General features: G+C 70.2%; 52 protein-coding genes, 2 tRNA genes and 1 riboswitch (2 of these 55 running past the window's edge). Of the genes, 30 read left to right on the top strand and 24 right to left on the bottom strand.

Features of this window, described 5'->3' with window-relative positions; translation table 11 throughout:
• Together ASD23_RS09000 and glgP are read left to right on the top strand one after the other, a co-directional pair.
• Positions 1-691, top strand: the end of a protein-coding gene (locus ASD23_RS09000; protein ID WP_056009514.1) for an FAD-dependent oxidoreductase. 944 nt of this gene lie to the left of the window's left edge; only the last 691 of its 1,635 coding nucleotides appear in the window; its start codon lies off the left edge, out of view; the stop codon is at positions 689-691.
• 44 nt (positions 692-735) lie between these two features.
• A complete protein-coding gene (gene glgP / locus ASD23_RS08995; protein ID WP_056009512.1) occupies positions 736-3,300 on the top strand; it encodes an alpha-glucan family phosphorylase in 2,565 nt (854 codons plus the stop codon).
• A 3-nt stretch (positions 3,301-3,303) separates the two neighbouring features.
• On the opposite strand, the gene ybaK is transcribed toward glgP, so the two are convergent.
• Complete coding sequence (gene ybaK, locus ASD23_RS08990; RefSeq protein WP_056009510.1) at positions 3,304-3,801, bottom strand: Cys-tRNA(Pro) deacylase; 498 nt, start codon at positions 3,799-3,801, stop codon at positions 3,304-3,306.
• Entirely contained in the window at positions 3,801-5,879 is a 2,079-nt protein-coding gene (glgX, locus tag ASD23_RS08985) for a glycogen debranching protein GlgX (RefSeq protein WP_056009508.1), read from the bottom strand. The genes ybaK and glgX overlap by 1 nt, the downstream gene beginning before the upstream one ends.
• 90 nt (positions 5,880-5,969) lie before the next feature.
• Here glgX and ASD23_RS08980 point away from each other — a divergent pair, with 90 nt between their 5' ends.
• The 16 genes from ASD23_RS08980 to ASD23_RS08905 all read left to right on the top strand — a co-directional run bounded on the left by ASD23_RS08980 (position 5,970) and on the right by ASD23_RS08905 (position 23,338).
• The gene (locus ASD23_RS08980) at positions 5,970-7,238 is read left to right on the top strand and encodes a cysteine desulfurase family protein (protein WP_056009506.1); all 1,269 of its coding nucleotides are present in this window, start codon (positions 5,970-5,972) and stop codon (positions 7,236-7,238) included.
• A gap of 85 nt (positions 7,239-7,323) precedes the next feature.
• Positions 7,324-8,412, top strand: coding sequence for a tRNA 2-thiouridine(34) synthase MnmA (mnmA, locus tag ASD23_RS08975; protein WP_056009504.1), 1,089 nt, complete (start codon positions 7,324-7,326; stop codon positions 8,410-8,412).
• Positions 8,413-8,498: 86 nt separating this feature from the next.
• Complete coding sequence (locus ASD23_RS08970) at positions 8,499-9,209, top strand: hypothetical protein (protein ID WP_056009502.1); 711 nt, start codon at positions 8,499-8,501, stop codon at positions 9,207-9,209.
• Between the two features lie 66 nt (positions 9,210-9,275).
• Complete coding sequence (gene ligA / locus ASD23_RS08965; protein ID WP_056012828.1) at positions 9,276-11,636, top strand: NAD-dependent DNA ligase LigA; 2,361 nt, start codon at positions 9,276-9,278, stop codon at positions 11,634-11,636.
• 41 nt (positions 11,637-11,677) lie between these two features.
• A complete protein-coding gene (locus tag ASD23_RS08960) occupies positions 11,678-13,450 on the top strand; it encodes an alkaline phosphatase family protein (RefSeq protein ID WP_056009500.1) in 1,773 nt (590 codons plus the stop codon).
• Between the two features lie 36 nt (positions 13,451-13,486).
• Positions 13,487-13,789, top strand: a complete 303-nt coding sequence (gene gatC / locus ASD23_RS08955; RefSeq protein ID WP_056009497.1) for an Asp-tRNA(Asn)/Glu-tRNA(Gln) amidotransferase subunit GatC — start codon at positions 13,487-13,489, stop codon at positions 13,787-13,789.
• Entirely contained in the window at positions 13,786-15,321 is a 1,536-nt protein-coding gene (gatA, locus tag ASD23_RS08950; protein ID WP_056009495.1) for an Asp-tRNA(Asn)/Glu-tRNA(Gln) amidotransferase subunit GatA, read from the top strand. Before gatC ends, gatA begins: the two co-directional genes overlap by 4 nt.
• A complete protein-coding gene (gatB, locus tag ASD23_RS08945) occupies positions 15,321-16,841 on the top strand; it encodes an Asp-tRNA(Asn)/Glu-tRNA(Gln) amidotransferase subunit GatB (RefSeq protein ID WP_056009493.1) in 1,521 nt (506 codons plus the stop codon). The genes gatA and gatB overlap by 1 nt, the downstream gene beginning before the upstream one ends.
• Before the next feature lie 107 nt (positions 16,842-16,948).
• Entirely contained in the window at positions 16,949-17,584 is a 636-nt protein-coding gene (locus ASD23_RS08940) for a hypothetical protein (protein WP_056009491.1), read from the top strand.
• Between the two features lie 73 nt (positions 17,585-17,657).
• On the top strand, positions 17,658-18,923 hold the full coding sequence (locus ASD23_RS08935; protein ID WP_056009489.1) for a DNA polymerase IV: 1,266 nt from the start codon (positions 17,658-17,660) through the stop codon (positions 18,921-18,923).
• Between the two features lie 63 nt (positions 18,924-18,986).
• Positions 18,987-19,319, top strand: a complete 333-nt coding sequence (locus ASD23_RS08930; protein ID WP_056009487.1) for a hypothetical protein — start codon at positions 18,987-18,989, stop codon at positions 19,317-19,319.
• Between the two features lie 62 nt (positions 19,320-19,381).
• Positions 19,382-19,491, top strand: a riboswitch (TPP riboswitch).
• Positions 19,492-19,530: 39 nt separating this feature from the next.
• Positions 19,531-20,166 (top strand): ECF transporter S component, encoded by a 636-nt coding sequence (locus ASD23_RS08925; RefSeq protein WP_056009485.1) that lies wholly within the window; start codon positions 19,531-19,533, stop codon positions 20,164-20,166.
• A 1-nt stretch (position 20,167) separates the two neighbouring features.
• Positions 20,168-21,658 (top strand): ABC transporter ATP-binding protein, encoded by a 1,491-nt coding sequence (locus tag ASD23_RS08920; protein WP_200941703.1) that lies wholly within the window; start codon positions 20,168-20,170, stop codon positions 21,656-21,658.
• Entirely contained in the window at positions 21,655-22,428 is a 774-nt protein-coding gene (locus ASD23_RS08915) for an energy-coupling factor transporter transmembrane component T family protein (RefSeq protein WP_200941702.1), read from the top strand. The genes ASD23_RS08920 and ASD23_RS08915 overlap by 4 nt, the downstream gene beginning before the upstream one ends.
• A complete protein-coding gene (locus ASD23_RS08910) occupies positions 22,425-23,006 on the top strand; it encodes an AAA family ATPase (protein ID WP_235507689.1) in 582 nt (193 codons plus the stop codon). The genes ASD23_RS08915 and ASD23_RS08910 overlap by 4 nt, the downstream gene beginning before the upstream one ends.
• 77 nt (positions 23,007-23,083) lie before the next feature.
• Positions 23,084-23,338 carry a hypothetical protein gene (locus tag ASD23_RS08905; protein ID WP_056009479.1) on the top strand — a complete coding sequence of 85 codons (255 nt, stop codon included), beginning with the start codon at positions 23,084-23,086 and terminating at the stop codon, positions 23,336-23,338.
• 20 nt (positions 23,339-23,358) lie between these two features.
• Here the strand turns inward: ASD23_RS08905 and ASD23_RS08900 are convergent, their stop codons facing one another.
• The 6 genes from ASD23_RS08900 to ASD23_RS08875 form a co-directional block, all read right to left on the bottom strand.
• The gene (locus ASD23_RS08900) at positions 23,359-24,618 is read right to left on the bottom strand and encodes a serine hydrolase (protein WP_056009477.1); all 1,260 of its coding nucleotides are present in this window, start codon (positions 24,616-24,618) and stop codon (positions 23,359-23,361) included.
• 24 nt (positions 24,619-24,642) lie between these two features.
• Positions 24,643-24,990: a metallopeptidase family protein gene (locus ASD23_RS08895; RefSeq protein WP_056009475.1), complete on the bottom strand. Its 348-nt coding sequence runs from the start codon at positions 24,988-24,990 to the stop codon at positions 24,643-24,645.
• A gap of 33 nt (positions 24,991-25,023) precedes the next feature.
• Positions 25,024-25,099: transfer RNA gene (locus tag ASD23_RS08890), tRNA-His, on the bottom strand.
• 43 nt (positions 25,100-25,142) lie between these two features.
• The gene (gene orn / locus ASD23_RS08885) at positions 25,143-25,763 is read right to left on the bottom strand and encodes an oligoribonuclease (protein WP_056009473.1); all 621 of its coding nucleotides are present in this window, start codon (positions 25,761-25,763) and stop codon (positions 25,143-25,145) included.
• Positions 25,764-25,864: 101 nt separating this feature from the next.
• A tRNA-Arg gene (locus ASD23_RS08880) sits at positions 25,865-25,937 on the bottom strand.
• A 30-nt stretch (positions 25,938-25,967) separates the two neighbouring features.
• Positions 25,968-27,188, bottom strand: coding sequence for a cation:proton antiporter (locus ASD23_RS08875; protein WP_056009471.1), 1,221 nt, complete (start codon positions 27,186-27,188; stop codon positions 25,968-25,970).
• 129 nt (positions 27,189-27,317) lie between these two features.
• Between ASD23_RS08875 and nadE the strand changes: the two genes are divergently transcribed.
• Positions 27,318-28,139, top strand: coding sequence for an ammonia-dependent NAD(+) synthetase (gene nadE / locus ASD23_RS08870; protein ID WP_056009469.1), 822 nt, complete (start codon positions 27,318-27,320; stop codon positions 28,137-28,139).
• 100 nt (positions 28,140-28,239) lie between these two features.
• On the opposite strand, the gene ASD23_RS08865 is transcribed toward nadE, so the two are convergent.
• From ASD23_RS08865 to ASD23_RS08855, 3 genes are all read right to left on the bottom strand, one after another.
• On the bottom strand, positions 28,240-28,902 hold the full coding sequence (locus ASD23_RS08865) for a hypothetical protein (protein WP_056009467.1): 663 nt from the start codon (positions 28,900-28,902) through the stop codon (positions 28,240-28,242).
• A gap of 74 nt (positions 28,903-28,976) precedes the next feature.
• Positions 28,977-29,240, bottom strand: a complete 264-nt coding sequence (locus ASD23_RS08860) for a hypothetical protein (RefSeq protein WP_056009465.1) — start codon at positions 29,238-29,240, stop codon at positions 28,977-28,979.
• 164 nt (positions 29,241-29,404) lie between these two features.
• On the bottom strand, positions 29,405-30,412 hold the full coding sequence (locus ASD23_RS08855) for an aldo/keto reductase (protein ID WP_056009463.1): 1,008 nt from the start codon (positions 30,410-30,412) through the stop codon (positions 29,405-29,407).
• Between the two features lie 204 nt (positions 30,413-30,616).
• Between ASD23_RS08855 and ssb the strand changes: the two genes are divergently transcribed.
• From ssb to ASD23_RS08835, 4 genes are all read left to right on the top strand, one after another.
• Positions 30,617-31,222: a single-stranded DNA-binding protein gene (ssb, locus tag ASD23_RS08850; RefSeq protein WP_082571323.1), complete on the top strand. Its 606-nt coding sequence runs from the start codon at positions 30,617-30,619 to the stop codon at positions 31,220-31,222.
• 98 nt (positions 31,223-31,320) lie between these two features.
• On the top strand, positions 31,321-31,809 hold the full coding sequence (locus ASD23_RS08845) for a DUF6993 domain-containing protein (RefSeq protein ID WP_056009461.1): 489 nt from the start codon (positions 31,321-31,323) through the stop codon (positions 31,807-31,809).
• A gap of 5 nt (positions 31,810-31,814) precedes the next feature.
• Positions 31,815-33,497 carry an energy-dependent translational throttle protein EttA gene (ettA, locus tag ASD23_RS08840; protein WP_056009460.1) on the top strand — a complete coding sequence of 561 codons (1,683 nt, stop codon included), beginning with the start codon at positions 31,815-31,817 and terminating at the stop codon, positions 33,495-33,497.
• A 1-nt stretch (position 33,498) separates the two neighbouring features.
• Positions 33,499-33,975, top strand: a complete 477-nt coding sequence (locus tag ASD23_RS08835) for an acyl-CoA thioesterase (protein ID WP_056009458.1) — start codon at positions 33,499-33,501, stop codon at positions 33,973-33,975.
• Between the two features lie 42 nt (positions 33,976-34,017).
• Here ASD23_RS08835 and ASD23_RS18960 read toward each other — a convergent pair whose 3' ends face one another.
• The 3 genes from ASD23_RS18960 to ASD23_RS08820 all read right to left on the bottom strand — a co-directional run bounded on the left by ASD23_RS18960 (position 34,018) and on the right by ASD23_RS08820 (position 36,029).
• Positions 34,018-34,551 carry a hypothetical protein gene (locus ASD23_RS18960; protein ID WP_056009456.1) on the bottom strand — a complete coding sequence of 178 codons (534 nt, stop codon included), beginning with the start codon at positions 34,549-34,551 and terminating at the stop codon, positions 34,018-34,020.
• A 2-nt stretch (positions 34,552-34,553) separates the two neighbouring features.
• Positions 34,554-35,039 (bottom strand): ubiquinol-cytochrome c reductase iron-sulfur subunit, encoded by a 486-nt coding sequence (locus ASD23_RS08825; RefSeq protein ID WP_056009453.1) that lies wholly within the window; start codon positions 35,037-35,039, stop codon positions 34,554-34,556.
• A 96-nt stretch (positions 35,040-35,135) separates the two neighbouring features.
• Positions 35,136-36,029 (bottom strand): acyl-CoA thioesterase, encoded by an 894-nt coding sequence (locus tag ASD23_RS08820; RefSeq protein ID WP_056009451.1) that lies wholly within the window; start codon positions 36,027-36,029, stop codon positions 35,136-35,138.
• Positions 36,030-36,122: 93 nt separating this feature from the next.
• Between ASD23_RS08820 and ASD23_RS08815 the strand changes: the two genes are divergently transcribed.
• Positions 36,123-36,803, top strand: a complete 681-nt coding sequence (locus ASD23_RS08815; RefSeq protein ID WP_056009449.1) for a hypothetical protein — start codon at positions 36,123-36,125, stop codon at positions 36,801-36,803.
• A 68-nt stretch (positions 36,804-36,871) separates the two neighbouring features.
• Here ASD23_RS08815 and ASD23_RS08810 read toward each other — a convergent pair whose 3' ends face one another.
• From ASD23_RS08810 to ASD23_RS08765, 10 genes are all read right to left on the bottom strand, one after another.
• Positions 36,872-38,557, bottom strand: coding sequence for an FAD-binding dehydrogenase (locus ASD23_RS08810; RefSeq protein WP_056009447.1), 1,686 nt, complete (start codon positions 38,555-38,557; stop codon positions 36,872-36,874).
• 79 nt (positions 38,558-38,636) lie between these two features.
• Positions 38,637-39,101 carry a globin gene (locus ASD23_RS08805; protein WP_082571322.1) on the bottom strand — a complete coding sequence of 155 codons (465 nt, stop codon included), beginning with the start codon at positions 39,099-39,101 and terminating at the stop codon, positions 38,637-38,639.
• Positions 39,098-40,204: a mechanosensitive ion channel family protein gene (locus tag ASD23_RS08800; RefSeq protein ID WP_082571321.1), complete on the bottom strand. Its 1,107-nt coding sequence runs from the start codon at positions 40,202-40,204 to the stop codon at positions 39,098-39,100. The genes ASD23_RS08805 and ASD23_RS08800 overlap by 4 nt, the downstream gene beginning before the upstream one ends.
• Positions 40,205-40,215: 11 nt before the next feature.
• On the bottom strand, positions 40,216-42,810 hold the full coding sequence (pepN, locus tag ASD23_RS08795) for an aminopeptidase N (protein WP_056009445.1): 2,595 nt from the start codon (positions 42,808-42,810) through the stop codon (positions 40,216-40,218).
• A gap of 44 nt (positions 42,811-42,854) precedes the next feature.
• Positions 42,855-43,538 carry a response regulator gene (locus ASD23_RS08790; protein WP_056009443.1) on the bottom strand — a complete coding sequence of 228 codons (684 nt, stop codon included), beginning with the start codon at positions 43,536-43,538 and terminating at the stop codon, positions 42,855-42,857.
• Entirely contained in the window at positions 43,535-44,872 is a 1,338-nt protein-coding gene (locus ASD23_RS08785; RefSeq protein ID WP_082571320.1) for a sensor histidine kinase, read from the bottom strand. Before ASD23_RS08785 ends, ASD23_RS08790 begins: the two co-directional genes overlap by 4 nt.
• A 10-nt stretch (positions 44,873-44,882) precedes the next feature.
• Entirely contained in the window at positions 44,883-45,737 is an 855-nt protein-coding gene (locus tag ASD23_RS08780) for an ABC transporter permease (protein ID WP_056009442.1), read from the bottom strand.
• Entirely contained in the window at positions 45,734-46,645 is a 912-nt protein-coding gene (locus ASD23_RS08775) for an ABC transporter ATP-binding protein (RefSeq protein WP_056009440.1), read from the bottom strand. Before ASD23_RS08775 ends, ASD23_RS08780 begins: the two co-directional genes overlap by 4 nt.
• A 115-nt stretch (positions 46,646-46,760) precedes the next feature.
• Positions 46,761-49,328: an aminopeptidase N gene (pepN, locus tag ASD23_RS08770; RefSeq protein WP_056012819.1), complete on the bottom strand. Its 2,568-nt coding sequence runs from the start codon at positions 49,326-49,328 to the stop codon at positions 46,761-46,763.
• Positions 49,329-49,457: 129 nt separating this feature from the next.
• Positions 49,458-50,942, bottom strand: a complete 1,485-nt coding sequence (locus ASD23_RS08765; RefSeq protein ID WP_056009438.1) for an SDR family oxidoreductase — start codon at positions 50,940-50,942, stop codon at positions 49,458-49,460.
• A 113-nt stretch (positions 50,943-51,055) separates the two neighbouring features.
• Between ASD23_RS08765 and ASD23_RS08760 the strand changes: the two genes are divergently transcribed.
• The 6 genes from ASD23_RS08760 to ASD23_RS08735 all read left to right on the top strand — a co-directional run.
• Positions 51,056-52,063 carry a DUF2332 domain-containing protein gene (locus ASD23_RS08760; protein ID WP_056012817.1) on the top strand — a complete coding sequence of 336 codons (1,008 nt, stop codon included), beginning with the start codon at positions 51,056-51,058 and terminating at the stop codon, positions 52,061-52,063.
• Positions 52,064-52,072: 9 nt separating this feature from the next.
• Complete coding sequence (locus ASD23_RS08755) at positions 52,073-52,600, top strand: ribose-5-phosphate isomerase (protein WP_056009436.1); 528 nt, start codon at positions 52,073-52,075, stop codon at positions 52,598-52,600.
• A gap of 4 nt (positions 52,601-52,604) precedes the next feature.
• Positions 52,605-53,615 (top strand): Fpg/Nei family DNA glycosylase, encoded by a 1,011-nt coding sequence (locus tag ASD23_RS08750; protein WP_056009432.1) that lies wholly within the window; start codon positions 52,605-52,607, stop codon positions 53,613-53,615.
• A 50-nt stretch (positions 53,616-53,665) separates the two neighbouring features.
• Complete coding sequence (locus ASD23_RS08745; RefSeq protein WP_056009431.1) at positions 53,666-54,310, top strand: FMN-binding negative transcriptional regulator; 645 nt, start codon at positions 53,666-53,668, stop codon at positions 54,308-54,310.
• Positions 54,307-55,842, top strand: a complete 1,536-nt coding sequence (locus ASD23_RS08740; RefSeq protein WP_056009429.1) for an amidohydrolase — start codon at positions 54,307-54,309, stop codon at positions 55,840-55,842. The genes ASD23_RS08745 and ASD23_RS08740 overlap by 4 nt, the downstream gene beginning before the upstream one ends.
• A gap of 91 nt (positions 55,843-55,933) precedes the next feature.
• Positions 55,934-57,092 carry the 5' portion of a Fic family protein gene (locus ASD23_RS08735; protein WP_056009427.1) on the top strand. The gene runs 29 nt beyond the window's last position, so the window shows 1,159 of its 1,188 coding nt (coding positions 1-1,159); it begins with the start codon at positions 55,934-55,936; the stop codon falls past the right edge of the window.

Below are 57,092 nucleotides of genomic sequence, written 5' to 3'. Positions count from 1 at the left end.
GCTCGACGGCGGCGACGTGCTGCGGGCGCCCGTGGTCATCATCGCGACCGGCGTGGCGTGGCGCTCGCTGCCGGTGCCGGGCATCGACCGCTTCCGCGGCAACGGCGTCTACTACGGCGCTGCCCGTAGCGACGCCTCGATCGCGCAGGGCGCCGACGTCTCCATCGTCGGCGCCGGCAACTCGGCCGGCCAGGCCGCGCTCTTCTTCGCACGCCATGCGCGATCGGTCACGATGCTCGTGCGCGGCGAGTCGCTCGAGTCCAGCATGTCGCGGTACCTCATCGACCAGATCGCCGCCAACGACGGCGTGCGGGTGCAGACCCGCAGCGAGATCGTCGGCCTGCACGGCGGATCGAGCCTCGACGCCATCGACGTCGCCGACCGAACCAGCGGGGAGACCGTGCGAACCGAGGCTGGGGTCGTGTTCGTCATGATCGGGGCGGACGCGGTGACCGAGTGGATGCCGTCGGAGGTCGTCCGCGACGCGCACGGGTTCATCCTCACCGGGGCAGACGCGGCAGCGAGCCCGCAGTGGGGTCTCGACCGCCGGCCGTTCGCGCTCGAGACGAGTACTCCGGGCGTGTTCGCGATCGGCGACGTGCGCTCGGGCTCGGTGAAGCGGGTTGCGGCCGGCGTCGGTGAGGGCGGCATGGCGGTCGCGTTCGTGCACCAGTACCTTGCACTCGCGTAGGCGGCGTTCACGCAACCGACATCTGCGGCTCCTAGGGTGGAACCGTGAAGCCGATTCGCAAGTTCACGGTCCGCGCGGTCATCCCTGCCGAGCTCGGTGCGCTCGAAGAGCTCGCCGCGAACCTCCGCTGGGCGTGGCACGAACCGACCCGCCGGCTGTTCCAGCACGTCGATCCAGAGCTCTGGCAGGCCTCCGATCATGACCCGGTCGCGTTCCTCGGTGAGGTCGCCCCTGCGAGACTCGCCGAGCTCGCGAGCGACCGCGGCTATGTCGAGTGGGCCGAGCATGAGCGAGCGGCGCTGCGCGAATACCTCGCCGAGCCCCGTTGGTTCCAGTCGCTCGGCGCCGAGACGCCGCGCACCATCGCGTACTTCTCGCCCGAGTTCGGCATCACCGCCGCGCTGCCGCAGTACTCCGGCGGGCTCGGCATCCTCGCGGGCGATCACCTGAAGGCGGCATCCGACCTCGGCGTGCCGATCGTGGGTGTCGGGCTCTTCTACAAGGCCGGCTACTTCTCGCAGTCGATCTCTCCAGACGGGTGGCAGCAGGAGCGCTACCCGGTGCTCGACCCCGACGGCCTGCCGCTCACGCTGCTGCGCGCACCCGACGGCGCGCCGGTGCAGGTGACCCTGGCCCTGCCCGACGACCGCTCGCTGCACGCGCGGGTGTGGAAGGCGGCAGTCGGCCGCATTCCGCTGCTGCTGCTCGACACCGACATCCCCACGAACTCCGACGAGCTGCGATCGGTGACCGACCGCCTCTACGGTGGCGGCGGCGAGCACCGCCTGCTGCAGGAGTTGCTGCTCGGCATCGGCGGCGCCCGTGCGATTCGCGCGTGGACGGAACTGAGCGGATGCCCCGCCCCCGACGTCTTCCACATGAACGAGGGCCACGCGGGCTTCCTCGGGCTCGAGCGCATCGCGACATACATCGGCGAAGGACTCACGTTCGCCGCCGCCCTGCAACTCGTGCGCGCCGGCACCGTCTTCACGACGCACACGCCCGTGCCTGCGGGCATCGACCGCTTCGACCGTGCCCTCGTCGAGCGGTACCTGTCGGGTTCGCTGTTGCCCGGCGTCGACCCGGCCGACACGCTCGCCCTCGGGGTGGAGCCCGGCGCCGACCCGGCGACGAGCGCGTTCAACATGGCGGTCATGGGCCTGCGGCTCGCCCAGCACGCGAACGGCGTCTCGAAGCTGCACGGCGAGGTGAGCCGGCGCATGTTCGGCGACCTCTGGCCCGGCTTCGACGCCGAGGAGGTGCCGATCACCTCGATCACGAACGGCGTGCACGCCCCGACGTGGACCGATCCCGCCCTGCTCGGCCTCGCCGAGACGCGGCTCGGCACGGGCGACACGGAGCACGCCGAGTGGCGCAGCCCCGCGCTCGCCGACGGCGAGTTCTGGACCGTCAAGCGCGCCATGCGCCAGCAGCTCGTCGACGACGCACGGCGTCGGCTCGCGGCATCCTGGCGTGAACAGCACTCTGGCGCCGAGCCGCCGAAGTGGGTGTCGCAGGTGCTCGACCCCGACACGCTCACGGTCGGCTTCGCCCGCCGGGTGCCGACCTATAAGCGGCTCACGCTCATGCTGCAGGATCCCGAGCGGCTGAAGGCGATCCTCACGAATCCCGAGCGCCCGGTGCAGTTCGTCATCGCGGGCAAGTCGCACCCAGCCGACGACGAGGGCAAGCGACTGATCCAGCAGCTCGTGCAGTTCGCCCAGCAGCCCGAGCTGCGGGAGCGCATCGTCTTCCTGCCCGACTACGACATGAACATGGCCGAGAAGCTCTACCCCGGCTGCGACGTGTGGCTGAACAACCCCCTGCGCCCGCTGGAGGCGTGCGGCACCTCGGGCATGAAGGCGGCGATGAACGGCGCCCTGAACCTCTCGATCCTCGACGGCTGGTGGGCGGAGTTCGCGGGCGACGACTTCGGATGGGTCATCCCCTCCGCCGATGCCGCGGGTGACGCGGGGGAGCGCGACGCTCTCGAGGCGGCCGCCCTCTACGACCTGCTCGAGCACCGGGTCGCGACGCGCTACTACGAGCGCGACGGCGACGGCGTTCCGGTCGAGTGGGTGCGCCGCGTGCGTGAGACCCTCGCGGTGCTCGCGCCCGACCTCGGCGCCGATCGAATGGTGCGCGAGTACGTCGAGCGCCTGTACCGTCCGGCGGCCGAGCACTTCGCGACCGTCGCGGCCGAGAGTGCTCGCGGTGCCCGTGAGCTCTCGAGCTGGGGTGCCCGGGTGCGTGCGGCATGGCCCGGCGTGCAGGTTGCACATGTCGAGTCGGGCGGCATCGACGCACCGCACGTCGGCGACGAGCTGCAGCTTCGCGCGGTCGTGCGGCTCGGCGAGCTGTCGCCCGACGACGTGCGGGTCGAGGTCGTCTACGGGCGCAGCCGTGCCGACGAGACGATCGACGCCGCCCAGCACGCCGAGCTCGAGGTCGCGGATGCCGCGGCGCAGCTCTCCGCGGGCGAGCACCTCTACACGGGATCCCTCGTGCTGGATCGCGCGGGCGCGTTCGGCTACACGGTGCGCGTGGTGCCGCGGCATCCGCTGCTGTTGTCGACGGCGGAGCTGGGGCTCGTCGCCGTCGCCGACTGAGCGTCAGCGCGTGCGGGCGATCGGCGCGTAGCGACCCGCGGTGACGGCGAGCAGGTCGTCGGGAGCGAGCTCGAGGTCGAGGCCGCGTCGCCCGCCCGAGACGTAGATCGTCTCGTGCAGGATCGCCGACTCGTCGAGCACCGTCGGCAGCCCCGTCTTCTGGCCGATCGGGCTGATGCCGCCGACGACGTAGCCCGTCTTACGCTCCGCCACGGCGGGGTCGGCCATCTCGGCGCGCTTGCCGCCGAGCGCGGCGGCGAGCGCCTTCAGGTCGAGCTGCATCGCCACGGGCACGATGCCGACCGCGAGTGCGCCGTCGACGCTCGCGAGCAGCGTCTTGAAGACGCGGTCAGGGTCGAGGCCGAGCTTCTCGGCGGCTTCGAGGCCGTAGGCGGCGGCGCGCGGGTCGTGGTCGTAGCCGAGTGCGGTGAAGGCGATGCCCGCCCGGCTGAGGGCGACGGTCGCGGGCGTGCCCGCGGAGGCATCCGCTCGCTTGGCCATCAGGCTGCGCCCTCAGCGCGGAACAGTCGCATCGACTGGGCGCCGACGGTGATCGTGGCCCCGGGTGCGAGCGGAGCAGCGGCAGGCGCCGACGGCGCCTCGTCGGCGGAATCCCAGAGCAGGGTGTACCCGCTCACCTCGTCATGCCGCGGCAACACGACCTCGGTGTCGGCCTCATGGGCGTGCACGACGAGGAGGATGCGGTTCGGCGCCTCGGTCTCGGGGGTCGACGCGGCGAGGAACTGCAGGGTGCGCTCGGCGGGGGAGTTCCAGTCGTCGATGCCCATCGTCTCGCCCTCGGCGTTGAACCAGTCCATCTGCGAGGCACTCGGCACCGTCTCGCCGAGGCGTCCGAAGCGGATGGGGCGCAGCGCCGGGTTCTCGGCGCGCAGCCGCATCAGGTGGCGCGCGGTCTCGAGCAGCGCGGGAGCGAAGCGGGGACGGTCGGACGCCTCCCACGCGAGCCAGGTGAGCGGGGAGTCGTGGCAGTACGCGTTGTTGTTGCCGCGCTGGCTGCGGCCGAACTCGTCGCCCGCCGTGATCATCGGCACGCCTGCCGAGAGCAGCAGCGTGCCGAGCAGGTTCCGGATGCTCCGGCGCCGCGCGGCCCGCACGACCGGGTCGGCCGCCTCGCCCTCGACGCCGTGGTTGTACGAGTTGTTGGAGTCGGTGCCGTCGCGATTCTGCTCGCCGTTGCCCTGGTTGTGCTTGACGTCGTAGGCGGTCAGGTCGGCGAGCGTGAACCCGTCGTGGGCTGTCACGAAGTTGAGGCTCGCGAGGGGCCCGCGCTCGCCGGAGAAGGTGTTCGACGAGCCCGCGAGGCGCGTGGCGAACCGGCCGATGCCGCTGCCGGCCGAGCCGGTCTCGCGCTCGCGCCGCAGGTCGCCGAGCCAGAAGTCCCGCATGCGGTCGCGGTAGCGGTCGTTCCACTCGGTGAAGCCGTTCGGGAAGTTTCCGGTCTGCCAGCCGCCGGGACCGACGTCCCACGGCTCGGCGATGAGCTTCGACGCGCCGATCACCGGGTCGTCGAGCATGGCGCGCAGCAGCGGATGATCGGGCGTGAACGTCTCGCGCTCGTCGCGGCCGAGCGTGGCGGCGAGGTCGAGGCGGAACCCGTCGACCTGCAGCTCGTCGGCGAAGTAGCGCATCGAGTCGAGCACGAGTCGCTGCGGCGCCTCGCCCGCGAAGTCGAGGCTGTTGCCGCAGCCGGTGGTGTCGACGTAGCGGCCGTGCGCGTCGTGCCGGTAGTACGACGCGTTGTCGATGCCGCGGAACGAGGAGGTCGGCCCTTCCCGGCCCTCTTCGGCGGTGTGGTTGTAGACGACGTCGAGCACGACCTCGAGGCCGGCCTCGTGCAGGCGCCGCACCATGCCGGCGAACTCGCGTCGCACGGCGGCGGCCCCCTCGGCGCGAGCCGCCGCGCTCGCGTACGGCGAGTGGGCGGCGAAGAACGCGAGCGTGTTGTAACCCCAGTAGTTGATCTTGCCCTGGCGCACGAGGCGATCCTCCGACACGAAGGCGTGCACCGGCAGCAGCTCGACGGTCGTGATGCCGAGGTTCACGAGGTAGTCGAGCGAGGCATCGTGCGCGAGGCCCGCGTAGGTGCCGCGCAGGGGCTCGGGCACGGCGGGATTCAGCTTCGAGAAGCCGCGCACATGCGTCTCGTAGACGACCGTGCGGTCGAGCGGCACGCGGGGCTTGGCCGAATCGCCCCACTCGAAGCCCGTCGCGGTGAGCGGCTCGAGGGCGATGCCGCGCCACGAGCCGTCGTCGGCGCGCACGAGACCGCGGGCGTAGGGGTCGAGCAGGGTGTGCACGGGATTGAACGCGTGCTCGACGCCCGCGGGACCATCGACGCGCAGGCCGTAGTGGGCGCCGGGGCGGAGCTCGGCCGACTCGCCCTGCCACACGCCGTGCTCATCGCGCACGAGGGGCGTGCGCGCGATCGCCCAGTCGAGGTCGTCGGCGTCGAACACGACGAGGTCGACGGATGTCGCGTGCTGCGACCAGACCCGGGCGACACCGCCGTCGGCGCCCGCGCGCACACCGAGATCGTGCAGGGGATCGCGCTCAGGCATGCGATCTACAGTAGTTCGTGGAGGCGAGACGCCTGCAAGCGCGTGCACGTCCGTGTCGCGCACACACCCCGGTCACCATTCGGAGGTCACATGGTCATGGTCTACCTCGACCACGCCGCGACCACGCCGATGCTGCCCGAGGCCATCGACGCGCTCACCGCCGCGCTCGCCGTGGTGGGCAACCCCTCGTCGATCCACAGCGCGGGCCAGCAGGCCAAGCGCCTGCTCGAGGAATCCCGCGAGCGTGTCGCCGCGACCCTCGGCGCCGACGGCATCGAGGTCGTCTTCACGGGCAACGGCACCGAGGCCGTGAACCTCGCGATCAAGGGGCTCTGGTGGCAGCGGCGCACGGCTGCGGCGAGTGCCGCCGAGCCCGCCGCCGGGTCGCCGACCGCGCGTCGCCGCATCCTCATGCCGGCGGGGGAGCACCACGCCACGATCGACACCGTCGAGTGGCTCGTCGCGCACGAGGGCGCTGAAGTCGTGGAGCTGCCGCTCGACGAGGTCGGGCGCCTCCGCCTCGACGTGCTCGCCGACGAGCTCGAGCGGGGCGCTGCGTCCATCGCCCTCGTCACGATGCTCTGGGCCAACAACGAGGTCGGCACGATCGAGCCCGTCGAGGAGGTCGCGCGCCTGACCGCGCGAGCCGGCGTGCCGCTGCACGTCGACGCGATCGCCGCCTACGGACAGCTGCCGATCGACTTCCACGGCATCCGGCGTGCCACGGATGCCCCGCGCGGCTCCGGTCTCGTCGCCCTCAGCGTCTCCGCGCACAAGATCGGCGGGCCCGCCGGCATCGGCGCGCTCGTGCTCGACCGCTCGGCGGCCGTCGAGCCGCTCATCCACGGCGGCGGGCAGCAGCGCAAGGTGCGCTCGGGCACGCAGGATGTCGCCGCTGCGGCGTCGTTCGCGGCCGCTGCCGAGATCGTGGCCGACCGGCTCGACGCCGACACCGCCCGCATGGCGGCGCTGCGCGACCGGCTCATCGCGGGCGTCGCCGATGCGGTGCCCGAGGCGCGCCTCTCGGGCGACGCGGGCGCCGGGGCATCCGTTCGCCTGCCCGGCAACGCCCACTTCTCCTTCCCCGGGTGCGAGGGCGACTCGCTGCTCTTCCTGCTCGACGCGGCCGGCGTCGCCGTGTCGACGGGCTCGGCCTGCCAGGCCGGGGTGCCCGAGCCCTCGCACGTGCTCATGGCGATGGGCCGGTCGGAGGCGGATGCCCGCGGGGCGCTCCGCATCACGATCGGCCACGGGTCGACCGACGCCGACGTGGACGCGTTCCTCGCGGCGCTGCCCGCCGCGCACGCACAAGCGGCCCGCGCCGGGCTCGCCGCCCGCGCCACCTCGTTCGATCGCTGACCCGGTGACGGGCCCGGGCAGCCCGGGCACGGGGCATCCGCTCAGGAGGCCTGCCTACACTGGAGGGGTGAAGGTTCTTGCAGCGATGAGCGGCGGCGTCGACAGCGCCGTCGCGGCCGCGCGCGCCGTCGAGGCGGGTCACGAGGTCGTCGGCGTACACCTGGCGCTCAGCCGCAACGCCGGCACCCTGCGCACCGGCAGTCGCGGCTGCTGCACCATCGAAGACTCCATGGACGCGCAGCGGGCCGCCAACGTGCTCGGCATCCCGTACTACGTGTGGGACTTCTCCGCACGGTTCAAGGCCGATGTCGTCGACGACTTCATCGCCGAGTACTCGGCCGGGCGCACCCCGAACCCCTGCATGCGCTGCAACGAGCGCATCAAGTTCGCCGCCCTGCTCGAGAAGGCGATCGCCCTCGGCTTCGACGCCGTCGCCACGGGCCACTACGCCAAGATCGTGACGGATGACGCGGGCAACCGCGAACTCCACCGCGCGAGCGCCGAGGCGAAAGACCAGAGCTACGTGCTCGGAGTGCTGACGGCCGAGCAGCTCGCCCACGCCTACTTCCCGCTCGGTGACACGCCCTCGAAGACGCTCGTGCGCGCCGAGGCCGCCGAGCGCGGGCTCTCCGTCGCGCAGAAGCCCGACTCCTACGACATCTGCTTCATCCCCGACGGCGACACGAGGGGCTGGCTCGCCGACAAGGTCGGCACCGAGACGGGCGACATCGTCGACCGCACGGGCGCCGTGGTCGGTTCGCACGAGGGAGCGCACTCGTTCACCGTGGGCCAGCGCCGCGGCATGCGGCTCGGCACGCCCGCCGCCGACGGCAAGCCGCGCTTCGTGCTCGAGGTGCGCCCGAAGGAGAACACCGTCGTCGTCGGCCCGAAGGAGGCGCTCGCGATCGGCGTCATCGCCGGGTCGCGCTTCTCATGGGCCGGGCTCGCACCCGAGCAGCCAGAAACGGCGTTCGACTGCGAGGTGCAGATCCGCGCCCACGCCGACCCCGTGCCGGCTGTCGCGCAGCTCGTCGACGGCGAGCTCGTCGTCACGCCGGGGCATCCGCTCGATGGTGTCGCGCCCGGTCAGACCGCCGTCATCTACGTCGGCACGCGCGTGCTCGGACAGTTCACGATCGACCGCACGGTCAGCGCGGTTCCGGTCGACGCGTAGGGCACGGAGGCTCGCCTCGACGACGTGCATCGCGTAGATTCGCGCTGGCGCTACCCCCGGCGCCGCGTGAATGACGAGGAGTCGTTGTGTCCTACCCACAAATTCCCGCCGATCCGAACCGCGACCCGGCCGAGCCGTTCCGAAACCTCGACCCGGCACCCACGACCGGCCGCATCACGATCGTCGCGCCGCCCGCCGACGAATGGGAACCGATCGTCGAGGTCGCTCCCATCACCGCCGATGAGGTCGTCGAGCGTCAACGACAGGCATTCGGCGGCATGAAGATCGGCTCGGCCCTCTTCGGGTGGATCACCGTCGCCGGCCTCACGTCCATCCTCACCGGCGTGCTCGTGGCAGCCGGTGTCGCTCTCGGCCTCGCGCCGGTGCGAGAGGCGGGCACTTCGAAGAGCGACGCACTGCTCGGTGCCGATGCCGTCGGCTGGATCGGCGTCAGCACGTTGCTCGCCATCGCCCTGGTCGCGTTCTACAGCGGCGGCTACGTCGCCGGGCGGATGGCGCGATTCAGCGGCGTGCTGCAGGGTCTCGCGGTCTGGCTCTGGGCGGTCCTCATCGCCATCGTGGTCGCGGTGACCAGCATGCTGCTCGGCGTTCAGGGCGACCTGCTGGGTGCCCTGAACACCTTCCCGCGGATCTCGGTGCCCGAGAGCGCCCTCACGATCGCGGGCATCACGATCGCGGTCGTGGCGGGTCTCGTGACCGTCGGCGGGGCGCTCCTCGGCGGCGTCGTCGGCGTGCGCTACCACCGCCGCATCGATCTCGTCGGGTTCGATCGATAGCGCGAAAGGCGCCTCGAGCGCCGGGTGGGCGTCGGTGCCGCCTCGTACTATGGGCGTGTGAGCGACATCTCCGGTGACAGCGGCGGCCTTCCGACCGATTTCGACGCGGCACGTGCGGAGGCGACCGCGCTCGCCGATCGCATCGAGGGTGCGCGGCTCGCATACTACGGCGACGGGGACTCGACCCTCTCCGACGCCGAGTACGACGAGGCGTTCCACCGGCTCGAGGCCCTGGAGCGTGCGTTCCCCGAGCTCGCAGGCCAAGACAGCCCGACGCAGCAGGTCGGCGCAGCGATCGTCTCCGCCGGGTTTCCCGAACACGAACACGCCGAGCGCATGCTCAGCCTCGACAACGTGTTCTCGATCGACGAGTTCCGCGACTGGGCGACGAAGACTGTGGCCGCCGCCGGTCGAGCCGTGCACTGGCTCTCCGAGCTGAAGATCGACGGGCTCGCGATCAGCCTCGCCTACCGCGACGGCGTGCTCGAGACGGCGACGACCCGCGGCACCGGCGTCGTCGGTGAGAACATCACCGAGAACGTCGACCTGATCCCTGCGATTCCGCAGCAACTTGAGGGCGAGGGCTATCCGGCCTTCTTCGAGGTGCGGGGCGAGGTGTTCCTGCGCACGGCCGACTTCGAGGCACTCAACGAACGGCAGCACGAGCTGCAGGCCGCGTTCGAGGCCGAGCAGCTCGCGAAGGGCCGTGCGCTCGAAGACATCCCCACGAAGTACCCCGAGTTCGCCAACGCCCGCAACACCGCCGCGGGCAGCATCCGCCAGCGCCGTGAGAAGAAGAACGCCCTCGAGCTGACCCTCATGCGCGAGCGGCTGGGCCGCCTCGAGTTGTACCTGCACGGCATCGGCGCGTGGCGCAGTGCCGCATCCTTCGGGCCAGAGGTTCGGAACCAGTCGGAGATCTATGCGCTGCTCGCGAGCTGGGGCCTGCCGGTCTCGCCGCATTCGCGCGTGTTCGACTCGGTCGACGAGGTCGCCGGCTACATCGCCGAGCGCGGCGAGCACCGCCACGACGTCGAGCACGAGATCGACGGCATCGTCGTCAAGGTCGACGAGCTCGCCCTGCACGACGAGCTCGGCGCCACGAGCCGCGCCCCTCGCTGGGCGATCGCCTACAAGTACCCGCCCGAAGAGGTGCACACGAAGCTCCTCGACATCGTCGTCGGCGTGGGCCGCACGGGCCGGGCGACCCCCTACGCGGTGATGCAGCCCGTCAAGGTCGCCGGTTCGACCGTGCGCCAGGCGACGCTGCACAACCAGCAGGTCGTCAAGGCCAAGGGCGTCCGAATCGGCGACACCGTGGTGCTCCGCAAGGCGGGCGACGTCATCCCCGAGATCCTCGGGGCGGTCGAGCAGTTGCGCGACGGCACCGAGGTCGAGTGGCACATGCCCGAGCTCTGCCCCGAGTGCGGCACTCCGCTCCGTGCCATGAAAGAGGGCGACATCGACCTGCGCTGCCCGAACGCGAAGTCGTGCCCCGCACAGGTGCGCGGCCGCGTCGAGCACATCGGGTCGCGCGGAGGCCTCGACATCGAGGCGCTCGGCGAAGTCACCGCCGCGGCGCTCACCCAGCCGTCGGTGCCCGAAGATCCGCCCCTCGCGACCGAGGCCCGACTCTTCGACCTCACTCTCGACGAGCTCGTTCCGATCGAGGTCGTCGTGCGCGACTCCGAGACGGGCGAACCCAAGGTCGACGAGGAGACCGGCGTGCCGATCCGGCGCGCCCCATTCCAGAAGCTCAGCGCCGCGAGCTATCCGCCCGGCACCGAGACGATGACTCCGACCGAGCGGCGTGCCGCCGGGGTCAAGAAGGACTTCCGGGTCGTCGGGCCCTCCGAGGCCGCGACGAAGCTGCTGTCCGAACTCGAGAAGGCCAAGACGAAGCCGTTGTGGCGTCTGCTCGTCTCGCTCAACATCCGCCACGTCGGGCCGGTCGCCGCCCGTGCGCTCGCAGACTGGTTCGGGTCGCTCGACGCGATCCGCGCCGCCACCCGGGAACAGCTCGCCGAGGTCGAGGGCGTGGGCGGCATCATCGCGGACTCGCTCATCGAATGGTTCGGCGTCGACTGGCACCTCGACATCGTCGACCGCTGGACGGCGGCGGGCGTGCAGTTCGCGACCCCGGGTCATCCGGGGCCGGGCGCCGCCGCCGAGGCCGGGGGAGTGCTCTCGGGCCTCACCGTCGTCGCCACCGGCTCGCTCGACGGCTTCAGCCGTGAGGGCGCGCAGGAGGCGATCATCGCCGCAGGCGGCAAGGCGGCGTCGAGCGTCTCGAAGAAGACAGACTTCGTCGCCGCAGGGCCGGGCGCCGGTTCGAAGCTCGCGAAAGCCGAAGAACTCGGCATTCGGGTGCTCGACGCAGCGCAATTCGCGCTGCTCGTGAGTGAGGGGCCGGCCGCACTCGACTGATCGCAGTCGCGGCGCGGCACCGTGGCGATGTTGGAGGGGACATGGCAGGTGACGAAACCGTGCACGGGGAGCCCGAGGGCAGGGCGAACGGCCCCGGTGGGTCGAGTCGCCGCGACTTCCTGAAGCTCGGCGGGGCCGCGGCCGCGGGCGCGGTCGTGGGCGGCGGGGTCGGAGCCGCGATCGGCGCGACGATCGGGCACGCCCTCGGCTACGAGGCCGGCGCCGATGACTTCGCAGCCTTCAGTCCACGCGAGAAGGCCGGATTCGACCACCTCGTCGTCGTCATGGGGGAGAACCGCTCCTTCGACAACCTGCTCGGCTGGTTGTACTCGCCCGACGACCTCCCCGACGGGCAGCAGTTCGACGGACTCTCGTTCGGGGACTACTCGAACACGGCACCCGACGGCACGAGCATCGCCGCGCACGTCTACGAGGGGCCGACCGACCAGATCATGGGGCGACCGAATCCCGATCCGGGCGAGGAGTTCCCGCACGTCAACACGCAGATCTTCAACACGATCGACCCGCCGGGCAACCGCGAGCTCTTCGTGGAGCAGATGGAGGCGCCGTACAACGCGCCCGCGTCGAACGCGAAGGCGGCGATGAGCGGCTTCGTGACCGACTACCTCGTCAACTACGAGCGGCTCAAGAAGGGCACGGCACCCGACCCCGGAGAGCTCGCGCAGATCATGGGGTCGTTCTCCACCCAGATGCTGCCCGTGCTGTCGACGCTCGCGAAGAACTTCGCGGTCTTCGACGCGTGGCATGCCGGGGTGCCGTCGCAGACGTTCTGCAACCGGTCCTTCTTCCACGCCTCCACCTCGCACGGCTTCGTGACCAACAAGCACGGCGGCGGGTACACGAAATGGCTCGACGCACCTGCGACGCCCACGATCTTCAACCGACTCGAAGACGCCGGCATCTCGTGGCGCATCTATTTCGACGAGCTCCAGCTCGTCTCCTTCACCGGAGTGCTCCACGCGCCGGTCCTCGAGAAGTACTGGCGCACCAAGCGTTTCGCGACGATGTCGCAGTTCCACGACGACGTGAAGGGCGGCAAGCTGCCCGCCTACGCGTTCATCGAGCCGCGCATGATCTACAACCACAACGACTTCCACCCGCCGTTCGGCAAGTTGCGCGAGAGTGACGTCGACGGCACCGAGGTCGTCGACAGCGCGATCTCCGATGTCAGGGCCGGCGAGGCGCTGATCCACGAGATCTATTCGTCGATCAAGGCGAGCGATTCATCCGACGGGTCGAACGCGCTCAACACGATGCTCCTGATCACCTTCGACGAGCACGGCGGATGCTACGACCACGTGCCGCCGCCCGCTGCGACGCCGCCCGAGGTCGACGAGCCCACGGGCGAGATGGGCTTCCGCTTCGATCGGCTCGGATGCCGCGTGCCGGCGATCGCCGTCTCGGCCTACACCCGGGCGGGCAGCGTGATCAACGACGAGATGCACCACGGAGCCGTCATCGCGACCCTCGCGAAGTTGCACGGGTTGAAGCCGCTGACCCGCCGTGACGCCGAGGCGAACGACATGTTCACCGCGGTGAACCTCGACTCGCCGAGGCATCCGCTGACCTGGCCGTCGACCACCCCGCAGTACATCCCGCCGAACCCGCAGGCGGAGTCGCCGCATCCGGGGCACGCGCACAAGGACAAGCCCTTGAGTCCGCCGGCGCGAGGCCTGCTCGGGCTCCTGCTCGCGAAGTTCGGGCGCCCCGACGACGAGGAGCCCGAGACGTACGCCGACGCGTACGAGCTGCTGCAGAAGTACGGCGACGGGCTCTTCGGCGCGCCCCGATAGAATCGATGCATCCCCATCCCGAGACGACGGAGCAGCATGTCCGAAATCACTGCGGAGCAGGTCGCGCATCTCGCGAACCTCGCCCGCATCGCGCTCACCGATGAAGAGATCGAGCACCTCACCACGGAGCTCGGCCAGATCATGCACGCGGTCGAGCAGGTGAGCGAGGTCGCCACACCCGACGTGCCGCCGACGAGCCACCCGATCCCGATGCAGAACGTCTTCCGCGACGACGTCGTGGGCACGACCGTGCTCACCGCAGACGAGGCGCTCGCGGGCGCCCCCGAGTCCGACGACTCGCGTTTCAAGGTCTCGGCGATCCTGGGAGAAGAGCAGTGAGCGACGAACTGATCCGCCTGTCCGCCGCGGCACTCGGCGCGAAGCTCGCGTCCGGCGAGGTCTCCTCGGTCGAGGCGACCCGTGCCCACCTCGACCGCATCGCGGCCGTCGACGGCGCCGTGCACGCCTTCCTCCATGTCGAGGGCGATCGCGCCATCGAGACGGCCGCCGAGATCGACCGCCAGCGCGCGGCAGGCGCGCCTCTCGGCCCGCTCGCGGGCGTGCCGATCGCGATCAAAGACGTCCTGGTCACGAAGGGCATGCCCTCGACCTCCGGTTCGCGCATCCTCGAGGGCTGGATCCCGCCCTACGACGCGACCCCGGTCACGAAGGTGCGCGAGGCGGGCATGATCCCGCTCGGCAAGACCAACATGGACGAGTTCGCCATGGGCTCGTCGACCGAGCACTCGGCCTACGGCCCGACCCACAACCCGTGGGACCTCGACCGCATCCCCGGCGGCTCAGGCGGCGGCTCCGCGGCATCCGTCGCAGCGTTCGAGGCCCCGCTCGCGCTCGGCTCCGACACCGGCGGCTCGATCCGCCAGCCGGCGCACGTCACCGGCACCGTCGGCGTGAAGCCGACGTACGGCGCGGTCAGCCGTTACGGCTCGATCGCCCTGGCCTCCTCGCTCGACCAGATCGGCCCGGTCACGCGCAACGTGCTCGACGCCGCCCTCCTCCACGACGTGATCGCCGGGCACGACCCGCTCGACTCGACGTCGATCCCTGAGAAATGGCCGTCGATGGCCGACGCGGTGCGCCGAGCGGATGTCTCCGGCCTCCGCATCGGCGTCATCAAGGAGCTCGACGGCGAGGGCTTCCAGGCAGGCGTGCGCCAGCGGTTCCACGAGTCGCTCGAGCTGCTCGAGAAGCAGGGCGCCGAGATCGTCGAGGTCTCCGCACCCCACTTCGAGTACGCCATCGCGGCGTACTACCTGATCCTCCCGGCGGAGGCGTCGTCGAACCTCGCGAAGTTCGACTCGGTGCGCTTCGGCCTCCGGGTCACGCCCGAGGGCGGCGGCACGGTCGAGCAGGTCATGTCCGCCACGCGCGAGGCCGGCTTCGGCCCCGAGGTGAAGCGACGCATCATCCTCGGTACCTACGCGCTCTCGGCGGGCTACTACGACGCGTACTACGGCTCAGCGCAGAAGGTGCGCACGCTCGTGCAGCGCGACTTCGACGCGGCGTTCGCGAACGTCGACGTGCTCGCCTCGCCGACCGCACCGACGACCGCCTTCAAGTTCGGCGAGAAGATGGCCGACCCCGTGTCGATGTACCTCAACGACATCGCGACGATTCCCGCCAACCTGGCCGGCGTGCCCGGCATCTCGCTGCCGTCGGGGCTCGCTCCCGAAGACGGCCTGCCCGTCGGCATCCAATTCCTGGCACCCGCGCGTGAAGACGCTCGTCTCTACAACGTCGGCGCCGCGCTCGAACAGCTGCTTGAAGCGCGCTGGGGCGGCCCGCTGCTCGCACAGGCACCCGATCTCTCGTCTCATGAGCTCACCGCGACCGAGGAAGGCGCACTCTGATGGCCCGCGCTGAACTGATGGACTTCGACAAGGCCCTCGAGCTCTTCGAGCCGGTCATCGGCCTCGAGGTGCACGTCGAGCTGAACACCACGACGAAGATGTTCTCGTCGGCTCCGAACCCCGCGAACTCGCAGTTCCACGTCGCAGAGCCGAACACGCTGATCACGCCCGTGTGCCTCGGCCTGCCCGGTTCGCTGCCCGTCGTCAACGGCGAGGCCGTGAAGTACTCGATCAGCCTCGGCCTCGCGCTCGGCTGCGAGATCGCTCCGTCGAGCCGGTTCGCCCGTAAGAACTACTTCTATCCCGACCTCGCGAAGAACTACCAGATCTCGCAGTACGACGAACCGATCGCGTTCGACGGCGAGGTCGAGGTCGAGCTCGAGAACGGTCGCACCTTCACGGTGCCGATCGAGCGCGCGCACATGGAGGAGGACGCGGGCAAGCTGACGCACGTGGGCGGCTCGACCGGCCGCATCCAGGGAGCCGAGTACTCGCTCGTCGACTACAACCGCGCCGGCGTTCCGCTCGTCGAGATCGTCACGCGACCGATCTTCGGCGGCGAGGCCGACACTCCTGCGCTCGCGAAGGCGTACGTCGCCACGATCCGCGACATCGTGCTCTCGCTCGGCATCTCCGAGGCCCGCATGGAGCGCGGCAACCTGCGGTGCGACGCGAACGTGTCGCTCCGGCCCCGTGGCCAGGAGAAGCTCGGCACGCGCACCGAGACGAAGAACGTCAACTCGATGCGCTCGGTCGAGCGAGCCGTGCGGTACGAGATCCAGCGTCAGGCTGCGATCCTGGCCGGCGGCGGCACGATCATCCAAGAGACGCGTCACTGGCATGAAGACACCGGTGCCACGAGCGCTGGTCGTCCGAAGTCCGACGCCGACGACTACCGGTACTTCCCCGAGCCCGACCTGCTCCCGGTCGTGCCCTCGAAGGAGCTCGTCGACGAGCTGCGCGCCGCACTTCCGGAGCCGCCGGCCGTGCGCCGTCGCCGACTCAAGTCCGAGTGGGGCTTCACCGACCTCGAGTTCCAGGATGTCGCGAACTCGGGCCTCCTCATCGAGCTCGAGGCGACCGTGAAGGCCGGCGCGACGCCCGCCGCCGCCCGCAAGTGGTGGACCGGCGAGATCGCCCGCCTCGCGAACGCCGCCGCCGTCGACGCCTCGGGCCTCGTGTCGCCCGAGCATGTCGCCGAGCTCGCGCAGCTCGTCGACTCGGGTACGCTCACCGACCGCCTGGCCCGCCAGGTGCTCGAGGGCGTCATCGCCGGCGAGGGTTCGCCGCAGCAGGTCGTCGACGCTCGCGGTCTCGCGGTCGTCTCCGACGACGGTGCACTGATCGCCGCCATCGATGAGGCGCTCGCTTCGCAGCCCGACGTGCTCGCGAAGATCCGCGACGGCAAGGTCCAGGCCGCTGGCGCGGTCATCGGCGCCGTCATGAAGGCGATGCAAGGCAAGGCCGACGCCGCCCGCGTGCGCGAGCTCGTGCTCGAACGCGCCGCGCAGACCGCGTAACCCGACACCGTGCACGAGGGCCGAGCGGAGACATCCGCTCGGCTCTCAGCATGTTCAATGCTCGCGACCGTACAGTGGTCGTCCCCTGAACGATTGACGAGGACAACATGGGATTCCTTGACCGTCTCTTCGGAGCAGTTCCCGCCGAACCGCAGCGCCCGCAGGCCCAGCCCGCCCGCCGGCTGAGCGACGACGAACTCGCGGTCGAGCGCTACCGGTACCTCCTGCGCACCGCTCCGCCCGAGTCCGTCGAGGCGGTGCACGCCGAGGCGTTCGCGAAGCTCACGCCGCAGCAGCGCCAGGCCGTCTTCGCCTCGCTCAGTGCCGACGCGCCCGCCGGTGAGCGACTCGTCTCCGATGAGCCGAGCGCGCTGGCCCGCGCCGCGACCCGCGCCGAGCTCCGATCACCCGGCAGCGTCGAGCGCGCCTTCAACCGAGCGGATGTCTCGGGCGGTCGGCCCCAGCAAGGCGGCCCGTCGTTCGGCGGCATGTTCGCGGGCTCGCTGCTCGGCTCCGTCGCAGGCGTGGTCGTCGGCTCGGCGATCGCGCAGGCGTTCCTCCCTGATCCCGCGGCGTTCGAGGCGGGCGGCGATGGCGGCGACGCCGGTGCCGGAGACACCGGCGGCGATGCCGCGGCATCCGATGGTTACGACGGGACGGGTGGCGACTCCGGTGGTGACTTCGGAGGCTTCGGCGACTTCGGCGGCGGCGATTTCGGCGGCGGCGGAGACTTCGGGTTCTGATCGCCTCGTGCCGGCCGGCCCGGCCACCGCGGGCAGCATCTGCGATGACGGCGGCAACGGATAGGGTCGCACCATGAGCAAGCAGGACGGCTCGTCGCGCCAAGTGACCACCGGTCCGGTCGACGATTCGGCGACACCGATCCTGCACGTCGACATGGATGCGTTCTTCGTCTCCGTCGAACTGCTGAAACGACCCGATCTGCGCGGCAAGCCGGTGCTCGTCGGGGGAACGGCAGGTCGCGGTGTCGTGTCGGCGGCCAGCTACGAGGCGCGACGATACGGCGTGAACTCGGCCATGCCCATGTCGCTCGCGCTGCAACGCTGCCCGAACGCAGTCGTACTGCGCGGCGACTACGCGAGCTACACCGAGTATTCGCGCCGGGTGATGAATATCTTCGAAGAGGTGACGCCGCTCGTCGAGAAGCTCTCGATCGACGAGGCGTTCCTCGACGTCTCGGGTGCCCGCCGGCTCCACGGCAGCCCTGCCGAGATCGCGTGGCGCCTGCGTCGGCGCGTGCACGACGAGACCGGCCTCACCTGCTCGGTGGGCGTCGCGGCCACGAAGTTCGTCGCGAAGGTGGCCTCGAGCCGTGCCAAGCCCGACGGCATGCTCGTCGTTCCGGCCGACCGCACACTCGAGTTCCTGCACCCGCTGCCGGTCTCCGCGCTCTGGGGCGTCGGCAAGGTCACCGAGGAATCGCTTACCCGCATCGGGCTCCGCACGGTCGGCGATGTGGCTGCCATGCCGGGCGACGCGCTGCAGCGGGCTCTCGGGCCCGCACTCGCCGCGAAGCTGGCCCACCTGTCGATGGGCATCGACGCCCGCGACGTCGTCACCGGGCGTGAGGAGAAGAGCATCGGGCACGAGGTCACGTTCGGGTACGACCTCACCGATCTCGAGCAGTTGCGGCGCGAGCTGCTGCGGCTCTCCGACGACGTCGCGGTGAGGCTCCGACGTGCGGGTGTCGTGGGCCGCACGGTCGTGCTGAAGCTTCGGTACGGCGACTTCCGAACTGTCACGCGGTCGCGCACCCTGGGTGAGCCGACCGACGTCGCGAGACGCATCTACGACGAGGCATCCGCTGCGCTCGGCGAGCTCGCCGGCGACGGTGCCCGCATCCGTCTCATCGGGGTGCGGGCCGAGCAGCTGCGGCCCTCGGGGAGCGGCGCCATGCTGTGGGACCCCGACGAGGAATGGCGCGAGGCCGAACGCACGATCGATGAGGTGACCGCGCGGTTCGGTCGCGGGGCGGTGCGCCCGGCGTCGCTCGTGAGCCGTGCGGCAGACCGAGTCGAGTCGTCGCGTCGCAAGGATCCCGACCGCGGCGACGTCCGCTGAACACGCTGCCGGCGATTCCCGCAAGGGGTGGTTCGCGGAGGGGCGCGCGGGTAGCGTGGACCCATGGCTGAACTCGTTCTGGACCTTGCCGAGACCGTCGCCGGCGTCGGCGTGAAGACCTCGTACGGCGATGCCGTCGACATCGACGGCACGACGGTCGTGCCCGTCGCGCTCGGATACTACGGCTTCGGCGCGGGGAGCGGCTCCGACGGAGCTGGCGACCAGGCGGGCGGTGGCGGCGGTGGCGGACTCTCCATTCCGCTCGGCGCATACGTCGGACGCTCGGGCGATGTGCGCTTCGAACCGAACCTCATCGGTCTCCTGCTCGTCGCCACGCCCCTCGTCTGGGTCACCGGTAAAGCACTGCGAATGGTCATCCGCGCGCTCAAGCGCTGAGGCCGTCCTGCGGTCGCGCGAGGGGTCGTGGCCGCCGTCGCTCGGGCCATCGGCGTATACTCGTGCTCGAACACGGGAGTCCGGTGAGCCGGGCTGAGAGGAAGGTTCTCAACCTTCGACCGTCGAACCTGATCTGGGTCATGCCAGCGCAGGGAGGCCAACCACATCTCAATTTCCCGTGCCTCTTTCCACGAATCGAAAGGGCACGACAGTGCACACTGCAGCATCAGAAACCAGCAGCCCCTCCACCCCCCGCACGTCACGCGACCTGCGCTGGCGGGTCGTCGACATCGTCGTCGCCAGCGTCATCGGCGTCGCGACAGGGCTCCTGTTCCTGTTCTGGAACAACGTCGGCTACGCATGGTTCAGCGCGGCCGATGCCCTCACGCCCGGGCTCGGCGGCGTCGCCGTCGGCATCTGGCTCATCGGCGGCGTGCTCGGCGGGTTGATCATCCGCAAGCCGGGTGCGGCGCTCTTCGTCGAACTGCTCGCGGCGATCGTCTCGGCGCTCGTCGGCAACCAGTGGGGCATCGAGACGATCTACTCGGGCCTGGCACAGGGTCTCGGCGCCGAACTGGTGTTCGCGATCTTCGCCTACCGCCGCTTCGGCCTCGTGCCCGCGATGCTCGCGGGTGCGGCCGCCGGCGCCGCGGCGTGGACGCTCGAGCTCTTCGTCTCGGGCAACCTCGCGAAGTCGGCCGAGTTCCTCGGGCTCTACTTCACGACCGTCGTCATCTCGGGTGCCGTGCTCGCAGGGCTCCTCGGCTGGCTCATCGTGCGCGGTCTCGCTGCGACGGGTGCTCTCAGTCGCTTCGCCGCCGGTCAAGACGTGGCGCAACGGGTCTGACGTGGGGCGCGTTTCCGAAACCACCCGACCCGCGCGCGTGGAGGCGCGCGGGTGGGGGTGGCGGCACGCCGGTCGCAAGCGAACCGCGCTCGACCGCATCGACCTCGTCGTCTCGCCGGGGGAGCGGGTCCTGCTGCTCGGGCCATCCGGGTCGGGTAAGTCGACCCTCCTGCACGCGCTCGCCGGAGTTCACGGCGGGGCCGAGGAGGGTGAGGAGTTCGGCTCCCTCCTCATCGACGGCGAGTGGCCCGGCGCCGTACGCGGTCGGGCGAGCCTCGTTCTGCAGGATCCCGACTCGCAGGTGATCCTCGCGAGGGTCGGCGACGACGTGGCGTTCGGGTGCGAGAACCTCGGCATTCCGCGCGACGAGATCTGGCCGCGCGTGCGTCGAGCCCTCGACGAGGTCGGTCTCGACCTCCCACTCGACCACTCGACGAGTGCACTCTCCGGTGGTCAGAAGCAGCGGCTCGCCCTCGCCGGTGCGCTCGCGATGGGCCCGGGCCTGCTGCTCCTCGACGAGCCGACGGCCAACCTCGATCCTGCAGGCGTCCACGAGGTGCGGCAGGCCGTTGCTCGCACGCTCGATCGCACGGGCGCGACGTTCGTCGTGGTCGAGCACCGCGTCGACGTCTGGATCGATCTCGTCACCCGGGTCGTGGTGCTCGGCCGTGATGGGCGCCTCATCGCCGACGGCGAGCCGCAGGAGGTCATCTCGACGCAGCGCGACGCGTTGCTCGCGGCCGGCGTCTGGGTTCCGGGCGTGCCACCGGCGGTGTCGGCCGCACGGCCCGTGCCCGCGGCATCCGTCGTCGACCTCGAGGGCATCGGTCTCGCCATCGGGCGACGGAGCGACGCCGTCGTGCGCAGCGATCTCTCGCTCGCGCTGCCGCGGGCGGCGTCGACGGTGCTCACCGGTCCGAACGGTGCGGGCAAGTCGACGCTCGCGCTCACGATGGGCGGCCTGCTGCCACCGCTCGGCGGTCGCGTGCGCGCCTCGGAGGCATTGGCACGCGGCCTCAAGACGGACCCCATCCGCTGGCGATCACGCGAGCTCCTCTCGCGGATCGGCACCGTCTTCCAGGAGCCCGAACACCAATTCGTCGCGTCGACCGTGCATCGCGAACTCGAGGTGGCACCTCGCGCACTCGGACTCGATGCCGCGACGACTGCTCGGCGCACCCGTGAGGTGCTCGAGCGACTGGGCCTCGATCGCCTCGCCGAGGCGAACCCCTTCACGCTGTCGGGCGGCGAGCAGCGGCGGCTCACCGTCGGATGCGCGCTCGTCTCGCAGCCCGGCGTGGTGATCCTCGACGAGCCGACGTTCGGGCAGGACCGATTGACCTGGATCGAACTCGTGATGCTGCTGAGGGGTCTCGTCGACGAGGGCACGACGCTGCTCTCGGTGAGCCATGACGCCGCCTACCTCGATGCGCTCGGCGACCAGCACCTCGACCTCGGGAGCGACGCCCTGCGCATGGAGGCTGCGGCATGATCGCGACCCAGCGACTGCACCTCGTCGACCGGGTGAACCCCGTGAGCCGGCTCGCCGCGGCGATGCTGCTCACCACTCCGCTGCTGCTGACCGTCGACTGGGTGAGTGCCGCCGTCGCACTCGGCGTGCAGCTCGTGCTCTTCGCGATGGCAGGCGTGACCCCGAGGGTGCTCATCTCGCGCGGATGGCCGATCCTCATCGCCGCACCGATCGCCGGGCTGAGCATGCTGCTCTACGGCCAGCCGGAGGGAACCGAGTACTGGTCGTTCTGGCTCGCCCGCATCACCGACGGATCGATCGAGCTCGCGGTCGCGGTGACCGTGCGCGTGCTCGCCATCGGGCTGCCCGCGGTGCTCCTCTTCATGAACGTCGATCCGACCGAACTCGCCGACGGGCTCGCGCAGATCGCGAAGCTCCCGAGTCGCTTCGTGCTCGGTGCGCTCGCGGGAGCGCGACTCGTGGGGCTCTTCATGGAGGACTGGCGGGCGATGGCGCTGTCGCGCCGTGCACGCGGCATCGGCGATCACGGCGTGATCCGCAGGTTCGCGACGATGGCGTTCGCATTGCTCGTGCTCGCGATCCGGCGCGGCAGCAAGCTCGCCACCGCGATGGAGGCTCGCGGGTTCGGTTCCGATCACCCGCGAACATGGGCGCGGGAATCGCGAGTCGGCTGGCCGGATGCCCTACTGCTCTGCATCGCCGTTGCCATCGCGGTCCTCGCGATCGGTTGCGCCGTCTGGGCGGGAACCTTCCACGCGGTGTGGGCGTGAGCGGGATCGATCCGCACGGCGCCGCCGCGGCGGGCGCCGCGGCATCCGCAGTGCGAGTCGTGCTCGAACGGCGCCGGGCCGCGGGTGCCCAGGTCGTGGCGATCGATGGACCGAGCGGTTCGGGCAAGAGCACGCTTGCCGACGCGCTCGTACGGGCGTGGCCGGGCCCTGCTCCCGAGCTCGTGCGTCTCGACGACGTCTATCCCGGCTGGAACGGCCTCGAGCCGGCCGGCGCCACGGTGGCGCACGAGCTCGTCGCGCGTCACGCACGCGGCGCGGTCGGGCGATGGCGCCGGTGGGACTGGGCGGCCGAGCGCGTCGCCTCGATCGAACGGAGCCGGCCGGGTCGGGTGCTGATCGTCGAAGGCTGCGGCGCCTTCGCGGCGACTGCTCCGGTCGAAACGCTCGCGGTGTGGGTCGAGGCATCCCCGCGTGTGCGCAAGCGCCGGGCGCTCGAACGGGATGCCGGTGCGTTCGATCCGTACTGGGAGCTGTGGGACCGCCAGTGGCGCCGCTACGTCGCTCGAACCGCACCCGCGCGCCGAGCCGACGTGCGGGTGCGCGTCGCCGACGACTGAGACGGGAGGTCGGCGACACGATCCGCGACCGCGCGCGCGACCTGCCGCTTCGTCATCGCGAGGGCTACGGTAGTGACATGAGCACAGATACGGGAGCCCAGTACGTCGCGGAGTTCCTCGACGGCCCGCTCGAGGGGGAATTCGAGCACCGCATCCTCGTGGGCGGCAAGCCCGAGCAGCGAGTCGGCATGGTCGCCGCTGTCGACGGTCTCGAGTCCCTGTTCTGGTACGACGCGGTCGACGAGCGCGAGGTCAACGGCCAGGTGCGCGTGCAGTTCCGCTTCGACGCCGACGACTCCGATCCGGTCGAGTCCGACGACGAGAACGACTGAGCCTCGGACCCGTCGGCCGGTCAGCCCTGCTGATCGTCGATGAACGCGCCGATGAGCGCCGCAGGGTGCGTGAGGCGCCAGATCGGCCCTGGGTCACGGATGGCGCTCGTCAGCTCGAGCGGTGAGGCGACCTCGCCGCCCGCGGTCGCGAAGCTGACGCGGCCGACATCGCTGCCCGACGACGCGGTCGTGAAGGGCTCGACGGTGACGGATGCCTCTGCGCCCCCGTCGCCCCACGAGGCATCCGTTCTGCTGACCGAGGCGATCAGCTCGGCCCGGTCGCCCCATGCGGCCTCGACGCTCGCGTAGGGCGTGCCGGCGGTGATGACCTCGACCGGCGTCGCCGATGCGGCGGCGGACGTCACGGCGGTGCTCACTCCCGCGTCGAGCGCCTCGTAGTCGGGCATGAGGGTCGTCGCGCCCACGAGGCGGTACGGCGGCTGGTCGGCGAGCCCCGGCACGGTGGTCGTGTACACGAAGCTCACGCCCGCCTGGTCGGTGTAACTCCGTGCGAGGGCGCGAACACCGGCGTCGCCCGGGCGCGCGACGTTGTCGGGGATGTCCCGCTCGCCGGCGACCGCGGGGGCGTCGCCGACGCCGAACATCCCTGCAAGGGTTGGATCGGCGAACACGAGGGCGGCGAGCCGGGTGAGTTCTTCGGGCGTGCCGACGTTGTCGCCCGAGAGCCCGGTGGCGTCGGCGACTCTCGTGGCGGTGAATCCGTTCTCGGCGAGCCAAGCGTTGGCCGCCTCGACATAGGCGTCGGTGCTGCCGAACGCCCACCGCACGAGCGTGTCGGCGTGATTGTTGCTCGAGGCGAGCAGCGTGGCCCGCACGACGTCGCGTTCGCTCCATTTCTGGCCCGGAAGCACCGGCAGCGTACGGGTGTCCTCGGCGACGTACCGCAGGTAGTCGGTGTAGTCGGCCGGGCCGATCGTGAGGTCGGGGCCGCCGCCGTCGCTCGGAAGGGGCAGGGAATCGAGGGTGGCGAGCACGGTGACGAGCTTCACGGCGCCGCCGATCGGCACGGCTTCGGTGTCGCCCGCGACCGCGAGCGTCGTCGCAGCGCCGTCGTCGCCGAGCACCGCCATCGCGCTGGCGCCGTCGGCGGGGAGCGTCACGGTCGCCGCGCTCTCGTCGGGCGCCTCGTCGCTCTCGGCCATGGTGACGGACACCGACGGAAGCGGGCCGAGGAGCATCGCCGGACCGTAGACGCCGATGCCGAGGATCGCGATCGCGCCGACGGCGATGCCGACGATGCGGCCGGGGGTCATGCTCATGGAATCAGCGTAACCCGGTGCGGATCATGCCCAGCCCAGCTCGTGGAGCCGGTCGTCGTCGATGCCGTAGAAGTGCGCGATCTCGTGCACGAGCGTGACGTGGATCTCCTCGCGGAGTTCGTCTTCGTCGGCGCAGATCGCCAGCAGCGGCTCGCGGTAGAGGATGATGCGGTCGGGCATCTCGCCGAATCCGTACCGATCGCGTTCGGTCAGTGCGAAGCCGTCGTAGAGACCGAGCAGGTCGAGCGAACCGTCTTCTGGGCGGTCCTCGACGACGAACACCACATTCTCGAGGCCGTCGACCATGTCGTCGGGCAACTGATCGAGTTCATCGACGACGATCGCCTCGAAGGCTTCGGCGTCGAGTTCCACGAGCGGCTCCGATCGGAGGCGGTGAAGAAGTATTGGGGTGAGTAACGGGGCTTGAACCCGCGACCTCCTGGACCACAACCAGGCGCTCTACCAACTGAGCTATACCCACCATGTGTCGACCGCCGGGGCGATCTGGCAACTCGACGAGCTTACTACACCTTGGAGGCGAACTCGTTCACCACGGACGTCGAGAGGCTCTGGAGCTCCGCCGTCGAGGGGCCGGGCTCGGCTACGAAGACCGCACGACGGTAGTAGTGCAGCTCGCGGATCGACTCGAGGATGTCGGCGAGAGCACGGTGCCCGCCGTTCTTCGGCGGCGAGTTGAAGTAGGCACGGGGGAACCAGCGCTTGGCGAGCTCCTTGATCGAGGAGACGTCGACGCTGCGATAGTGCAGGTGCGCGTCGAGGCGCGGCATGTACTTCGCCAGGAACGCGCGGTCGGTGCCGATGGAGTTGCCCGCGATCGGTGCCTTCTGCTCTTCGGGGATGTGCTGCAGCACGTACTCGAGCACCTGGTACTCGGCATCGGCGACGCTCACGCCGTTGGGGATCTCCTCGATCAGCCCAGACGTCGTGTGCATGCCGCGGACGAAGTCGCCCATGTTCTCGAGTGCGCTGGCGTCGGGCTTGATGACGATGCTCAGTCCGGCGTCGACGGGATTGAGGTCGTAGTCGGTGATGACGACGGCGATCTCGACGAGCTCGTCGACCGCGAGGTCGAGTCCGGTCATCTCGCAGTCGATCCAGACCAGGCGGTCGCTCGAAGAAGGCATGTCGAGAGTCTATCCGGGTGCTCCGACGTCGCTGATCGGGCCCCGTCGCAGGATCAACGAGGCTGCCACCGTGTGGAGCCCGGAGCGAACGACTGCAACGGTGCCCCCGGCAGGAATTGAACCTGCGACCAAGAGATTAGAAGGCTCCTGCTCTATCCGCTGAGCTACGGGGGCGGCGGTGCCAGCATACCGGGACGAGCCGGGTCAGCCCTCGATGGGCACGAAGGGGTCGTCCGCCGAGGCGCGAGCCGGGTCATCCGATCGCCCCTTGCGGATCGCCAGCGCGATGAGCGGGAACAGCAGCACCGAGAGCATGCCGGCGCCGACCAGCGCGGCCGCGGTGCCGCTCGGCAGATCGCCGTTGTCGACGCCGATCGCGGTGACGGCGACGATGATCGGCAGTCCGGTCGCCCCGAACAGCGCCGTCGCCACGAGATCGCGCCGACTCGATCCCTTGGGGGCGGCGAGCAGCGACGGCAGGCCGCGTACGACGAGCAGGAGCACCAGGAAGATCGGCAGGAGCACCGTCGTGCGCACATCCGCGAACAGGGACTCGAGGTCGAACGCGACGCCGGTGTTGATGAAGAAGACGGGCACCAGGAAGCCGTAGCCGACGGCCTCGAGCTTGGTCTCGACCACCTCGACGTCGCGTTCCGGGGCGCCGGAGAGCAGCAGTCGGTACAGCACGCCGGCGGTGAAGGCCCCGAGCAGCATGTCGAGATCGAGCACGATGCTGAGCGCCACGAGCGCGAGCAGCACGAAGATGACGAGCCGCACGGCGAACTGCCCGCTCGTGTGCAGCGTCGCCGTGATGACCCGGTGCATGCGCTTGCCGACGCCCTTCGCGGCGAGCCAGATGGCGATGCCGGCGATCACGGCGAACGAGAGGAGCACGACGGCGGCCAGCAGCGGGCTGCGGCCGCTCAGGAACAGGGAGATCGCGAGCAGAGGTCCGAACTCGCCGATCGCACCGAGGGCGATGACCGCGATCCCGAACGGGGTGCCCAGATCGCCGGAGTCGCGCAGCACCGGCATGATCGTGCCGAGTGCCGTCGAGGTCAGCGCGATGCCGATGAACGCCGCCGCGGGAAGATCGGCCGCCAGGAGCGTCGCGAGGCCGATGCCCGCTGCGAGTGAGATGATCCAGCCGATCGCCGCGCGGCTGAGCGGTCGACCGCGGATGGCCCGGAAGTCGATCTCGTTGCCCGCGAGGAAGAAGAGCATGGCCAGGCCGAAGTCGGCGAGGAGGGTCATGAAGTCGTCGGGCACGATCCACCCGAGCAGTGCCGGGCCGAGGAGGAGCCCGAGCACGATCTCGAAGACGACGAGGGGAATGGCCACCCACTTGCCGATGGCTCGCACGAGGAGCGGCGCCGCGACGGCGATCGCCGGGACGAGCACCATTGTTCCGATCGAGATCTCCACGAGGGGCACTCCATTCCAGGGCGGCAGGTGTGCCCGTCGCGATGCTAGCGGAGGCAGCGGGCGGTGCCGTGGCGCCGGACCGTGGCATCCGGTTGTCTGCTGGAAACATGACGGCGGTATCGTCGTGGCATGCGAGAGCTGCAGTCGCGAATCATCGCCGAACTCAATGTCACCCCGGTCATCGATCCCGCCGAGGAGGTGCGGGCGCGCATCGACTTCCTGAAGTCCTACCTCCGCGCCACCGGCGCCAAGGGCCTCGTCCTCGGCATCAGCGGTGGGCAGGACTCCACCCTCGCGGGCCGGTTGTGCCGGCTCGCAGTCGCCGAGCTCGAATCAGAAGGCGTGGCATCGCGGTTCATCGCCGTGCGCCTGCCCTATGGCGTGCAGCGCGACGAGGATGATGCCCAGCTGGCCCTCGACTTCATCGAGCCGCAGGAGACGGTGGTCTTCAACGTCAAGGGCGGCGTCGATGGACTCACCGAGGACTTCGCTGCGGCGACCGGAGTGCCGCTCAGCGACTTCGGCAAGGGCAACGTCAAGGCGCGTATGCGGATGGTGGCGCAGTACGCCCTCGCTGGAGAGGGCGGGCTGCTCGTCGTCGGCACCGACCACGCCGCCGAGGCCGTCACGGGATTCTTCACCAAGTACGGCGATGGGGGAGCCGACGTGCTTCCCCTCACGGGTCTCACGAAGCGGCAGGGGCGCGCGCTGCTCGAACACCTCGGTGCGCCCGAGCGCCTGTATCTCAAGGTGCCGACGGCGGATCTGCTCGATGCGAACCCGGGGCAGTCCGACGAGGCGAACCTCGGCCTGAGCTACGCCGACCTCGACGCCTACCTCGAGGGCGAGGAGATCGACGAGGCAGTCGCCGAGCGCATCGAAGCCCGCTTCCTGCAGACACGGCACAAGCGCACGGTTCCCGTGTCGATGTTCGACGACTGGTGGCGCTGATCGTCGCGACCCGCTGCTGAGGGCCGCACGCTGCGCTCAGCAGCGCGGCCCTCAGCGACCTGCGTGGTCCGGGACGCTCAGCGGAATCGAGCGAGCCGCTTCAGCGCTGCTGCTCGCCCTGCAGGGTGACCGTCGGCGCGGTGTTGGCGGTCGTCGTCGAGTCGTCGGCGTTCTCGTCGGCGATGGTGACGCTGCCCTGATACCGCTGCTGGTGCTGCTCGGCGACCCAGCTGTCCTGCTGGTCGATGGCCGTCTGCTCGGGCTCCTGGCGCTGGGTGCGCCACCGCGTGAGGTCGTTCTGGAATTGGCGGCGCGTTCGCCCAGGACGGCGCTGCCACTCGAGGAGTCGATCGCGGAACTCCACGACAGCCGGGTCGAGTTGGTACCCGAACGTCGCCGATGCCCGCTTGAGTTCATGCAGCTGGTGAGCGGCCCAGTTCGCCGCGACGTCGGACCCGCGGATCGGCAGCAGCCGTACGACGATGTCGGCCTGGCCGACGGCACGATCGGCGAGCACCTGCTCCTGCGGCGTCAGCGAGTTCCACACGGATGCCTCGGTGGCGGCATCGACGAGGGCGGCGATCGCTGCGGCCTTCGACTCACGATCGCGCTGTGCCACGAGCCGCTTGATCGCGAGACTGGCGATCCACGCGGCGAGGAGGCCGGCGGCGAGCACCGCGAAGAACAGCACGACGGCCGAGAAGACCGTGGGCTGCGAGGCGCTCGAATCGAGCCATGAGATGAGATCGTTCCACCACTGCATGGCCGCAGATTACCCCCGGCTCGCGTCGCGGTCGGCGAGCGCCGGCGGCGTGCCCGAATACGCGTGGCGCGAGCTCAGCGGAAGACCTCGGCGGCGGCGCGCGACGACCAGAACTCGCCGAGTTCGATCGAGCGGATGCCACCCGCGACGAGTCGTTTCGAACCGAAGCGGACCTCGTCGCCGAACCCGCGCTGCTCGATGTGTCCGAGCACGGCGCCCTGCGGGCGGGTGACCCGCCACAGGCCGGGTGCTGCGGGCGAGATCTGCAGGCCGGGCACGTCGTCGGGGAACGGTTCGCGAGTGCGCGTTGCGAACGCGTCGGTGGCGATGGCGGACATTTCGCTCCTCTCGTTGGTGCAGCCGGCCCTGCGGTGTGTCACGAGAGTACGGCCGGCCACCGACATCCGCTCGGCGTGGTGACCGCCGCCGATGGCCGTTGCCGGTGGTCGCCGGCATGCAGTGCCCGGCCGAACCCGGCTGGGCACTGCATGGCCCGCCGAGCTCAGCCGAGCACGGTGCCGTGCGCGGCGAACGGCTCGATGCGTTCGATCTCCGCCTCGGTGAGCGGTGCAGCATCGAGCGCGGCGATGTTCTGCTCGAGCTGCGCGACGCTCGAGGCGCCGATCAGGGCGCTCGACACGAGCGGCTGGCGCAGCACCCAGGTGAGGGCGAGCTGGGCGAGCGTCTGGCCGCGATCCTTCGCGATCGCGTCGAGCGCACGGGCGCGCTCGAGGTACTCGCCGCTGATGCGGTCGGGGGAGAGGAACCGGCTCGTCGCCGCCCGCGAGTCCGCGGGCACGTCGCCGCCGAGGTAGCGATCGGTCAGGAGGCCCTGCGCGAGCGGCGAGAACACGATGCTCGCAGCGCCGACCTCTTCGAGCGCCGGGAACAGGCCGTCTTCGATGTGACGGTCGAACATCGAGTAGCGCGGCTGGTGGATGAGGAGCGGCACGCCCTCGGCCTCGAGCGCCGCTGCTGCTGCCCGAGTCTGGTCGGGGTCGTAGTTCGAGATGCCGACGTAGAGCGCCTTGCCCTGTCGCACGGCACTCGCGAGCGCGCCCATCGTCTCCTCGATGGGCGTCTCGGGGTCGGGCCGGTGCGAGTAGAAGATGTCGACGTAGTCGAGGCCGAGGCGCCCAAGGCTCTGGTCGAGGGAGGAGAGCAGGTACTTGCGCGAACCGAAGTCGCCGTACGGGCCGGGCCACATGTCGTAGCCCGCCTTCGACGAGACGATGATCTCGTCGCGGTACGCGGCGAGGTCGTCGGCGAGGATGCGGCCGAAGTTCACCTCCGCACTACCGGGAGGCGGTCCGTAATTGTTCGCGAGGTCGAAGTGCGTGACCCCGAGGTCGAAGGCGCGACGCACGATCGCGCGCTGGGTGTCGTAGGTGCGTTCGTGCCCGAAGTTGTGCCAGAGGCCGAGCGAGAGAGCCGGGAGCTTCAGGCCGCTGCGGCCCACCCGGTTGTACTGCATGCGGTCGTAGCGTTCGGGGAGGGCGGCGTAGCTCATGGAGCAACTCTAGGTCGCCCGACTCGTCCTCCACACTCGCGTGACGGCCGGCTTCTGCACGACCAATGTCGGCGACCACCGGATGCCTCGGGGCCGACGCGATGCTGTTCGGAACGCGGCTCCGGGGTGACGATCCGGCACGAGCGCCTTCCCGGGGCCGCGTGCCGTCGACTCGCGGCGGCATCCGACCGAGGAGTGCAGCACATGACCGACATCATCACCGTGACGGGAGTCGTGGGAACCGATCCCAAGCACCACGTCACCAACGGCGGACTCGCCATCACCACCTTCCGACTCGCCTCGACGAGGCGCGTGTTCGATCGCGAGAAGGCGACGTGGGAAGACGGGGAGACCAACTGGTACACCGTCTCCGCGTTCCGTCAGCTCGCCACGAATGCGAGCCTCTCCATCCGCAAGGGCGAGCGACTCATCATCCGGGGCCGGCTCCGGCTGCGCGCCTGGGAGACCGGCGAACGGTCCGGCACGGCCGTCGAGATCGAGGCCGACTCCATCGGCCACGACCTCGCATGGTGCGTGAGCACCTACGCCAAGGTCCGGCCGACGCGTCCAGCGGATGCCGCGGAGGCGGGGTCGCCGCAGGGCGACGCGTTCGGCGGCGCCGAGGTGCCGCCGGCGGGCTCTGGGGCGGCGTTCGACGGCGGCACCTCCACGTGGCCCGGCACCTCCTCGGCGCTGCGACCCCTCGGGCTCGACGCCGACACCGATGACGACGCGGACACCGCCCCCAGCGACGACGACGATGCCGAGGGCGTCGAGCTCCCCGAGTTCGAGGCGACGTTCGCCCGCTGAGCAGGTGCTCGAGGCCTCGCACGGCCCGCCCGAGCCTCGATCGAGGGCGTACCGCCTAGAATCGGCTCGGGCGGTCGCCACCGCCGGTGAGGGGAACGATGAGACGGCGATTCGGTACCAGCGCGGGCCTTGCGATCGCGGGGGTCGCGTTGCTCGTCGGGCTCACAGCGTGCACGTTCGACGACCCCCAGCCGACAGCACCCGCGACCGCGCGACCGACGCCGTCGACACCCGGTACCGCGGCGCCGACCGCACCCGAGTTCCGTCCCGAACTCTCCGCGTCCGAGAACCTGCCGTATTTCGACTGGGTCAACGCGGGCGTCGTCGCCGCGAACGCCTCAGCGGGCGGGCGCGACTTCATCGACGCGCTCGTGGCCGCGGGCTTCGACAAGGCCCAGATGCAGGTCACCGCCGACCGCACCACCGTCGACCTGGCAGCCGATTCCGTGCAGTTCTCCGTGCTCTTCCAAGGGGAATGCCTGGTCGGCCAGTACGGTCCCGCCTCCGGTGGATACCACGGCGCGGTCCGGCCGCCGCTCGGCACCGGCACCTGTCTTGTCGGGCAGACCCGCCCCATAGACTGGTAGGCGACATGGCTGATTACATTTACTCGATGGTTCGCGCCCGCAAGGCGGTCGGCGACAAGGTCATCCTCGATGACGTGACGATGGCATTCCTCCCCGGAGCGAAGATCGGCGTGGTCGGCCCGAACGGCGCCGGCAAGTCGACGATCCTCAAGATCATGGCCGGCCTCGACCAGCCGTCCAACGGCGAGGCGCGGCTGAGCCCCGGCTACTCCGTGGGCATCCTCATGCAGGAGCCCGTGCTCGACGAGACCAAGACGGTGCTCGAGAACGTTCAAGAGGGTGTCGGGCCGATCAAGGCGAAGCTCGACCGCTTCAACGAGATCTCGCTGGCGATGGCCGAGCCCGACGCCGACTTCGACGCGCTCCTCGCCGAGATGGGCGTGCTGCAGGAGGCCATCGACGCCGCAGACGCGTGGGACCTCGACTCCCAGCTCGAGCAGGCGATGGACGCACTGCGCTGCCCGCCGGGCGACGAGCAGGTCTCCGTGCTCTCGGGCGGTGAGAAGCGCCGTGTCGCGCTCTGCAAGCTCCTGCTGCAGAAGCCCGACCTGCTGCTCCTCGACGAGCCCACCAACCACCTCGACGCCGAGAGCGTGCTCTGGCTCGAGCAGCACCTCGCCAAGTACCCCGGCGCCGTGCTCGCCGTCACGCACGACCGGTACTTCCTCGACCATGTCGCCGAATGGATCTGCGAGGTCGACCGCGGTCGCCTCTACCCCTACGAGGGCAACTATTCGACCTACCTCGAGAAGAAGCAGGAACGCCTGCAGGTGCAGGGCAAGAAGGACCAGAAGCTCGCCAAGCGCCTCTCTGAAGAGCTCGAGTGGGTCCGTTCCAACGCGAAGGGGCGCCAGGCGAAGTCCAAGGCGCGACTGGCGCGCTACGAGGAGATGGCGACCGAGGCCGAGCGCACGCGCAAGCTCGACTTCGAGGAGATCGTGATCCCCGTCGGCCCGCGCCTCGGCGCGCAGGTGATCGAGGCCAAGAAGCTCCGCAAGGGCTTCGGCGAACGCATCCTCATCGACGACCTGAGCTTCAGCCTGCCGCGCAACGGCATCGTCGGCATCATCGGCCCCAACGGCGTCGGCAAGACGACGCTGTTCAAGACCATCGTGGGGCTCGAACCCCTCGACGGCGGCGACCTCAAGATCGGCGAGACGGTCGACATCTCGTACGTCGACCAGAGCCGCGGCGGCATCGACCCGAACAAGAACCTGTGGGAGGTCGTCTCCGACGGCCTCGACTACATCATCGTCGGCAAGACCGAGATCCCGTCGCGCGCCTACGTCTCGCAATTCGGCTTCAAGGGACCCGACCAGCAGAAGAAGGCCGGCGTGCTCTCGGGTGGTGAGCGCAACCGCTTGAACCTCGCGCTCACGCTGAAGCAGGGCGGCAACCTGCTGCTGCTCGACGAACCGACCAACGACCTCGACGTCGAGACCCTGTCGAGCCTCGAGAACGCACTGCTCGAGTTCCCCGGTTGTGCCGTGGTCATCACCCACGACCGGTGGTTCCTCGACCGCATCGCGACGCACATCCTCGCCTACGAGGGCACCGAGGAGGACCCCGCGAACTGGTACTGGTTCGAGGGCAACTTCGAGTCGTACGAGCAGAACAAGATCGAGCGGCTCGGCCCCGACGCGGCGAAGCCGCACCGTTCGGCTTACCGCAAGCTCACCAGGGACTGACATGCGCCTGCACGTGCCCACTCCGCTGCGGTGGAGCGACCTCGACGCCTACGGGCACGTGAACAACGCCCGGATGCTGGGCCTCCTCGAAGAGGCTCGCATCCAGGCGTTCTGGGTGAGCGACGACACGTCCGAGCACGCCGCGGGTGCGTCGACCGCAGTGCTCGACGCCACACCCGGCGCGACCACGATCACGTTGATCGCGCGCCAGGAGGTCGAGTACCTCGCGCCGATCCCGTACCAGCGGCAACCGGTCGACATCGAGCTCTGGATCGGGCACATGGGCGGGGCGAGCCTCGACGTCTGCTACGAGGTCTACTCGCCGGTCGGTGTCGAGCCGCGCGTGCTCTACACGCGTGCGGTCACGACGATCGTGCTCGTCGACGCAGAGACCGAGCGGCCGCGCCGCATCGGTGACACCGAACGCGCCGCGTGGGAGCCCTACCTCGGCGAACCCGTCACCTTCCGTCGGCGTTGACCACAGCCGGTCGATCACCCGGCGTCACCGCGACCGGTCGGGTCAGCCCTCGAGCGGCTCGTCGCTGAACGAGCCCTCCCAGACGGCGCGGCTGCCCGCCTCTGCGATCTGCACGAGCGTCCACATCGAGCCTGCCGCGACGACGAGGGCCGCGACGGTGAGCACGACTCCTACGATGACACGGGTGCCGCGGCTCGGCGCCCCGCCTCGCGGATCCCCGTTCCCGGGGGAGCTGCGCCGACGTGCCGCGCGCTCGACGAGCGCCCAACCGGCGATCGCGAGCGCCACGACGAGCAACGCGATGAGCCATGGCACGAGGTCTTCGCCTTGCGCGGTATGCACCTGGATGAGCGGTGCCGGAGGCACTCGCTGTTCGAGCCACTTGCCGGCTTCGATCGTGACGAGCCCGAGCGGCAGGAGCAGTGCCGCCGCGATGAGCGCGAGAACCCACAGCACTCGGCGCGCGGCGGGCCACGCCGCGAGGACGATGAGGAGCAGCGCCAGCAGCGGCGTCAGCACCACGACGGCGTGCACGAGCAGCACGTGCAGGGGGAGCCCTGCGAACGTGTAGTCCATCGTCAGGAGGCAGCGACGATGCGATCGCCGGAGACCGCGACGGCGATCGGCGTCAGCGGCTCGAGTGCCGGGCCCTGGATGACGTCGCCGGTGGCGGCGTCGAACATCGATCCGTGGCACGGGCAATGGAACTCGTCGCCGGCAGCGGCCACGACGCACTGCTGGTGCGTGCAGATCGCGCTGAACGCGACGACCTGGCCGGCGGTCGGCTGCGCCACCAGCGCAGGCTCGCCGTCGATCGTGGCGTCGATGCTGCCGCCCACCGGAACGTCGGCCAGGGCCGCGACATCGCCGCCCAGTGCAGGCGCGTCGGGGGCTGCAGTCGGACCGGTCGAGGTCGGCGGATCTTCGACGAGGCTCGGTGGCGCTTCAGTGGCAGAGGTGCTCGGGCTCGGGGCATCCGCTGCGCACCCTGCGAGCGCCAAGGCTCCGCCGATGGCGCCGGCGGAACCCATCGTGAGGATGGTGCGTCGGGTGGGATCGGTCATCGCCAGAACTCCTTCGTCCGCGTCGCTCGCGACTCGCGAGCGCCCATGGCACCATTCTGGGTCACCATCCATGGGGGACGGTGGATTCCACAGGATCTATTCAGTCGTCTCCGACGAACGCGCCGATTCGGGTACCCGCACCATGCCTTCTTGGGCAACGCTCGCAATCAGCACGCCGTCGCGAGTGTAGATGCGCCCGAGCGAGAGGCCGCGGCCACCGCTGGCCGACGGGGAGTCTTGCGTGTAGAGCAGCCACTCGTCGACGCGGGCGTCGCGGTGCCACCACATCGCATGGTCGAGGCTCGCGACCTTCAAGCCGGGGGTCGCCCAGGCGACGCCGTGTGCGCGGAGGACGGGTTCGAGGATCGAGTAGTCGCTTGCGTATGCGAGCGCGGCCCGGTGCATGTTGAGGTCGTCGGGCAGGCGACCGAACGCCTTCATCCACACCGCCTGGCGCGGCACTCGCTCGCCATCGACGGTGAGGTAGATGGGCGAGGGGATGTGCCGCACGTCGAAGGCGCGCTCGTTCGACCAGTACCGGGCGATGTCGTGGTCGAAGGAGCCGAGCACGTCGGCCGTCGACGGCAGCGTCTCGGGATCGGGCAGGTCGGTCGGCATCTCGACCTGGTGCGAGACGCCAGCGTCTTCGGTCTGGAACGAGGCGATGAGCGAGAGGATCGGCACGCCGTTCTGGAACGCATGCGTGCGCCGCGTCGAGAACGATCGGCCGTCGTGCAGCCGGTCGACGCTGAACGTGATCGGGTGCGCCACGTCACCAGGGCGCAGGAAGTAGCCGTGCATCGAGTGGATGGTGCGGTCGTCGGCCACGGTGCGCATCGCGGCTATGAGGGATTGGGCGAGCACCTGCCCGCCGAAGACACGCCCGAGCGGCATCCACTGCGACGGCCCGGTGAAGATGTCTTCAGTCGTGCGAGCACCGGTGTCGGTGAGGTGCAGGGTGCTCAGCAGGCCGTCGATCGGACCGTTCATCGTTCCTCCGTGTCGGTGGTCGGTGACCGCTCGTGACCCTCTGAGCGTGTGACCGCCGGGGCGGCGGCGCTCTCTTGGTAGTTTAGACAGCAGATGGCTCAACAACTCACGCTCGCCGACAGCCTGTCGCTCGGAGATCTGCACACCTACCTGCAGCGCGCAGGACGCGTCGAAGACGGTTCCGTGCGCCTCATCGCGGGCTCCGGAATCCTCGCCGTGTACACCGCGATCCTCTATCCGCGGGGCATCCTCGACGAGAGTCCCACGGTGCTCGGCCTCCGGACCTTCGCCCTGGCCGACGACGAGGAGTTCGACTCGGTCGTGCCGATGCGCTCCCTCGTCGAGCGCATCGTGCGTGCGCGGGGCGAGCTCGGCGAAGACGACGACTCGCGCCCCGTGTCGATGTCGCGGCCGCCCGAGGTCAACACCGTCACGTGGGCCGGTATCTCGCCCCCGCGCGGCGGTTGGCGCCCGCTCGGCACGACGGATGCCGCGACGCTCGAGGCGGCCGCCCGTGCGGGCATCGACGAGGTCGCCGAGGCGATCCCCGCGGGCACGGGAGAGCAGCTCGTGCAGCGCGTGCGCTCCGAGGTGTGGGGGCGCGGGGTCGAAGGGGCCGAGTACATCCCGACCGGCGCTGCATTCGCGGCGTACAGCCTCGGGTTCCTCGGCGACGACGAGGTCAAGCTCTTCGAGACGGGCCCGTGGACCCGGCTCTCCTCGCGCCGCGGGCACGTGCTCGTGCGGCGCAAGCCCTGGACCCTGAAGGCCTGACTTCTGCCGGTTGAGCCTGTCGAAACCCTGCAGCGCCGGTTTCGACAGGCTCAACCTACGAGATCGGGTCAGAGCTTCGCGATCGCCCGCCCGGCCGCGCGGCCGGTGAAGAGACATCCGCCGAGGAAGGTGCCTTCGAGCGCCCGGTAGCCGTGCACGCCGCCGCCGCCGAATCCGGATGCCTCGCCGACGGCGTAGAGCCCGGGAACCGGCGACCCGTCGGCACCGAGCGCACGCGAGTCGAGGTCGGTCTGGATGCCGCCGAGGCTCTTGCGCGTGAGGATGTGCAGCTTGACTGCGATCAGCGGGCCGGCCTTCGGGTCGAGGATCCGGTGGGGGGTCGCGACGCGGATGAGCTTGTCACCGCGGTAGTTGCGGGCTCCGCGCACGGCGGTGAGCTGCAGGTCCTTGGTGAACTCGTTGTCGACCTCGCGGTCGCGGGCGACGATCTCGCGCTCGATGTTCGCCGTGTCGAGCTCGGTCTCGGGCGAGAGGGCGCGCATGCCGTCGAGGAGTTCGTCGAGCGTGTCGGCGACCACGAAGTCGACGCCGTGCTCCTTGAAGGCCTCGACGGGGCCGGGCGCACCGGAGCCCAGTCGCTGGGCGAGGAGCTTCAGGTCCTTGCCGGTGAGGTCGGGGTTCTGCTCGCTGCCCGAGAGGGCGAACTCCTTCTCGATGATCTTCTGGGTGAGCACGAACCACGAGTGGTCGTGGCCCGTCGCGGTGATGTGCTCGAGCGTGCCGAGGGTGTCGAAGCCGGGGAAGAGCGGCACCGGCAGTCGCTTGCCGGTCGCGTCGAACCAGAGCGACGACGGGCCGGGCAGGATGCGGATGCCGTGCAACGGCCAGATCGGGTCCCAGTTGGTGATGCCCTCGGTGTAGTGCCACATGCGATCGCCGTTGACGAGCCGTGCGCCGGCGCGCTCGGTGATCGGCAGCATGCGGCCGTCGACGTGCGCGGGCACGCCGGAGAGCATCGACTTCGGCGGCGTGCCCATGCGCTTCGGCCAGAACTGGCGGACGAGGTCGTGGTTGCCGCCGATGCCGCCTGAAGCGACGACGACGGCGGGCGCGCGCAGCTCGAATTCGCCGACCTCGTCGCGGTTCGAGGGCTCGCCGCGCCCTGCAGGGTCGGGTGCGAGCACGGCGCCGCGGATGCCGACGACCGCGCCCCCCGCGACGACGAGTTCGTCGACGCGGTGGCGGTGGCGGAACTCCACGAGTCCGGCGGCCTCGCCGGCCTTCACCTTGGCGATGAACGGTGCGAGCACCCCGGGGCCCGTGCCCCAGGTGATGTGGAATCGCGGCACCGAGTTGCCGTGCCCGATGGCGTTGTACCCGCCGCGCTCGGCCCAGCCGACGATCGGGAAGAAGCGCACACCCTTCTCATGCAGCCAGGCGCGCTTCTCGCTCGCGGCGAACTCGACGTAGGCCTCGGCCCAGCGCCGCCCCCACTCGTCCTCGTCGCGATCGAACCCGGCGGTGCCGTCCCAGTCCTGCTTCGCGAGCTCGAGCGAGTCCTTCACGCCCATGCGGCGCTGTTCGGGAGAGTCGACGAGGAACAGTCCGCCGAACGACCAGTGCGCCTGGCCGCCGAGGCTGGCCTCCGGCTCCTGATCGACGATCAGGACGCGCTTGCCCGCATCGACGAGCTCGGCTGCGGCGACGAGGCCGGAGAGGCCTGCACCGACGACGATGGCGTCGACGGGCTTCTGCGTGCGGTCGGTCGCGGCGGGTGCGGGGGAAGCGGCCACAAGGACTCCTTCGTCTCGGGTGGTGCAGGGGTGTTCGGGTGGATCGTGCTGGTGTTCGGGCGGGGCCGGTCGGGTGCTGCTACTCGTCGAACGTGTTGACCATCGCGTAGGCGGCCCGTTGGAGATAATCCCACAGGGTCTCCTCCGCGAGCGGAGGCAGGTCGAGCGAGTCGACCGCGTTCCGCATGTGCAGGAGCCAGCGGTCGCGGGCGTCGGGGTTCACCTTGAAGGGCTGGTGCCGCATGCGCAGCCGGGGGTGCCCGCGCTGTTCGCTGTAGGTGCCCGGTCCGCCCCAGTACTGCTCGAGGAACATCGTGAGCCGTTCAGCAGCGGGGCCGAGGTCCTCCTCGGGATACATCGGCTTCAGCACGGGGTCGTCGGCGACGCCGCGGTAGAACTCCGCGACGAGCCGCTCGAACGTCGGGCGACCGCCGACGGTCTCGTAGAACGAGGGTCCGAGCGCCGAGCCGTGCTCGGTGCCGCGCAGCGGCACGTTCGCAGGTCGAGGGGGGCCGGATGCCTCGGCGGGCAGCTGCTCGCTCATGATGCTCCTCCAGCCGGCGGTGCCGGCGGCTTCGGTGCGCGCGGCGCACGCGGCTTCTTGACGGCTGCACGAGCCGCCGCGGCCCCCGTGTCACCCGCGGCGACGACGGCGTTCGGGGTCGTCTTCGGCGGCTTCGCACCCTTGACCCGCGTGGCACCCTCGAAGCCGGCGAGCACGACGCTGTTGAGGCTCGGGAGCTTCACGCCCAGCTCGTCGAGCGCGTGCTTGAGTCGCATGCGGAGCTCCCGCGCCACGTCGTCCTTCGCCGAGGAGCGCACCTTCATGACCACGCGGATGACGAGGGCTTCCGCCGTGATCGACTCCAGACCCCACACCTCGGGCTTCTCGAGCACGCGCGAGCGCCACTTGGGGGAGTGCGCCATCTCGGTGGCGGTGCGCAGGAGCGTCGCCTCGACCTCGTCGACGTCGACGTCGTAGGGCACGGCGAGATCGACGATGACGCGCGCCCAGCCCTGCGACATGTTGCCGACCCGCAGCACTTCGCCGTTGCGCACGAACCAGAGGGTGCCGTTCACGTCGCGGATCTTCGTGACGCGGATGCGGACCTCCTCGACGATGCCCGTCGCCGGCCCCAGGTCGACGACATCGCCGACGCCGAGCTGGTCCTCGACGACCATGAAGATGCCGTTCAGCGCGTCTTTCACGATGTTCTGGGCGCCGAAGCCGAGCCCCGCACCGAGAGCTGCGGTGAGCAGCGCGAACGAACTCAGGATCGTCGGATTGATCGTGTTGACGATGAGCAGTACGACCACGATGAACAACGTGACGTTGACGATGTTCGTCAGTACGGAGCCGAGCGTGCGCGTGCGCTGCACGAGGCGCACGGCGGCGAGCGGCGATGCCTGGAGCGCTTGCGTGTCGGTGACGTCCTGCTTCTTCTTGACGCCGGTGACGACCTGCTTGACGATCCGTTCGATGACGAAATGCAGGACCCACCGGATCAGGAGGGCGAAGACGACGATGAAGATGATCGAGATGAGGTTCCCGAGCACGACGTCCCAGTTGCCGACCCAGTAGTCGACGATGCCCGCCCAGAAGTCGCCGCTGACCGGCGTGGGATCTGGATCTTCAAAACCGAACATGGTGTGAAAGTCTACTGAGCCCCGCCCGAGAGCACGCTGGCATCGCGCGCCTGCGCGGCGAGTGCCCGCTCGAGCTCGTCGAGCTGCTCGGAGACGAGCCGGTGCAGCGGCGCAGGCGTCGGATTCGCCTCGAGCCAGGCACGGGTCATCACCGCGAGTTCCGGCGAGACGAGCGGCGCCGGGTACAGGCGCTTCACGACGAGGGAGGCCATCGTGAAGCTCCGGCTCGCCCAGACGCCCTGCAGCATCGCGAAGTACTCGGTCGCGGTCGTCGCGAGCAGCTCGGGCTGCGCGGTGCGCTGCCAGCCGTCGGCGATCGCGCGCGCGAGGTCGTTCGACAGCGAGGCATCCGTCGCGACGCGTCGCCACGCGGCATCCTTCACCGCCTGGTCGGGTCGGGCGGCCCTGGCGGTCTCGGCGAGGAGGCGCCCCTTGGCGGTGTCGTCTCGCGCGAGGGCCGCGTCGATCTCGTCGTCGGACGCCGCGCCGAGCGTCGCCCGTGCGACCACGAGCTCCCAGTGCAGGTCGAGGTCGATGTCGAGCCCTGCGAGCTTGATCGAGCCGTCGAGGAGGCTCCCGAGCACGTCGGCGTGCGCCGCGGTCGACGCGATGCGGGTGAATCCCTTGACGAACTGCAGTTGGGTGTCGGATCCCGGCGCGGCGAGCTCGGCGAGCGCCCAGACGGCGTCGCCGGCCTCGGCGGCGACTTGCGTGCGGTGCTCTTCGGCGAGGTAGCGGCTGATCGCGAGTTCGAGGCGGGCGAGGGCGAGCCCGCGGGCCGCCGACTGCGTCTCGTGCCCGATGCTGCCGATGACGAGGCGTACGAAGTCGATCGTCGGCACTTCGGCGTCGCGCAGCGCGTCCCACGCCGAGCCGAGCACGACGGCCCGTGAAACCGGGTCGGAGAGCTCGGGGAGGTGGTCGATCGCGACGCGGAGCGAGTCGGGATCGAGCCGCACCTTCGCATAGGTGAGGTCGTCGTCGTTCACGAGCAGCAGGTCGGGGCGCGGGAGGCCGACGAGCTCGGGCACCTCGGTGACGGCGCCGTCGATGTCGAGCTCGATGCGGTTCGTGCGCGCGAGCCCGTCGTCGCCGAGTTCGTAACAGCCGAGGGCGAGGCGATGCGGGCGCAGCGTCGGATGCCCCGGAGCCGCGCTCTGCTCGATGCGTGCGGCGGTGATCGTGTCCGAGCCGTCCGTCTCGATCGCGGCCCGCAGGGTGTTGACGCCCGCGGTCTCGAGCCACAGCGCCGACCAGCGTGTGAGGTCGCGGCCGCTCGCGGTCTCGAGCTCGTCGAGCAGGTCGCGGAGCGTGGCATTGCCGCCCGCGTGGGCGGTGAGGTACGCGCCGACACCGCGCTGGAACGCGTCGAGTCCGACCCACGCGACGAGCTGCTTCAGCACCGAGGCGCCCTTGTCGTAGGTGATCGCGTCGAAGTTGACCTCGACGTCGGCGAGGTTCGCGATCTCGGCGACGATCGGGTGGGTCGAGGGCAGTTGGTCTTGCTCGGCGGCGTGGGTCTTCTCATCGCTCGCGAACGTCGCCCAGACACCGGTGAACTCGGTGACGGCAGCGGTCGCGAGGGTCGAGGCCCACGTCGCGAACGACTCGTTCAACCAGAGGTCGTTCCACCACTTCATCGTGACGGAGTTGCCGAACCACATGTGCGAGAGCTCGTGCAGCACGACGATGGCCCGCTGCTCGCGCCGCGCGTCGGAGACGCGGGAGCGGAACAGGTAGGACTCGTTGAAGGTGACCGCGCCGACGTTCTCCATGGCGCCCCAGTTGTACTCGGGCACGAAGATCTGGTCGTACTTGCCGTACGGATAGGGCACGCCGAACGCGGTCTCGTAGAACGCGAGGCCCGCCTGCACGAGTTCGAACATGACCTCGGGCTCGGCGTACTGCGCGAGTGAGGCGCGGGTCAGCACGCCGAGCGGGATGTCGCGGCCGTCGACGCTGCGCGCGCTGCCGTGCCATGCGGCGTAGGGCCCGGCGATGATCGCGACGATGTAGCTCGAGATGACGGGACCGGGCTCGAACGACCAGGTCGAGACGGCGACGGTCGCCGCGGCCGCTGCACCGGTGACGAGCTTGCCCGGCGCCGGCTCGGGCGTCGCAGCATTGCTCAGCACGGTCCATGCGGCCGGAGCCGTGATCGTGAACGTGAACGACGCCTTCAGGTCGGGCTGGTCGAAGACCGCGAAGACCCGGTTCGCCTCGGCGACGGCGAACTCGGTGTACAGGTACGTCGCCCCATCGACGGGGTCGACGAAGCGGTGCAGGCCCTCGCCGGTGTTCGTGTACGCCGCCGTCGAGACGACGCGCAGCTCGTTCGCAGCCGCGAGACCGTCGAGGCGGATGCGCGTGCCGTCACTGACCGCGGCTGCGTCGAGCGGGCGGCCGTTCAGGGAGATCTCGTGCACCTCGGTCGTGCACGCCTCGATGAAGGTCGATGCACCCGGCTCGGCGTCGAACGAGACGAGCGTCTCGCTGCGGAACGTGTCGCCGGGCCCCGACAGGTCGAGGCGGATCTCGTAGCGCGGCGAGCGCACGACCTGCGCGCGCTGTTCGGCTTCGACTCGGGTCAGATCGGCAGCGGGCATGCAGGGGCCTCCGTGGGGTTCGTTTGCCCCGTCAGCCTACTGACTCAGGATGAGCCGGGCATGGGAAGCAGCCCGTGCTCGTAGGCGTAGATCACGAGCTGCACGCGGTCGCGCGCGTCGAGCTTCTGCAGCACGCGGCCGACGTGGGTCTTCACCGTCGATTCCGAGAGGAAGAACTGCTCGGCGAGCTCGGGGTTGCTCCGCCCCTCGGCGATGCCGATGAGGATCTCGCGTTCGCGGGGCGTGAGCGAGTCGAGGCCGGGGGCCTCGATCGGAGCCTCGGTGCCGGGCAGCTCGCCTGCGAACAGCTCGATCATCCGCCGCGTGACCCGCGGGGAGAGCGCGGCCTCTCCGGCATGCACGGTTCGGATCGCACCGACCAGGTCGGCGGGTCGGGAATCCTTCAGCAGGAACCCGCTCGCGCCCGCCCGGATGGCGGCGAACGCGTACTCGTCGAGGTCGAAGGTCGTGAGCACGAGGATCCGGGTCGGTCGCCCACCTGCGACGATCGACTCGGTCGCGGCGATGCCGTCGAGATCGGGCATGCGAACGTCCATCAGCATGACGTCGATCTCGAGCGACTCGACGAGCGCGATCGCGCCGCGCCCGTCGGCGGCCTCGCCGACGACCTCGAGGTCGGGCTCGGACTCGAGCACCATGCGGAGCCCGATGCGCACGAGCGACTGGTCGTCGGCGATCGCGACGCGGATCGGTCGGTCGGTGGTCATGCGTCCTCCTCCGGGTCATCGGGGTTCGTGGTGGGGGCGTCGGACTGCGGCGTGCTGCGCTCTTCGTCGCGGAGTTCGGCGTGCACCCGCCATCCCCGCTGCGGCCCCGGACCGGCTTCGAGGGCGCCGCCGTAGAGGGCGACGCGTTCGCGCATGCCGACGAGGCCCTTGCCGCCGCTCGTGAGTTCGGACGTCGACGCGACGGCGGCGTCATCGATGACGTCGACCCGCACGACGCCGTCGGCGTGCTCGACCGTGACGTCGACGCGGTGAGCCGTCGCGGCGTACCGCAGCGCGTTCGTGAGCGCCTCCTGCACGATGCGGTAGACGGTCAGCTGCAGGTTCGAGTTGAGGATCGGCGGCCCGACCGTCGTCAGCTGCACCGGCAACCCGGCGGCGCGGAATCGCTCCACGAGCACCGGCAGCGCCGCCGTGCCCGGTTGCGGAGCGAGCTCCTCGGGGTGGCCCGCGGCCTCGGCGGGTTCGGCGAGCACCCCGAGCATGCGGCGCATGTCGGCGAGTGCGGCACGGCCGGTGTCGGCCACGTGCTGCATCGCCTCGGCGGCGCGCTCCGGATCACGCGCGGCGGTCGCCGCCGACCCGTCGGCGAGCGTCACCATGACGGTGAGGCTGTGCGAGACGATGTCGTGCATCTCCCGGGCGATGCGCGAGCGCTCGACGGCGGTGGCGAGCTGCGCCTGCTGGTCGCGTTCACGGGCGAGGTCGTGGGCGCGGGAGATGAGGGCGTTCAGGTAGCGGCGTTGGTTGCCGACGGTCACTCCGATGAGGGTGGCGATCAGCAGCAGCACGGTGAACTGCGAAGCGGATGCCGGTGCGTCGGCGCCGAACGGCGCCACCGTGTCGCCGGCATGCGCCCAGACGGCGATGTACGAGGAGGCCGTCGTCACGACGACCGATCCGGCGAACCCGATCCAGGCCGCGCGCGTCGAGCCGTACACCGCGAGGGCGTAGAGGGCGAGCAGCAACGGGAACACGTCGGTGGACCCGAACGGGTACACGACGAGGCAGACGAGCCAGGCGATGGCGACGAGCAGCCAGGGCTCCCTGCGGCGCAGGAGCAGGATCGCGGCGGCGGCCACGGCAATGGCGACCAGTTGGGCGACGGCGATCCATGCGGGAGGCGGATCAGAGCCGAACAGGAGTGCGATCGTCCCCGCGAAGGTCGGCACGAAGTACAGCGCCGTGATCAGCGAGTCGGTGAGCCACGGATGCCGCGCCCAGAACTGCCGGATCACGCCCGGCGGCTTCGGCAGACGAAGTTCTCCCCCGACTACCGAAGCCGGGTAGCCGGGGGAGATGGGTGCTTCCGTCATGGACTGGACTCTACGCGTCCCGTCGCTTGAGGAGCACCGCGGCGCCGGCGATGGATGCCCCCACCCACGCCAGCACGACCAGGAGGCTCAGCCAGGCGCCGAGCGCGTCGGCGGTGGGTTCCGCCGTGGCCGAGGTGAAGATGCCGAGGCCTGCGCTCGAGAGCAGGTACGGGATGAGGTCGTGCGCCCACTCGGCCGGGATCATCTGCAGCACCGTCGGCAGGAGCAGCATGACGCCGAGCACGGCGGCGATGCCACCGGCGCTCGATCGCAGCATCGTGCCCACGCCGAGGGCGAAGACCGAGACCAGCGCGAGGTAGAGCGCACCGCCGAGGATCGGCAGGAACACCGCCGGCTCGACCAGGCTCGCCGAGACGTCGACACCGGCGAAGACCACCGACGAGACGACGAAGGCGCCGAGGTTGGCGACGAGGCCCACGAGGAAGGTGGTGACGAACAGCACGATCGCCTTGGCCGCGAGTGCCGGCAGGCGCTTGGGCACCGCGGTGAGCGTCGACCGGATCATGCCCGTCGTGTACTCGCCGCTGATGATGAGCACGCCCAACACGCCGGCGACGAGCTGGCCGAAGAAGACGCCGAACACCGACGACTGCACGATGAGCGAGACCTGACCGTCGGCGGGCATGCCCGAGGCATCCGCACCGCCGTTCATGTCGCTCGCCATGCTGAGCGACATGATGAGCGCCATGCCGAGCGAGATCGCGATGACGATCAGGTACGACCAGGTGGTCGAGCGGAGGCTCCGGAGCTTGATCCATTCGGAACGGAGCACGCCGCCGAAGGAGAGCGAGGTGGAGTGCGCGCGCTGCGAGGGGTGCGCCAGTTGCGGGGTGGTCGTGGTCATCGGACTGCCTCCGTGCGGTATTCGACGGCGTCGGCGGTCAAGGCCATGTAGGCATCTTCGAGCGACGCGCTGAGCGGGGTGAGTTCGTGGATGGCGAGCCCGTTCTGGGCTGCGAGGTCGCCGATTCCGGATGCCGGGACTCCCGTCACCTCGAGGACGCCCGCCTCGGAGCGGATCACCGCGACCTCGGGGGCGGCGAGCAGGTCGGCCAGCTGCGAGGCGTGCGGCGAACGCACGAGCACTCGGGGGCGCGTGCCACCGGCGATGATGTCGGCGACCGGTGCGTCGGCGATGATCTCGCCGCGGCCGAGCACGATGAGGTGGTCGGCCGTGAGGGCCATCTCGCTCATGAGGTGCGAGGAGAGGAAGATCGTGCGGCCCTCGGACGCGAGGTGCCGAACGAACTGCCGCACCCACAGCACGCCTTCGGGGTCGAGGCCGTTGACGGGCTCGTCGAGGATGAGCGTCGACGGGTCTCCGAGCATCGCAGCGGCGATGCCGAGTCGCTGGCCCATGCCGAGCGAGAATCCGCCGACGCGCTTGCGCGCCACCGACTCGAGGCCCGTCATCTCGATGACCTCGCGCACGCGGCTCGCGCCGATGCCGTGCGTGGCGGCCATCGCGAGCAGGTGGTTGTAGGCGGTGCGGCCCGTGTGCACGGCCTTGGCGTCGAGGAGGGCGCCGACCTCGTGCAGCGGCGCGCGGTGCGCCGCGTACGGCTTGCCGTTGACCGTGACGCTGCCGCCGGTCGGGCGGTCTAGCCCGACGATCATGCGCATCGTGGTCGACTTGCCTGCGCCGTTCGGTCCGAGGAACCCGGTGACCTGCCCGGGGCGGACGGTGAAGCTGATGTCGTTGACGGCGGTCTTCGCGCCGTAGCGCTTGACGAGCCCTTCTGCCGTGATCATGCTTCAACGCTACGGATCGGGTGCGCCTGGGACATCCGTCTGGAGAATGGTTCAGGGCGGGCCGGCGTGGTACCGAAGTACCATGCCGACCCGCCCTGAGCGGTCGTGCCGGGTGCTACTGCGCGTCGCGCGCCTGCGCGGCGAGTGCGCGCTCGACGCCGGCGACGTTCTCGACCACGAGACGGCGCAGCGCGGGTGCCGCGTCGGCGTTCGCCGCGAGCCAGGCGTGACTGGCGTCGACGAGGGCGCGGTTCGCGAGCGGCGCCGGGTAGAGCAGGTCGACGAGCTTCTCGGCGATCGCGTAGCTGCGGCTCTTCCAGATGCCGTCGAGCATGCCGAAGTAGCGCTCGATGAACGGCGTCAGCAGCGACTGGTCGTCGGCGCGCACGAAGCCGGTGGCGGTCGTGCGCACCACCGAGTTCGTCGCCGTGTCGACATCGATGACCGACGCCCAGGCGCGCTGCTTGCCCTCGGCGGTCGGCGTCGCCGCACGTGCGTGCGCGGCCGACTCCTGGCCGGTGGCGGTCTTGTCCGACTCCAGACGGGCGTCGATCTCGGCGTCGCCGGCACGGCCCGCGGCGACGAGTGCGATGAGCAGCTCCCAGCCGAGGTCGGTGTCGACGTCGAGGCCGTCGAGCGTGATCGACCCGTCGAACAGGCCGGCGAGGTCGTCGACGTGCGAGCCGGCCTCGGCGATCGAGGCGAAGGCCTTCACGAACTGGAACTGGGCGTCGCTGCCGGCCGCAGCCTGCTGCGCGAGCTGCCAGAACCCGTCGGCGAGCGCTCGGCGTGCGCCGGCCCGGTGCTCGGGCGCGACATACGAGCTCGCGGCGAGCTGCGCGTTCGCGAGGATGATGCGCAGCGTCGTCGACTCGGTCTCGCTCGCGATGTTGCCGAGCACGAGGTCGAGGTAGTCGCTCGCGCTGGTCTCGGCGTCGCGCACGGCGTCCCAGACGGAGCTCCAGACGAGGGCGCGGGCGAGCGGGTCCTCGATCTTCGACAGGTTGCCGAGGGCGACCTGGTGCGACGCCTCGTCGAGACGGATCTTCGCGTAGGCGAGGTCGTCGTCGTTGAGGAGCACGAGGTCGGGGCGTGCGAGACCGACGAGCTCGGCGACATCCGTGCGCTCACCGTCGATGTCGAGCTCGACGCGGTGCTCGCGCACGAGCTTGCCGTCGACGAGGTTGTAGAAGCCGATCGCGGCGCGGTGCGGGCGGATCGTCGGGTAGTCGGGGTGCGCCGACTGCAGCACCGTGAAGGCCGTGATCGTGCCCGCGTCATCCGTCGCGATCTCGGGACGCAGGGTGTTGACGCCCGCGGTCTCGAGCCACAGCTTCGACCAGGCCGACAGGTCGCGGCCGCTCGCGACCTCGAGCTCGCCGAGCAGGTCGGCGAGGGTCGTGTTGCCCCACGCGTGCTTCTTGAAGTACGCCGAGACGCCAGTGAAGAACGCCTCGATGCCGACCCAGGCGGCCAGCTGCTTCAGCACCGAACCGCCCTTGGCGTACGTGATGCCGTCGAAGTTCACGAGCACGTCTTCGAGGTCGCGGATCTCGGCGACGATCGGGTGCGTCGAGGGCAGCTGGTCTTGACGGTACGCCCAGCTCTTCTCCATCGAGTTGAAGGTCGTCCACGCGTGGTGCCACTCGGTGGCCTCGGCTGTGGCGATCGTCGACGCCCACTCGGCGAACGACTCGTTCAGCCACAGGTCGTTCCACCACTTCATGGTGACGAGGTCGCCGAACCACATGTGCGCGAGCTCGTGCAGGATCGTGACGACCCGGCGCTCCTTGATCGCGTCGGTGACCTTGGAGCGGAACACGTAGACCTCGGTGAAGGTCACCGCGCCCGCGTTCTCCATCGCGCCGGCGTTGTACTCGGGCACGAAGAGCTGGTCGTACTTCGCGAACGGGTAGGGCACGTCGAACTTCGCCTCGAAGTACTCGAAGCCCTGCTTCGTCTTCTCGAAGATGTAGTCGGCGTCGAGGTACTGCGACAGGCTCTTGCGGCTGAACACGCCGAGCGGGATGACCCGCCCGTCGGAGCTCGTGAGCTCGTCGCGCACGACGTCGTAGGGGCCCGCGATGAGCGCGGTGATGTAGCTCGACATGCGCGGCGTCGGCTCGAACGCCCACGTGGCCGTCGAGACGTCGTCGGCGCGGCGACCCGAGGGGTGCAGCTCGGGCTCGGGGGTCGGCTGGTTCGAGATGACCTGCCAGTGCGACGGCGCGGTGACCGTGAACTTGAACTCGGCCTTCAGGTCGGGCTGCTCGAACACGGCGAACATGCGGCGCGAGTCGGGCACCTCGAACTGGGTGTAGAGGTAGACCTCGCCGTCGGCGGGGTCGACGAAGCGGTGCAGGCCCTCGCCGGTGTTCATGTAGCGGCCGTCGGCGACGACGACGAGCTCGTTCTCGGCGGCGAGGTTCGGCAGCTGGATGCGCACGCCGTCACTCACCTCGGCGGGGTCGAGCGGGGCGCCGTTCAGGGTGACCGAGTGCACGGTCGCCGTGATGGCGTCGATGAACGTCGACGCACCCGCGGTCGCAGTGAACCGCACGGTCGTCTGGCTGCGGAACACCTCCGGACCGGTGGTGACATCGAGCACGACGTCGTAGTCGCGCACCGAGACGAGCGCAGCACGCTCCTCGGCTTCGATTCGGGTGAGGTTCTCTCCGGGCACGTCTGCTCCTTCGGCAGTCATCGACGCGGCTCGTGGCCGCAGGCAACGTGCATCAGCCTAGCTCTCGGGCGGCCCGCGGTCACGGACGCACGGCCATCGCGGCGCAGCGGATGCGACGCCGCAGGCTCCTCACCAGTCGGCGCGCGAGTAGTCCTTCAGGAACACGCCGGTCACGTCTTCGCCTGCTTCGCCGCGCACGATGGGGTCGTAGACCCGAGCGGCACCGTCGACGAGGTCGAGCGGCGCGTGGAAGCCCTCCTCGGCGAGCCGCACCTTCGTGGGGTGCGGGCGCTCGTCGGTGATCCAGCCCGTGTCGACGCTCGTCATGAGGATGCCGTCGTCGAGCATCTCCTTCGCGCTCGTGCGCGTCAGCATGTTCATGGCGGCCTTCGCCATGTTGGTGTGCGGATGCCCCGGGCCCTTGTAGCCGCGACCGAACTGGCCCTCCATCGCCGAGACGTTCACGATGTACGTGCGACGAGCGGTCGACGCGGCGAGCGATGCTCGCAGACGGCTCACGAGGATGAACGGCGCCGTCGTGTTGCAGAGCTGCACCTCGAGCATCTCGAGGGGGTCGACGTCTTGCACGACAGCGCTCCAGCTGTTCTCGTGGTGCAGGTCGGGCACGAGGCCGCCGGCGTCGATCGCGGTGCGGTCGGCGAGCTTCGCGAGCGAGCTCGATCCGGGTGCGAGTGCGAGCGCCGTGAGGTCGTCGGCCGTCATCGTGCCCGCGAAGAGACCCGAGGTGAGCACCGGGTGGCTCGACACCGAGTCGGCGAGCGCGAGCGGGTGCGCGTCGTTCGTGTGGCCGAAGCTCACGAGCTCGGGCATCGGGCCGTCGGGCAGCGGCGACGACTCGGCCTCGACGAGCGGCGAGTACGAACCGGGGGAGCGGCGCACGGTCTGGGCTGCGTTGTTGATGAGGATGTCGAGCGAGCCCTGGGCGGCGACGTCGTCGGCGAGGGCGATGACCTGGGCGGGGTCGCGCAGGTCGATGCCGACGATCTTCAGGCGGTGCAGCCAGTCGCCCGCGTCGGGCATGGCGGCGAACCGGCGGGCGGCGTCGCGCGGGAACCGGGTCGTGATCGTGGTGTGCGCGCCGTCGCGCAGCAGCCGCAGCGCGATGTACATGCCGATCTTCGCGCGGCCGCCGGTGAGGAGGGCCCGCTTGCCGGTGAGGTCGGTGCGGGCATCGCGCTTCGCGTGGCTCATGGCTGCGCATGTCGGGCAGAGCTGGTGGTAGAACGCGTCGACGAGGGTGTAGCGCTGCTTGCAGATGTAGCAGGGGCGGGCGACCTGCAGTTCACCCGCGGTACGTGCGTCGGTGCCGCTCACGAGGTCGGCGCCCCGGGTCTCGTCGTCGATGCGCGTCGGCGCACCGGTCGCGGTCGCCGCGATGACGGCGCGATCGGCGTCCTGGATGACGCGCCGCTTCGCGAGCCGGCGGGCGACCTTGACGGCCTTGAACATCTTCGCGGTCGCGTGGCGGACGGTCTCGAAGTCGGGGTCGTCCTGGTCGAGCTCGCTGAGCGTGGCGAGCACCCGCAGCGTCGTCTCGAGATCGCGCGCGTCGATCGTGGGCGCGCTGACGGAGGCGGAGTCGTCGGAGGGCATCCCCCGATTCTACGGGCGGGCACCCCGTGATCACCTGTGTGCCGCTTCCGTTCGTCGAGCAGCGATGCGAGGAGCGTGTCGAGACCACCGCGCGCCGGAGTAGCGTGACGGCCATGAGCACCAGCACCGATGCCTCCGCGTCGACCGCCGACCGGTATCGCGCGTTCGCCGAGGTCGAGGCGCGCGCCATGTCCGCCACCTATGAGGCCTGGGCGGCGGGCGTCGCGACGGATGCCGCGGTGCTCGCGCTCATCGACGAGTTGCCGCCGCAGAAGCGCCAGCCGAACCTCGTCTTCTCGGCAGCGCGCCTGCTCGGCGCACCGAGCGGGACGTACGCGGTCTTCGCGAAGTGGCTCGCAGCCCACTGGAGCGAGGTGCGGGGCGTCGCGCTGACCCACGCGACGCAGACCAACGAAGCGGCCCGCTGCGCCCTGCACCTGCCCGTGCTCGGCGGCATCGAGGGGCCGATCGCGCTGCTCGAGGTCGGGGCATCCGCGGGCCTCTGCCTCTACCCCGACCAGTACAGCTACCGGTACTCGGGCCACGCGTATACCGGCACCGCGCAACTGGACCCCGTCACCGGCCCGAGCGCGGTGGTGCTCGACTGCTCCCTGCGCGGCGACGTGCCGGCGCCCGTGCCGGCTGCCATGCCCGAGGTCGTCTGGCGCGCGGGCATCGACTTGCACCCGCTCGACGTGCGCTCGCAGGCCGACGTCGACTGGCTCGACGCGTTGGTGTGGCCCGAGCACGACGATCGACGGGCCCGTCTGCGTGCCGCCGCCGAGATCGCCGCCCGCACCCCGCCCACGCTCGTCAGGGGCGACCTCAACGAGCGACTCGCCGCGCTCGCCGCATCCGCCCCCTCCGATGCCACGCTCGTCGTCTTCCACACGGCCGTGCTGATGTACCTCGACGAAGCGGGCCGTGACGCCTTCGTGCGGCAGGTCGGCGCGCTGCCCGGGCACTGGCTCTCGGTCGAGGGGCGCAATGTCGTCCGAGGCATCCGCGTGCGCGACGATGTGCCGAACGAGAGCAGCGACCTCGTGCTCGCCGTCGACGGGGTGCAACGGGCCTGGGCGCAGCCGCACGGGCGTGCGCTCACGTGGGCGCCGAATCCCTAGACTTGGCGCATGCGCATCCACATCGCGACCGACCACGCCGGCCTCGAATTCAGCCGCACGCTCGTCGACCACCTGACCAACGGCGGTCACGAGGTCGTCGACCACGGCCCGGCGGAGTACGACGCCCTCGACGACTACCCGGCGTTCTGCATCAACGCGGCGCTCGGCGTCGCCCGCGACCAGGCCGCAGGCGTTCGCGCACTCGGCGTGGTGTTCGGCGGTTCGGGCAACGGCGAGCAGATCGCGGCCAACAAGGTCCGCGGCATCCGCGCCGCCCTCGTCTGGAGCATGGACACCGCGATCCTGGCCCGCGAGCACAACGACGCCAACGTCATCTCGATCGGTGCGCGCCAGCACACCGTCGAAGAGGCGATCCGCTACATCGACGCGTTCATCGCCGAGCCGTTCTCGGGTGACGAGCGCCACGTGCGCCGCATCGCCCAGCTCGCCGAGTACGAGACGACGGGCGACATCGCCGGCAAGGGTGTCGATACTTCGACAGGCTCAGCACGGCGCGTCGAGGCACCGGCGGAGTAGTCGAGTGCCCGAGGGTCACTCCGTCCATCGCATCACCCGTCAGTTCGAGCGCAACTTCGTCGGGCACGTCGTGCGGGCCTCGAGTCCGCAGGGGCGGTTCGCGGCAGGCGCCGCCGAGATCGACGGGCGGCGCATGACCGATGCCCGAGCCGTGGGCAAGCAGATGTTCCTCGGCTTCGAGGGCGACGTCTGGCTGCGCGTGCACCTCGGCATGTACGGCGCGTGGGACTTCGCCGGCGAGATCCTGATGGACGCGACGATCGCCTCGGCCAACGGCCGCATGGGGCACACCAACCAGCGCGGCACCTTCCTCGATGCTCCGAACCCCGACGCCGTGGTCTTCGATTCGGCCGGTGAGAACTCGCTGCAGTCGATCGGCGCTCCGCGCAAGACCCGCCTTCGCATGTCGGAGTCCGAGAAGGAGAAGGACGGCAACGGCCTCGACACCTTCCCGCCCGAACCCATCGGGCAGGTGCGGGTGCGGCTCCTCACCGACACGATCTGCGCCGACCTGCGCGGCCCGACCGCCTGCGAGGTGCTCGACCCCGCCCAAGTCGAGGCCGTCGTCGGCCGCCTCGGCCCCGATCCACTGCTCGATGACGGCCCAGAGGCCGAAGAGCGCTTCACCCGCACGATCTTGAAGAAGGCCACCCCGATCGGCCTGCTGCTCATGGACCAGAACGTGGTGGCCGGCATCGGCAACGTGTATCGGGCGGAGCTCCTCTTCCGCGCCAAGCAGAACCCGCACACGCCGGGCAAGCTCGTGCCCGATGAGCACGTGCGCCACTTGTGGCGCGACTGGGCGAAGCTCCTGCGCATCGGTGTCGAGACCGGTCAGATGATGACCATGGACGACCTCGACCCCGAGGCGTACCGCGCCGCGATGGCCAGCCGCGACGACCGCCACTGGGTGTACAAGCGCGAGGGCCTTCCCTGCCGGGTCTGCGGCACCAACATCGCACTTGAAGAGATGGGTGCCCGCAAGCTCTACTGGTGCCCCTATTGCCAGGCATGAACCGTCCGTCGCCGGTCGGGTAGCGGAGCGTATCGAGACCAAGGAGCCGCATGCGTCAGAGCCCGAGCTTCACCCTCGCGAACGAGGACGGCGTGAAGCGCCTCGTGCGAGAGCATCCGTGGATGACCATCGTGAGCATGACGGATGCCTCGGGCCTCGTCGCCTCGCACTACCCGGTGCTGCTCGACGACACCGTGGACGGCATCGTGCTGCTCACCCATGTCGGTCGCCCCGATGAGATCGTGCACGAACTCGGTCGCCACGAGGTCATGGTGATCGCGCAGGGACCGCACGGCTACATCTCGCCCGGCTGGTACGACGCGAAGCCCGCCGTGCCGACCTGGAACTTCGTCTCCGCCCACATGTACGGCACCCCCGAACTGCTCTCGGACTCCGAGAACCTCCGGGTCCTCGAGGCGCTCGTCGACCACTTCGAAGACGCGATGCCCGAGCCCCGGCGCATGCGCGGCACCGCGGCGAACGCCGAGTACGCCGACCGCATCGCCGCGGGGACCGTCGGCCTCCGCATCCCGATCACGCGCTTCGTGGCGAAGAACAAGATGAGCCAGAACAAGCCGGCGGAGACCGTCGAGCGCATCATCGGCGAACTCGAGGGCCACGGCCCGTACGCGAGTGCCGCGCTCGCCGCGGAGATGCGCCGTACGCACGACGAGATGCGAGCGGCCACGGCATGAGCGACGCGATCGTCGAGGGCGCTTCGACCAGCCCAGTGGATGCCGCTGAGCCACTCATCCTCGCGGGTGCGCGTCTGCCGGGCGCCGAGGGGCTCGTCGACCTGCACCTCGCCGATGGCCGCGTCGTCGCGGTGGTGCCGAACGGGGCGACGCCGGGAGAGACGCCGCGGAGCGCCATCCGTCGCCTCGAACTCGACGGCCGCTTCGTGGTGCCGGGGCTGCACGACCGGCATGTGCACTTCTCCCAGTGGGCCATGGTCTCGCGCCGGCTCGATCTCGCCGGTGCGGAGTCGGCGGCGGCCGTGGCGGCGCTCGTCGCCGCTTCCGTCGATGGCGGCGAGCGCGAGGTGATCGGCTTCGGCTACCGCGACGGGCTCTGGGCCGACGCCCCGACTCGCGCCGTGCTCGACGCAGTCTCAGGCGACGTGCCCGTCGTGCTCGTCGCGGCCGACCTGCACGCCTGCTGGCTGAACTCCGCTGCGCTGCGTCGGCACGGCCTGAGTGATCTCGCCGGGCAGAGCGGAGTGCTCCGCGAAGACGACTGCTTCCGGCTCGTGCGCGAGATCGACGACATCGCCGACGAAGTGCTCGACGGCTGGGTCGCCGACGCCGCACGTCAAGCGTCGCGCCGGGGCGTGGTGGGAGTCACCGAGTACGAGATGAAGTGGAACCGCGACGACTGGGTGCGCCGGGTCGCCGGGGGACTCGACGCCCTGCGCGTGACGTTCGGCATCTACACGCAGCACCTCGACCGCGCCATCGCCGAGGGGCTCCGCACGGGGGACGAAGTGCCGGGCACCTCGGGACTCCTCACGGTCGGCGGGTACAAGGTCATCACCGACGGCTCGCTGAACACGCGCACCGCGTGGTGCTTTGACCCGTATCCCGGTCTCGGGGCCGAGGAGCACCCCTACGGCCTCGCGACGGTGTCGTACGACGAGCTCGTGCCCCTCATGCGCCGCGCACACCAGGCGGGCATCACTCCGGCCGTGCACGCCATCGGCGACCAGGCCAACGCCCGCGTGCTCGACGCGTTCGAAGCGGTCGGATGCACCGGCTCGATCGAGCATGCGCAACTCCTGCGCCGTGACGACATCGCCCGCTTCGCACGGCTCGGCATCGTCGCGAGCGTGCAGCCCGAGCATGCCATGGACGACCGCGACGTCGCCGACCGGTACTGGGCCGGGCGCACCGACCGGGCGTTCATGCTCGCCGACCTCGCGGCGGCCGGAGTCGAGCTCGCCCTCGGCTCCGACGCACCCGTGGCGCCGCTCGACCCGTGGGTGGCGATCGCCGCCGCAGTCGGTCGTGCCCGCGACGGGCGAGAGCCGTGGCATCCCGAGCAGGCGCTCGAGCTGCGCGCCGCGCTCACCGCATCGACGGGCGGGCAGGGAGCCTCGGTGCGCACGGGGATGCGCGCCGACCTCGCCGTGATCGAACTCGACCCCTACGCGGCATCCGTCGACGAATTGCGCAGTATGCCCGTTGCGGCGACCCTGCTCGGCGGGCGCTTCACGCACTCGTTCGGGTAGCGAAGTCATAAAATACTCGTTTGCTCTTATGATTTTCGCCGATTTCTCATAAAATGGGCGGAGCGGGATATGCAACCGCTCGAGGAGAGCCATGAGTGGAACCGACCCCTGGCCGGCCATCGGTGCAGAGACGCTCGATTGGGAGAGCCGCTACGCCGAGGCATCCGCGCTCGATCGCTTCGACCCACGGCCGACAACGTACGACGCTGCGGTGCCGCCGCTCATCGCCGAGCGTGCGCTGCAGCTGAGCCCTCGAACTGCCGCGCTCGCCCGGGCTGCCGAGAACGAGCTGATTCGCTTCGACGCGTCCCTGAACGACGAGATGACGGGGTTCGCGCCGTTGCTGCTGCGCTCCGAAGCCGCTGCGTCGTCGCAGATCGAACACCTCTCCGCCAGCGCCCGTGCCATCCTGACGGCCGAGATCGGCGACACGAGCAAGCGCAACGCGACGGAGATCGTGGGCAACACCCGGGCGATGCAGTCCGCCCTCGCGCTCGCCGACGAGCTCACGCCGGGTTCCGTGCAGAAGATGCACGAGGTGCTCATGGACGGCACGAAGCACACGCCCGGACAGTGGCGCACCGAGCCCGTGTGGATCGGCACGAGTGCGCGCAGCCCCGTCGGCGCCGCGTTCGTCGCACCACGGTACGAACGGGTGCCCGCACTGATGGAGGACGTCATGGCGTTCGCGCGTCGGGACGACCTTCCGGTGCTCGCCCAGGTCGCCGTCGCGCACGCCCAGTTCGAGACCATCCACCCCTTCACCGACGGCAACGGCCGCACGGGCCGCGCGCTCGTGCAGTCGATGCTCCGCGGCAAGGACATCACCCGCTCTGTCACCGTGCCCGTCTCCGCGGGACTCCTCACCGACGTGAACGCGTACCACGATGCGCTGACCGCCTATCGAGCCGGCGAGGTCGCACCGATCGTCGAGCAGATGGCCATCGCCAGCGACGACGCCATCAAGAACGCCCGAACGCTCATCGCCCAGCTGCGCGACACGACCACGGGGTGGCGAGAGACCGTGAGGCCGCGAACCGGGTCGCAACTCGAGAAGGTGCTCGACTACGCGGCCCGACAGCCGGTCTTCACCGCGGCCTCGGCGTCCGCGGATCTCGGCATCGGCACCACGAACATCTATCCGCATCTGCGAAGGCTCGCCGAGCTCGGTGTCCTGAAGCAGAAGGCCGAGTACAAGATGGGCCAGGTCTGGCGTGCCGACGAGGTGCTCGTCGCGCTCGACGACTTCG

This window comes from Agromyces sp. Root1464 (genome assembly GCF_001427265.1).
GTDB classification, from domain to species: Bacteria; Actinomycetota; Actinomycetes; order Actinomycetales; family Microbacteriaceae; genus Agromyces; species Agromyces fucosus.
This window is presented reverse-complemented; position numbering and strand designations above follow the sequence as displayed.

Coding starts and splice junctions, on each gene's coding strand:
- ASD23_RS08835 (WP_056009458.1), top strand. CDS start 33,499: ATGCGCCTGCACGTGCCCACTCCGCTGCGGTGGAGCGACCTCGACGCC.
- pepN (WP_056009445.1), bottom strand. CDS start 42,810: ATGCCCGCTGCCGATCTGACCCGAGTCGAAGCCGAACAGCGCGCGCAG.
- ASD23_RS08825 (WP_056009453.1), bottom strand. CDS start 35,039: ATGACCGATCCCACCCGACGCACCATCCTCACGATGGGTTCCGCCGGC.
- gatC (WP_056009497.1), top strand. CDS start 13,487: ATGTCCGAAATCACTGCGGAGCAGGTCGCGCATCTCGCGAACCTCGCC.
- ASD23_RS08745 (WP_056009431.1), top strand. CDS start 53,666: ATGCGTCAGAGCCCGAGCTTCACCCTCGCGAACGAGGACGGCGTGAAG.
- ettA (WP_056009460.1), top strand. CDS start 31,815: ATGGCTGATTACATTTACTCGATGGTTCGCGCCCGCAAGGCGGTCGGC.
- mnmA (WP_056009504.1), top strand. CDS start 7,324: ATGAGCGGCGGCGTCGACAGCGCCGTCGCGGCCGCGCGCGCCGTCGAG.
- ASD23_RS08855 (WP_056009463.1), bottom strand. CDS start 30,412: ATGAGCTACGCCGCCCTCCCCGAACGCTACGACCGCATGCAGTACAAC.
- ASD23_RS08960 (WP_056009500.1), top strand. CDS start 11,678: ATGGCAGGTGACGAAACCGTGCACGGGGAGCCCGAGGGCAGGGCGAAC.
- ASD23_RS08755 (WP_056009436.1), top strand. CDS start 52,073: ATGCGCATCCACATCGCGACCGACCACGCCGGCCTCGAATTCAGCCGC.
- ASD23_RS08845 (WP_056009461.1), top strand. CDS start 31,321: ATGAGACGGCGATTCGGTACCAGCGCGGGCCTTGCGATCGCGGGGGTC.
- ASD23_RS08805 (WP_082571322.1), bottom strand. CDS start 39,101: ATGAGCGAGCAGCTGCCCGCCGAGGCATCCGGCCCCCCTCGACCTGCG.
- ASD23_RS08820 (WP_056009451.1), bottom strand. CDS start 36,029: ATGAACGGTCCGATCGACGGCCTGCTGAGCACCCTGCACCTCACCGAC.
- ASD23_RS08980 (WP_056009506.1), top strand. CDS start 5,970: ATGGTCATGGTCTACCTCGACCACGCCGCGACCACGCCGATGCTGCCC.
- ASD23_RS08930 (WP_056009487.1), top strand. CDS start 18,987: ATGGCTGAACTCGTTCTGGACCTTGCCGAGACCGTCGCCGGCGTCGGC.
- ybaK (WP_056009510.1), bottom strand. CDS start 3,801: ATGGCCAAGCGAGCGGATGCCTCCGCGGGCACGCCCGCGACCGTCGCC.
- ASD23_RS08740 (WP_056009429.1), top strand. CDS start 54,307: ATGAGCGACGCGATCGTCGAGGGCGCTTCGACCAGCCCAGTGGATGCC.
- ASD23_RS08785 (WP_082571320.1), bottom strand. CDS start 44,872: ATGACGGAAGCACCCATCTCCCCCGGCTACCCGGCTTCGGTAGTCGGG.
- ASD23_RS08780 (WP_056009442.1), bottom strand. CDS start 45,737: ATGACCACGACCACCCCGCAACTGGCGCACCCCTCGCAGCGCGCGCAC.
- ASD23_RS08860 (WP_056009465.1), bottom strand. CDS start 29,240: ATGTCCGCCATCGCCACCGACGCGTTCGCAACGCGCACTCGCGAACCG.
- ASD23_RS08800 (WP_082571321.1), bottom strand. CDS start 40,204: ATGTTCGGTTTTGAAGATCCAGATCCCACGCCGGTCAGCGGCGACTTC.
- ASD23_RS08760 (WP_056012817.1), top strand. CDS start 51,056: ATGAGCACCAGCACCGATGCCTCCGCGTCGACCGCCGACCGGTATCGC.
- ASD23_RS08865 (WP_056009467.1), bottom strand. CDS start 28,902: ATGCAGTGGTGGAACGATCTCATCTCATGGCTCGATTCGAGCGCCTCG.
- ASD23_RS08940 (WP_056009491.1), top strand. CDS start 16,949: ATGGGATTCCTTGACCGTCTCTTCGGAGCAGTTCCCGCCGAACCGCAG.
- glgX (WP_056009508.1), bottom strand. CDS start 5,879: ATGCCTGAGCGCGATCCCCTGCACGATCTCGGTGTGCGCGCGGGCGCC.
- ASD23_RS08900 (WP_056009477.1), bottom strand. CDS start 24,618: ATGAGCATGACCCCCGGCCGCATCGTCGGCATCGCCGTCGGCGCGATC.
- ssb (WP_082571323.1), top strand. CDS start 30,617: ATGACCGACATCATCACCGTGACGGGAGTCGTGGGAACCGATCCCAAG.
- nadE (WP_056009469.1), top strand. CDS start 27,318: ATGCGAGAGCTGCAGTCGCGAATCATCGCCGAACTCAATGTCACCCCG.
- ASD23_RS08765 (WP_056009438.1), bottom strand. CDS start 50,942: ATGCCCTCCGACGACTCCGCCTCCGTCAGCGCGCCCACGATCGACGCG.
- orn (WP_056009473.1), bottom strand. CDS start 25,763: ATGCCTTCTTCGAGCGACCGCCTGGTCTGGATCGACTGCGAGATGACC.
- ASD23_RS08935 (WP_056009489.1), top strand. CDS start 17,658: ATGAGCAAGCAGGACGGCTCGTCGCGCCAAGTGACCACCGGTCCGGTC.
- ASD23_RS08815 (WP_056009449.1), top strand. CDS start 36,123: ATGGCTCAACAACTCACGCTCGCCGACAGCCTGTCGCTCGGAGATCTG.
- gatB (WP_056009493.1), top strand. CDS start 15,321: ATGGCCCGCGCTGAACTGATGGACTTCGACAAGGCCCTCGAGCTCTTC.
- ASD23_RS08915 (WP_200941702.1), top strand. CDS start 21,655: ATGATCGCGACCCAGCGACTGCACCTCGTCGACCGGGTGAACCCCGTG.
- ASD23_RS08905 (WP_056009479.1), top strand. CDS start 23,084: ATGAGCACAGATACGGGAGCCCAGTACGTCGCGGAGTTCCTCGACGGC.
- ASD23_RS08775 (WP_056009440.1), bottom strand. CDS start 46,645: ATGATCACGGCAGAAGGGCTCGTCAAGCGCTACGGCGCGAAGACCGCC.
- ASD23_RS18960 (WP_056009456.1), bottom strand. CDS start 34,551: ATGGACTACACGTTCGCAGGGCTCCCCCTGCACGTGCTGCTCGTGCAC.
- ASD23_RS08790 (WP_056009443.1), bottom strand. CDS start 43,538: ATGACCACCGACCGACCGATCCGCGTCGCGATCGCCGACGACCAGTCG.